This is a genomic window from Paenibacillus sp. UNC496MF (assembly GCF_900113915.1).
GTDB lineage: Bacteria > Bacillota > Bacilli > Paenibacillales > Paenibacillaceae > Paenibacillus_Z > Paenibacillus_Z artemisiicola.
Map to the genome: position 1 here is coordinate 57,117 of NZ_FORE01000017.1, position 57,671 is coordinate 114,787.

A 57,671-nucleotide genomic window follows, 5' to 3' on the forward strand; every position below is an offset into this window, starting at 1 on the left:
GCCGACCGTCAGCCCTTTGACGAAATACTTCTGCACGAACGGATAGATGAGCACGATCGGCCCGATCGAGACGACGGTCATCGCGAGCTTCACCGTCTCGTGCGGCAGCTCGACGGTCGGAATGCCGTTGTTGCCCGCGGCGTAGGAGAGAAATTCAATGTTCGTGATCATCTTGTACAGCATGTACTGCAGCGGGAATTTGTTCTGGTCGTCGATGAACAGCGCCGCTTGGTACCAGTCGTTCCAATACCCGAGGGCGATGAACATGCCGATCGACGCGAGGGACGGCTTCATGAGCGGCAGGCAGAGCCGGGTGAAAATCGTGAATTCGCCCGCGCCGTCGACCTTCGCCGATTCCGGGATGGCGTCCGGCACCGCGTTCAGGAAGTTCCGCATGATGAGAATGTAATACGGCGACAGCAGCAAGGGCACGATCAGCGCCAGCAGGCTGTCTTTCATGTGGTAATACTTCAGCATGATCAGGTAGTACGCGACGAGCCCGCCGTTGAACAACGTCGTGAAGTAGAAGAAGAAGGCGAACGCGTTCCGGTACCGGAATTCCTTGCGGTATAGCACGTACGCGGTCATGGCGGTCAGAAACAACCCGGCGGCCGTACCGGTAACCGTAATGAAGAGCGTGACGCCGTACGCTTTCAGCAGCGAGGTCGGATCCGCCAGGATCGCCCGGTACGACTCCGCCGAGAAGACGGTCGGCCATAGGCCGTAGCCGTGCGCCATGACGGCATCCTCGGCGGTGAACGAGCCGGCCAGCACCATGATGAACGGAATGACGCACACCAGGGCGACGGCGGCGATGACGGCATACGCGACGAGGTTGAACGCCAGCTTGTCGATGCGGATCGCTTTCATGTCCCGTTCTCCTTTAGTAGAGGGCGTTTTCTTTGCTGAATTTGCGGACGAGGCCGTTGACGACGCTGATCGTCAGGAAGCATAGGACGGACTGCACGCAGGCCGCGGCCGACGACATGGGAATGTCGCCCATCTGCGACAAAGCGCGGAACACATACGTATCGATGATGTCCGTCGCGTCGTATAGATTGCCGTTGTTGCCGATCAGCTGATAGAACATCCCGAAGTCGCCTCGGAAAATATTGCCCACCTGCAGCAGCACCATGATGATGATCGTCGGCACGAGGTTCGGCAGCGTAATCCGGAAGATTTTCTGGAAAACGTTCGCGCCGTCGATGTCGGCCGCTTCGAACATCTCCCCGTCGATGCCGAGAATCGCGCCAAGATAGAGCACCGACCCGTAGCCGATCCACTTCCAGTTATGGAAGAAGACCAGGATATACTTCCACATCCCCGGCGAGCTGTACACGTCCACGGGGTCGAGACCGATCGCCTTCAGCGCTCCGTTCACCAGCCCGTAATCGAAATTGAACAGATTGTAGAAGAACGCGCCCACGATGACCCAGGAGATGAAGTACGGCAGAAACATCAGGCTTTGCGAGAACCGGCTGAAGAACTTCGAAGACACCTCGGAAAGCAGGATCGCGATGCCGACCTGGAAGGCGGTGGCCGTGACGATGAAGGCCGCGTTGTAAAAAAAGGTGTTTTTGAAGATCGTCCAGATTTGCCCCGAGAGGAACAGGAACCGGAAGTTGTTGATGCCGTTCCATTCGCTGCCGAAGATGCCTTGGTCGAACCGAAAGTTCTTGAAGGCGACGACGATGCCCGCCATGGGCAGATACGAGAACAAGGCGAAGAACAGCGTCGCGGGCAGAATCATCAGCAGGAAGGCACGGTTGCGGGCGAGATGGAACAACAGGTTTCGTTTTCGGACCATAGGCTTTGCACGCTCCGTTTTCGGTCGTAGTTGACGGCTTCAGCTTGATTATAGGAGAGTGAAAGCACTTTCAACAGGTAACGGTTTTATAATTTGGTGCACTTTTCTATAGTCCGCCCGGAATGATCTTGTAGGCGGCGGCCGGAGTCTGCTATTTTAGGGTGGAGTACTCCGCTGCGAAGGAGATGGAATCAGTTGCTCAAATTGTTGATCGTGGACGACGAGAAGCGTACCCGCGACGGACTGAAAAGGTGCTTGCCGTGGGCCGACTGCGGCATCGGCGAGATTCGCGAGGCGGACGACGGGCATACCGCGCTCGAAACCGCGCTCGCCTTCCGGCCGGACATCGTGCTCTCCGACATCCGGATGCCGACCGTGACCGGAATCGAGCTGGCGCGGAGAACGCTGGCCGAGCTGCCGCATTGCAAGTTCATCTTCATCAGCGGCTACTCGGACAAGGAATATTTGAAGGCCGCGATCCAGCTGAAGGCGGTTAGCTACATTGAGAAGCCGATCAGCGTCAGAGAGCTGGAGGAATGCGTCCGCGCCGTGGCCGACGCGTGCCGCCGGGAAGCGGAGCGCTCGCGAACGCTCGCCGAGACGGCCGCCAAGCTGGAGACCAGCATCGGGCTGCTCCAGCGGGATTTCGCCGTGCAGCTGGCGCAGCGCCGGCCCGACGCCGCGGACGTCAATCGGCTGCTGACCGCGTCCGGCTGCGACCTGCCGTCCGAAGGCATTTATGTAAGCATTTTATTTCGCATTAACTTCGTCCCTGCCACGCCTGTCGACCGCACGGCCGAGCTTCGGTCGGCGCTGCAGCGCGCGATCGCGGACGAATTCGGCCGCCTCCGGCTGCGCGCCGTGACCGGCACGATCGACGGCATGCATCTCGTGACGCATGTGCTGCTGCCCGGCTCGCGCAGCCTCGGCGAGCTGCGGTCGGCCGCGGAGCGGATCGGCGCGGACTTCGCGCGGCGCGGCGGCGAGTACGGCATCCATCCGCTGTTCGCCGGCATCGGCCGGCCCGTGCGCGGCCTGGCGGACATGCACGTCTCGTACCGGGCGGCTCAGACCGCGCTGCAGCGCGTCTTCTTCCTAGGCGGCGGCCGCGTCGCGCTGTACGAAGCGCGCGAAGGCGAGCCGGCCGGATTCGACGAAGGCGCGGAGCGGCGCTTCGCGGATTATCTCCCCGCTTGCGACGAGGCGGTCTTCGCGTTCATCGCGTCGATCGGCGATGCCGTCCGCGGACAAGACGCGGTCCCGGTCGACGACGTCAAGCGGCTGTTCTACCGGCTTCTGCTGGCGCTCTATGGCGAAGCGCAGCACAAGCTGCTCGGCCGATACATGGAAGACCGCAAAGAAGAGCTGCTCTGGCACCGCGTCTCCGACGCCCTGACCTTGACCGAGCTGCTCGGTTTCCTCGGCGCGGAAGTACGGGAATACTTCGCCGCCGTGGCGGCGGCCGGCTCGCACAGCCGCGTCGTGCGCGAGACGATCCGCTATATCGAGCGGAATTACCGGAACGGCGGCTTCACCATCAGCGACATCGCGGCCCACCTTCGCTTGACGCCGGCGTACTTGAGCCAGCTGTTCAAGAAGGATACCGGCCAGACCATCAACGACTACGTAAACGCCTACCGCATCGGGCGGGCGAAAGAGCTGCTGGTCGATCGCGGCGCGAAGCTGCTCGAGGTGGCCGCGCTGTCCGGCTACAACGACGCCAAGTATTTCGCCAAAACGTTCAAGCGCCTTACCGGCGTCACGCCGTCCGATTACCGGGAGAACGCGCAGCGATGACGGTCAGCATCAAGACGAAGCTGCTCTTCTCGTACCTGGCGCTCATCTTCGTGCCGCTCGTCGTCCTGACGGGTTTGACTTACTGGAGGGTCTCCGCCCAAATGGAGGCTACTATGCTGCGCACGTCGCGCAACGCGCTCGAGCAGTCCGGCACGTATCTCGAGACGAAGCTCGGCAACCTTCTGAACGCCACCGACATCATCTATTTCGACAAGACGCTGCAGGAGGTCAACACCGCGAACCCGGCCATCTACGACGAGGACTTCATTCAGCAGAACATCGACCAGAACAACCTGATGACGCTCTTCAACCAGATCGAGCGCAATACCGACGTGCTGCGCGTCCGGCTGTACATCCGGGACATTCCGGGCTACGCTTATGACAACGACCGGTTCTTCGTGTTCAAGGACTTGGGCGGCCTGCCTTGGTACGAGACGCTAGAGGCGTCGAAGTCGGTAGTGACCTGGATCGCGCCGGACAAGTTCGCCAAGGAGAAGGCCGGCGGACTCTCGGTCATCTCGCTCGCGCGTCGGATCACCCTCAAGATGTACAACGTTACGGACGGCGTCATCCGCATCGATATGCGCGAACCCGTCGTCAACGCGATCGTCAAGCAGGCGAACGTGACGTCTACGGGAATCTCGTTCATCGTCAACGCCGGCGGCGAGCTCATCTCCGCGTCCGGCGATCCCGCGCTGCTCGCGAACCGCGACCTGCTGGCGGCCGCCGGCGCGGCATCACGCGACGCGGCGCGCGCGAGCCGCGATATCCGGTCGGGGGGCAACGATTTCCTGACGCTGTCCCGGCCGATCGCCGGCTCGGACTGGACGTTCGTCTCCGTCATTCCGTACAGCGAGATCAAGTCGACGGGCAACGACATCCGGTTCTACATGGTGCTGATGCTGCTTGCTACCGGGACCATCTCCTATCTGCTTGCTTACTTCTGGTTCAACGCCAGCGCGCGGCGGCTGAAGCATCTGGCCAAGAGCATCCGCAAAGTGACCGGAGGCGACTTCAATACCCGCATCCGCGTCTCGTCCAAGGACGAGATCGGGCAGATCTCCCAGGATTTCAACTACATGGTCGCGGAGATGGCCGCCATGATCGAGGAACGGTTCGAGACCGGCAAGAAAATCAAGTCGCTGGAGCTCCGCTCGCTGCAAGCGCAGATCAATCCGCACTTCCTGTACAATTCGCTCGATATGATCAACTGGTCCGCGGTCATGAACGGCAATGCCGAGATCGAGACGATGATCCATTCCCTCTCGGCCTTCTACAAGATTGGCCTCAGCAAGGGCGACGATATCATTACGGTCCGGCACGAAATCGAGCATGTGAAGGCGTACGTCACGCTGCAAAATCTCCGCTATCCGGATCAGATCCGGCTCGAGCTGGCGATAGACGACGGCATGCTGGAGCTGGAAATGCTGAAAATCACGCTGCAGCCGATCGTCGAGAACGCGATTTTGCACGGCATCCTCCGGAGTCCGTCCAAGACCGGCACGATCCGGATCTCGGGCGCGCGCAAAGGCGACGTCGTCGCGTTCGCCGTGGCGGACGACGGCGCCGGCATGCCGCCGGACGTCGCGGAGCGGATGCTGGAGCGCGATGCGCGGGACGAGTTCCATGGCTATGGCATCCACAATATCCAAGAGCGCATCGGGCTCCAATACGGCCCGGCATACGGGCTCGAATACGAGAGCGCGCCCGGCCGCGGCACGACGGTTTGCATCACGCTGCCGGCCATCGCGAAGCGCCCGTCGCATTAGGCGGCGAACGGCCCGCTCGCGGGAAGCGGCATGGCAAAACGCCCGCCGGAATCGGCGGGCGCTTGGTTTGCGTATGCGCTTGTTCGCGTCTCGCGCGGCCCGCACGGCTTGCGCATTCCTGCTCGCGGGACGTTCGCGGATTGCGCGGTCTGGGAACAAGCGGACGGCGCGCGGGTCCCGGGCGCGGTCAGCCCGCCGCGGTCAGCACGAGCACCCAGTCCTCGCCTCGGCCGCTCGTCGGCGGCGCGAACGCGGCTTCGCCTTCATTGGCGAATTCGCCGATCGCATCGTACCTCCCTGTCCGCGGATCGTACCAGGACGCCTTCACGCGACCCCCGGGAAGTTTGCCGAGCGAAACGCGAAACGGAATGCCGTTGGGGCTGTAAATCAATCCGTAATCGCCGCCGCGCGTGGCGACCATGTAATTCGCGCCCTCGTAGTTATCGGCGATCAGGCTTTGGTCCGGCACGCGGTCCAGATACGAATGCGCCTCCATCAAGGCGCGAAGATGGCGCATCTGCGCGGCGCCCGGGCGGATAAGCGCATCTCGCCAGGTCATGATGAAATACGACCCGGGCTCGGTCGTCATCGACCAGACGCTGTGATGGCCGTACGTCGTGCCGAAGCCCCCCGCGAAGACGCCGTAATAGGCGCCGATCCGCACGTCCGCCTGGTCGAAGTAGCCGTTCTCCGCCCTGAAGTTGACGGGATGATCCTCGTACGCGGGTTCGGCGTCCACCGTCGGCTTGACCGGCACGCGGTCGTAATCCGCCTTCACATGCTTGTAATTCTCCCGAATCCGTTCATGATGCCCGGATTGAATCATGTTGAAATCCAGCCACGGCTCTTCGTGCATGTGATGCGAGGACGACGCGTTGCCGCAAGGATGGAAGGTGATCAGCTGGGCGTCGCCGACGCTCTCCCGCAAGCCCGCCGCGAGGCCGTTGTTCGCCTCGAAATGCCGGCGGACGATCAGCGAACGGTCGCCGCCGAGCACCCAGACGATGTTGGAGCGCCCGCCGTACCGCTCTCCCAGCCAAGCGCCGTACGCCCGCGCGTTCGCCTCGTCGAAGATCTCCGGGCCCTTCCCGAACGCGCGGTGGTACTTATCCCCCCAAGTCGGAAGCAGCGCGATATACAATCCGTAAGACGCGGCCTGGTCGACGATATAATCGACATGGGTCCAGTAGTGGTCGTCCCCGTCCAGATCGGGCAACGACGGATCGTACTGCCCCCGCGCGTTCCGCTTCAGCGGCCGGCGCCCGTAGGCGTTGGCGCCGTCGATGCCGTCCAGCTCGCCGAGCGCCACCGCCTGCACGACGTTGAAGTTCAGGCTCGCCCGATTTCGGAGGTACTCGTCCGCCTCCTCGCGGTTCAGCTTGTGAAACAGCTCCCATGCCGTATCGGCCAGCCAGAAGAACGGCAACCCGTCCTCTTGCACCAAAAACCGCTTGTTCTCGCTTACTTTCAGACGCTCTAAACGCTTCGTCGCCATGCTTATCGCTCACGCTCCCGTATCCCCATGAATGATCGTTCGCAAGATTCTTATGATGCCCGCGCCGGTTCGGCCGCTAGCTTCAGCCTACCACATCGCCATTAAGTACACAATATGTATACAATCAATATATCGACTATCGGCGCAAAGAAAAACGGCCCCGCGCTTGCCGCGCGAAAGACCGTTGCGATTGAATTCATCCGTTATCCGCGTTTGATTCGATGCTTCGCGGAGCCGGCCGTACGCCTGAGCCCGCGAAGCGGCAATCCGTCCGAACGGCGCGGCGGCTTCGGTCCCGCTAAGCGCCTCCGCCGCGCCGGCCTTTACCCGCCCGCCCTCGGCTCAGCCCGCGAACGCGCTCTGCCACACCACGCTGCCCGTCTTGTCGATATACGCGTCGCGTAATTTCCCGCCGTCTTCCGGAAGCAGCACGCTCGCGAGCCCGCCTTGGAAGTCGCCCGCGCGGGCGAACTTCGGCGCGACCGCGACGGCGCCTTCCATATCGGCGTAACCCCAAAGCCCGTCCGCCGACTCGAACGCGATCAGCCCACGGGAAGCGCGCCCCAGCGCTTTATGCGGCGGCAGCTCGACCTTCTTCCCGGCGGCGTCGATCAGCTCGAATACCGCGCCGGCCGGCGTCGCCGTCTGGACCGCGGCGTACCCGCCGGAGAACTTGTCCGCCCCGGCGAACTGCGGCGGGATGACCCATCGCCCCGCCTTGTCGATATAGCCGGACTTGCCGTCGAGAACGGCCGCGGCCAAGCCGTTGTCGGCGAAGTCGTCCGCCCACGTCAACGTCGGCGGTATGGCGAAGCGCCCCTTCGTATCGATGAAGCCGATGCGCGCGTTCGGTTGGCCGTCGACCTTGACGCGCATCTCCACCGCGGCGAGGCCGTTCGCGAACGTGCGGGTATGAAGGCTTCCCGGGATGGGCGGAATGACCGTTTTGCCCGTATGGTCGATGTAAAACGTCTTGTCGCCCAGCACGACCTTCGCCAAGCCGTCGGAGAACGGGTACGCCCTGCTGAAGAGCAGCGGGACCGGGATATAGCCCGAGACGTACAGGTTCACCCCGTCCCGGTTGACGTAGCCGTACTTGACTTGATAGGTTCCCTCCGACACGGGATACAGGTCCTTGTACACGGCCATGCCTTCGCTGAACGCGCCGAGCCGGTAATGCGACGCGGGCACGGCGAGTTTGCCGCTGCGGTCCATGTAGCCTTGTCCGAAGCCGTTCTTGTAATACGGCGTCAGATCCGCGTAGCCGAAGGAATCCGCACCCGCGTTCGCCGTCGTCAGGACGGTCTCGCCCTTCCCGTTCACGTAGACGGTCTTGCCGTAGCCCGCGTTCGCCGCGGTCCAATACTGCTCGTCCGGCAGCGCCGCCGCGGCCGTGCCGCCCGGCCGAAGCTGGATGGCGGACGGATTGTCGGGCGGTCCCGCAAGGACGCTGTAGCCGATGTCCGTCAGCTCGCCGACGGCGTCCAGCGGGACGAACAGCGCGCCGTGTATGTACTGCGGCGGCGCCTGATAGGTTCGTTTGACGGTGCCGTTCAGCAGCGCGCCGCGCTGGCCCGGATACAGCGTCACGCTGCCGATCGCGCCGCCGGCCAGCCGAACCTCCTTGGGCCCGGCCTCGACGATCGCGTACCCGAAGCGCTCGGCGACCGGACGCAGCGGAACGAGCCATACGCCGTCCTGATGAATCGGTCCTTCGGGGAACCGCAGATGCTCCCCTTGATCGTAGACCTCCAAATCGCTCGCCCGCGCGGCCGCCGCGCCGCCGAGCAGCGCGCCTGCGGCCAGCAGCGCCGACGCGGCCATGAGGCCGATTCTTCTATTGCGTGGCCTGAATCCTTGCTTCATCGATTTCCTCTTCCTTTCTCTCTGAAAACTCGCCATAAACCTAAGACGTCATTACCCGACCATAGTTGGTGGAAACAGCCCGATTGCGAATCATTCCCTCGGCTGCCAGCGCGCGCCTGCGGCCGCCGCCTTAATCGGCGGGCATCGCGGACGGATCGGCGACGCGGCCCATGAAGGCGAGGACGCCCGTCGTCGCGTTCACGATCGCGAACAGGAACGGCCGGTCGGCGCGGAATTCGAATACGTCCGTCGGGCCGGCGGGCGCGGCGCCGTCGGTCGCGATTGCCGTTGCCGCTGCCGCCTTCGTCCCCGCTTCGTCGACTTCGATGAACGCTTTGTGCTGCACCCGCTGAACGACCAACCGGGCTTTATCACCGGTTATGCCCGAGAAATCGGCCGATGCCGGGCTCAGCGACCGGACCATGCCGAGCGCGCGCAACGTCTCCGTCAGGTTCGACGTCGCTGCGATCTTGAACCGCGGCAGCGCCAGCGCCGTTTCGCCTGCCTCGAAGCCGTCGGTCCACTCGTCCGGGCCGCGGAGCAATGCCGCTTCGGCGTCCTTCAGCGTCTTGCCGTCGGCGGGCAGGGCGGCGATGAAGCGCCACTGGCCCGCTCCGTAAGGAATCTGCACGGCTTTGTACGCGGGCGCCGTCTTATGCGGCAGCGCTTCCCGCTTTCCCATCATGGGGACCCATATATCCGAGCCGTCCTCCCGGTGAAACGGCGCTTCGCTCGTCTCCGACGTCTCGAACGGCTCCGTCCAGCGCCCGTGAAAATAGATCGCGTTCACGAGCATCATCACGGTCTGCTCGGTGATGACATCCTCCGTGACGAGGTTCCGGATCAACCCTTCGGTCCGATCGCTCACCCAGCCGTTGATCGTCTTGGCCGCGGCCGGCTTATCGCCGAAATCGAGCGTGGCGATCTTCGCCGCGTAAGCCTGCTTCATCGCCTTCGCGTAATCGTCCAGCAGCGGCAGTCCCTTCTGCGCCCAGATCGCGTTGGCGATCCGGACCTCCGTCTTCGGATCGTCATGCCGAATCAGATCCAGCAGCACTTCGTTGCCATGATTGATCGCATCCCGCCCGATGCCCTGCATGGCGAGCAGCTTCAGCAGCTCCTCCCGCGTCTCGCCCCTCGCGCCGTCCAGCATGAGCGACAGCGCGAGCGAGACGCTGAACGGCGAGAACACCGTATTGTCGAGCGCTTCGTCCTCCTTGGTCAGCATCGAAGTGGCAAGCCGCATGGCAAAATCGTTATTCCCCTTCACCAGCTCCCGGTTCACGTCGGACGCTTGATACTTCGGCGCTGCGGCGTCCTTCCCGCAGCCTCCGAGCAAGCAGGCCAGCGCGACCGCCGCCGCCGTCAGCCGAAGCGGCCGGCGGAGCTTGAATCGTTCTCTCATCTTGATTCCCCCTGGGCTTCCAGTTACTGGTTTGACGATGCGGGCGCGGAAAAGGTTGCTGGAAAGTATCGCGCGGGCGTTCAAGCGCGGAACGTGATAATAGCAGCGCCGCCAAGCTCGGTCGGCCCATGTGCCGACAACGCAAAAAAGACGGATAAATGCGAAGAGGCCGACCGCGCTTGCGGTCAGCCTCTTCTTACGATACGAACGGCCGAGATCGGGCCGCACCCCATGCTAATAATATTTTACAATCATGCTTATGATTGCGTGCCGAACGTCCCGGTTCCATCTCGAACATTTCCCCGGAAATAAACCGGGTTAATAAATTTTGAACCCTACGTCCCAGGGACCTGCAAGGAGATCGTCCGATGCTCCGCCGCGCTTTCGTATACGGCGAACGCCAGCCGCAGCGTGACCAGGTTATCTTCGCCGCTTGTCTGGAACGGCTCGCCGCTGTTCAAGCAGCCGATGAAATGCCCCTGCAGCCGGACATGGCTCTCCTCGTGATCCAGTTCCGTCTTCGCTTTGACGATCCGCTCTTCGCCGCCGTTCTTGGACACGATCGCGATCCTGCCGTCCGCGTACATTTTCAGCGTCCCGTCGCTGCCGTCGACGACGAACCGTTCCAGATGCACCGGCCCGACGCGCTCGCCGAGCGGCTTGTCGAGCTGCTGCCTCGTCGCCCAGCTCATGTCCATGAAGCCGTAGAAATCATTGTGCCCCAGCACCACGATCCCGCTGTCCTCGCCGATGATGTAATCGCTCGCGCGCTTCAGCTCCGCCGTCAGCCGCTTCGGCGTGCCGAACAGAAACCGCCACGTGTCGAACCAGTGGACGCCCATCTCATAGAAGAGCAGCTTCGGCATCGTCCGGAAGAACGGCTGCGGGAGCTCCTCGCCCGGGGCCATCCGCGGCGTGTAATAGTCCGTATGGATGTAGCGCGCCACATGCACCTTGCCGAGCTCGCCGCGCTCCAGCACGCCCTTGATCGTCCGGAACGGCTCCAGCCAACGCCAGTTCTCGGTGACCATCAGCCGCACGCCGCGCTCGCGCGCATGGGCGACCATGCGCTCCGCCTCGGCGAGCGACGGCGCGAACGGCTTCTGGCAGAGGATGTGCTTGCCGGCGTCCGCGGCTCGGGTAACGAGCTCCACATGCGACTCGGCGCCCGTCACGATGTCGACGATGTCGATGTCCGCCTGCGCAAGCATCTCGTCCAAGCGGCCGAACTGCCGCTCCTCGGGCACGCCGTACTTCGCGCCCGCCGCCCGGAGCTTGCCCTCGGCAAGGTCGCAGAGCGCCGCGACCCGCGCGCCCGGGATGCGGCTCCACGCCTGCAAATGCTTGTCGGACCAGAAGCCGGTGCCGACGAGCCCGACGTTCCACGTCTTCTCCGTCATTGCCGGTCAGCCCTCCTTCCGGTCGAGATGCAGCATCAAGCGCAGCACTTCGTCGAGCGATTCCTTGGTGAAGACCCGCTTCCAATCCGGACGGAAAATTTTCTCGTAGCCGTACTCGATCGCGATCTTCGCGGCGTCGGAAAACGGATTGACGCCATTGAACGCGATGGCGAGCGGAATCTGGATATGGCCCAGCATGAAGGCGCGCGCCGCTTCTTCGGGCACGCCCATGCGGACGACCTCGTCCATCGCTTCCTTCATGATGCACGCCGCCGCCGCCGCGACGACCTCCGCCGCCGCCGGCTCCAGCAGCGCCATCTGCTCGACCGTGATCCGGTGGCACCTCGTCACCGGCGCGAACATCGCGGTGCAGATCGCCTCCGCGAGCGCGAGCTTCTCCTCGCTCCCCTGATGCAGCGCGATGACGATATCCTGCTTCGCCGCGACGCCGCCGAACATGTCCTTGCGCGCCTCGGGCGAGTCCTGTTCCTCGAACAGCGCGGGATGGCACGGATGCGTCACGACAAAATGGCAATCGCCGCGCAGCGCGACCTGCCGCGCGTAAGCCGCCGCCGGGTCCAGCAGGACGACCGTCGCGTCCGGCTTCAGCCGCGGCACGACCGTCGCCGACAGCGGGCCGATGACCGCGTCGGGCACGGCGAAGATCACGACGTCGGCCGCGCCGAGCGCGTCTTCGAGCGGCGTGACGGCCAAGCCTCGTTCCGCCAGCCTCGACTTGCCGCTGTCCGCCTGCTCGACCAGCAGCAGCCCATGCTCCGTCTTCACCAGATTGTCCGTAATGCGGCAGCCCATTTTGCCGCCCGCGCCCAATATCGCAATGTTGACCGTTGTGCCTTGGCTCATGCATAATGCCCCTTTGCAATCGATTTCATACGGCCGCCGGGTACCGGGCGGGAAGGCGCGGATGCGGCCGCGGGATGATGCCACTAGCATAACCGATCGAAAAAACATCTTCAATACAAAATGTATACAATTTATGTATAATTGATTGTCCCGCGCCCCGATTCCTGTTATGCTTAACTCATCGCGCGGCGCCAACGGAGCGCCGGTCAGGAGGAATCCGGCATGAAACTCGGGCTCAGCACCTATACGTTAACCTGGTCCGTCGGCGTGCCCGGCTACGATCCGCCGCTTCGGCCTCTGACGGCCGAGGCGCTCGTCGGGCTCACCCGCGAAAGCGGGCTCGGGCTGCTGCAAATCGCGGACAATTTGCCGCTGCATGCGATGACGGACGAAGCGCTGCTTCGGCTCAAGCAAACCGCCGGCGCGCATCGCGTCGAGCTGGAGGTCGGCACGCGGGGCACCGATCCCGAACTGCTGCTGCGCTACCTCGGCATCGCCGGCCTGCTCGGCTCCTCCCTCGTTCGCACCCTCGTGACGACGCCCGACCTGGCGGCGGCCGAAGCGCAGATCCGGCGGGTCCTGCCGGACTTCGAAGCCGCGGGCGTCACGCTCGCAATCGAAAATCACGGCTTGCATACGACGGAACAGCTGGTACAATTATTTCAGAACCTGCGGAGCGCCTGCGTCGGCTGCTGCCTGGACACGGTCAATTCGTTCGGCGCGCTGGAAGCGCCGGATCGCGTCATCCGCGCCTTGTCGCCGTATCTCGTCAACCTGCACGTCAAGGATTTCGAGATCAAGCGGGCGGACCATATGATGGGCTTCTCGATCCTCGGCACGGCCGCCGGCGCCGGGCGCCTCGATATCCCGGGGCTGAAGGCGATCGCGGGCGCGAGCGGCAAGCCCGGGGTCCATGCGATCCTGGAGCTGTGGACGCCGTACGCCGGCTCGGTCGAAGAGACGATCGCCGTCGAGCGCCGCTGGATGGAAGAGAGCCTCGCGTATTTGCGGCGCGTTCATTTTACGGAAGAAGAGGATAGCCAACATGCCACCGGTAACGTTAAAAGAGAAGGCCTATGAACAGCTGCGCGCCTATTTGCTGGAGGGGACGATCAACGGCAACGAGCAGCTGACGGAAAAATATTTGGTGGACCTGCTCAATATGAGCCGGACGCCGATTCGCGCCGCCCTGGAGAAGCTCGCCGCCGAAGGGCTGCTGAACCTGTCGCCCAACAAGGGGCTGAGCCTGCCGGAGCTGTCGCTGCAGCGGGTCGCGGACTTCTTCGATTTCCGCATCGCGCTCGAGAGCCACATCGTGCAGAAGCTGGCCAGCCGCAAGCTGCCGCCGGACGAGATCGCCTGGTTCCGCGCGAACCTGGAGCTGCAGCGGCAGACGGCCGAGCAGCACGATTACTTGGCGTTCACGCACGCGGACTCGGCGTTCCACCGCCGGCTCGCCCAGGCGTACGAGAACGGCGAAATGGTGCAGATGATGGAGAATTTGCAGGACCGCCTCTTCCAGCTCGCGCTGAAGGTGCTTCGCAAGGACAACGGCCGGATTCTCGCGTCGTACCGCGATCACCTCGAGATCTTCGAGCTTATTCTCGCGGGCAGCGGGGAAGAAGCGAAGCGGCGGATGGTGGAGCATTTGGAATACGGGGCGCGGATCCTGGTGCTGTAGCGGTTCGCGGCCCGGCGTAGCAAAAAAGCGGCAATCGGGATGGTCTCGCCATCCCCGATTGCCGCCTTTTTGCGTTTGCTTGCTCACGGAACGGTCACGCCCCGCGCATGCGGCTTCATTGCCGCGCCTTCATTGCCCGGCTGCCTCGTCAAGCCCCCGTCCGGCCCACGGCGCCAGCTCTTCCCGGCTCTCGCTGCCCCACACGATCGTCCAGCAGGACGAAGCTCCCGTCCGCCGAAGCGCTTCGTGCCGGTGGTTGCCGTCGCGGATCGACAGCTTCCCGTCCACCGCTTGGGCGATCAGCGGCGGGTACGCCCAGCCTTCCCGAAGGACCGCTTCGAGTTCGGCCACGTGCGCATTCCAGCTGTCTAGCGGGTTGCGAAATTCCATTTCCGGTTCCGGCCCGCAGCAGCGCTCCAGCTCTCCGAGCGGCAGCAGCACCGGACCGGCCCAATACCGCTTCTGCAGCTTGAGCCCGTCCGAGAACGGCAGGTTGCCGCCCGCCGTCTTCAAGAATAGATGCACCCATTCCTCCAAGCAGCCCTCCGCCGCGTAAGCCGCCGCTTCTTGCGGCGTAAACGTCATCGGCAGCGCCATCGGTCCATTCCTCCCATGCAGCCATAATCGATGTCATAACCCGCGGGTCCGATCCCCGCGACTATTCCTTCGCGGCCGTGCCGCCGTTCTCCTGCGCGCCCGAGCCTGTCACAGATCAAAACGGCTCGTCGTTCTATGTACGAATGACCGGCCGCAAGACAAACATCGCCTTTGACGTCCCATGTCGTTCTCCAAATCAAATTCATAAAAAGGACGTGCATTCCTTCATGTTGAGCCAATTAACGCCTTTATTCGCAGCTTCTTCCGCCGCTTCCGGCGCGCCGGGCAAAAAAGTCTTATATATCACCGCCAACCCGAACGGGGTCGAGCATTCCTACAGCATGGCCGTAGGCAAAGCGTTCATCGACGCGTACCATGCGGTCAACCCGAACGACGCCGTCTACCCTATCGATCTGTTCCAAACGGACATCCCGCTGCTGAACGGCGAAGTATTCGGCGCGTGGGGCAAGCTGCAAGCGGGCGCTTCGTTCGATCGATTGACGCCTTCCGAACAAGTCAAGGTGAGCCGTCTCGGCGAGCTGGTCGACGGCTTCGTCGAAGCGGACAAATACGTCTTCGTCAACCCGGTCTGGAACTTCTCGTACCCGCCCGTGCTGAAAGCCTACATCGACGCCTTCTTCGTGGCGGGCAAAACGTTCCGCTACACCGCGGACGGCCCGATCGGCCTGCTGACCGACAAAAAAGCGTTCCACATCCAAGCCAGCGGCAGCGTGCTGTCCGAAGGCCACTTCGGGGAATTCGAAATGGCGCACCGCCATCTCGGCGCGGTGCTGAAATTCCTGGGCGTGCCGAGCTTCGAAGCCGTCTACGTGGAAGGCATGGCCGCGCAGCCCGATAAAGCCGAGGACATCAAAACCCAAGCGATCCTGAACGCCCGCGAAGCCGCGAAACGCTTCTAAGCTTCGCGGTCGCCGATACCGGCTCTGCGGCCGGAACGACTCGAGTTCTTGTCCGCCCCCGGACGGGAACTCGATTGCGTTCCCGCGAATCCGGACCGGCATTCGAAATTTTTGCGATATCGCCGGGCGGTCCGCGCACGGCGCGCCAAAAAAACCTGCCGAAGCATCGGCAGGTTTCGTGTGTTTCTTTGGGCCCGGCGGCTCGTTCGGAGCCGGTTTTACTGTGTCGTTAAGCGCACTTGTTATTCGTCGAGCCGTCGTCGATCGTCGCGGGCGAAGAACATGACGAATCCCTCCGAATGACTATGATTTGCCTTCCAGCGGCGTTTCCAGCCGCACGCCGATTCGCCCGACTTCGGGGGCAAGCTCCTCATCGTGATGCAGCTTGATGCGGTTCGCTCCCTTCCGCAGCCGGATCTTCACCTCCTTGATGCCGGATATATCCCAGCGAGCCGGCCCCCATCCGCCTGTATTGGGCGCCGCTGGCGCGTCCGCCGGGTTGTCCGGCCGCATCCCGGGCGCCTCCGCCCGAACGGACCGAACGATCCGTTCCATCGCCTGGTCGAGATCCATCTCTTCCAGCTGGGTTTTCACGATATAGTCGACCGCGCCCAAGCGCAGCGCCTCTTGAATGTAGTCGAAGTCCTGATGGCACGTCAGAATGACCGCTTTAATGGCCGGATCGTGCCGATGCGCCTCCCGAATCAGTTCGATGCCCGACATCCCGGGCATCGTGATGTCGGTCAGGAGCAGCTGGACGGGATGCGTCCGTAGCAGCTGCAGCGCCTTCTCGCCGCTGGCCGCCTCCCCGGCGATTCCCACCCCGTACTTCTGCCAAGGAAACAGCAGCCGCATGCCTTTGCGCACCAATTGCTCGTCATCCACGATCAACGCTTGAATCAATGCCGGTCCCTCCCGTCGTGTCCAGGGGAAGCCGGATCGTAATGACCGTCCCGTTCCCCGGCTTGCTCTCCATCGTCAAGGCGGCCGCGGCGCCGAAGTAGACCGCGAGCATCTGCTTCACGTAACGCAGGCCGATCCCGAGGCCCGACGCGTTCGCCGGCTCGCGCCGGTCCAGCAGCTCCGCCAATTGCGCCTCGGGAATGCCCCGCCCGTTATCGCGCACCTGCAGCAGCAGGCTGCTTCCGTCCCGGCGGATGAGGACGTCGATTTCGCCGCCTTCGTCCGCGTCGAAGCCGTAATAGAGCGCGTTCTCGACGATCGGCTGCAGGATGAACCGCGGGATGGGCAGCTCCAGCAGGGCGGAATCGACGTCGACCCCCACGTTGAAGAAATGATCGTAGCGGATATTTTGGAGCTCGATGAGCTGCCCCCGGCGCTTCTCCTTCTCCTCCACGTCCGCGATCAGCTCGCCGATGCGCCGGCTCATCTGCTGAAAATTGGTCAAGATCCGGTTGAATTCCGTCAGGCCGGTGGCGGAGACGTTCGTTGTCGACTGATTATAGCCGAACCGCGTAATCTCCTTGTTGATGATGCGGATCGGACGATACACCATGCGCCAGATCAGCCACGCGAGGAACACGCCGAGCAGCAGCGAGAGCGAAGCGAACAAGCCGAATTCCCGCAACCAGCGGTTGAGCTCGCGGTTATACGAGGCTTTCGGGATCAGCTGCACGATGGTAAACCGTGAAGCCCCTCCGCCCGGAAGGATTCGTAAGCGGTTCCAATATCCTGGAAGCGACTGCCTGCCGGCGCCTCGCCGCCCAGCGTGCTGTAGGCGATGCCGCCGCCCGGATCCGTCAGCACGTAATAGACCGGGGCGTCCGAGTCGGCCGCGGTCCTGCTGCCGCCCGGCGCGAATATGTCCTCGAGGCCCGTCGTATTCGTTTCGACGTAGGCGTACAGATACTGGCCGTGCCCGTATTCCAGCTTGCGCAGCAGCGAGAAGACCGGGAATTTGCGCTCCCCGGGGTCGAGCGAAGCGTGGGGGCCGAAGAAGGTGAACAGCTTTTGCGTGTAAAACACCGGCAGCGCTTTCGGATCGAACGCCAGATTCGCGTTCGTGTTGGGGAACAATAGCGGCTCTTCGAGGTTCGGCGCATAGAAGAACATGACGCCGACGTTCGGATTGGAGAAATTGACGTTCGCCACGGATTGGGAAATATTCCGGTACAGCACGGGCCGCTGGTAGGAATCGCGGCTCGCTATGAATTGGACGACCTCCCGGCCGATGCCGCCTTCGACGTCCAGCAGCTGGGAGACCCGGCCGAGCTCCTCCAGCTTCCGGTCGAGCTCGTCCCGGTCCCGCGAGACTTTGGCCAGCCAATCCTTTTCGATTTTTTGCGTCTGCACGACATAGATCCAGCGATACGAAATATACCCGGTCAGCAAGCTCGGAATGACCGCGGCGATAAGCAGGATCACGATCAGCCTCCCTTTGAGGGAGGGCAGGACCGCGTAACGGCGAATCGGATTCATGGGCAGCAGCCTCCGCTGAACAGCGCTTTCATAGTTGCCGCTATTATAGCAGCAAATCTCGCGTTTGTGGTGACGGCCGGTTCATTTTTCGATCGGCCGGGACGAGGGAATCAAGGCGAGGCAATCAAGGCGAGGCGGCCGACCGAACGGCCGCCCGCTTCGAAGCCTGCTTCAGCGGTGCCTAGCCGTCCTCGGGATTGATGATCGCCAGCACCTGATGATCCTCCCACACCCCGTTGATCTTCACGTTGCTGCGCGAGATCCCTTCCTTTTGGAAGCCGGCGCGCTCGAGCACGCGGATCGAGCCGGGATTCCGCGGCGACGCCTCCCCGACGATCCGGTGAAACTTCAACGCTTCGAACGCATAGCGGACCACCTGCTTCACGGCCTCCGTCATGTAGCCCTGCCGTTGTGCGCTTGATCCAGGCAGTAGCCGATCATGCAGCTCTGCAGCGCGCCCCGCGCCACGAAGGACAGCTGCACGTCGCCGATCACCCGGTCGTCCTCCGCGAGGCAGACGAGGAAGTTATAGCGGCGATCGGCCTCCCTGTCGGCCTGCATTTCGATTATGGCTTGGCGCTGGTGCGCCACCGTGTAATGCGCATCCGGCCTGCCGGGCGAGAATGCTTCGAAAAACGCGCGGTTGCGCATGTGCATCGCCGCCAATTCCGCGGCGTCGGCTTCCTGCGCGAACCGTACGTAGACGGGTTGTTCCGACATCCTGCACCTTCCTTTCGATCTTGGCCTGGCCTTTCAATTTTGGCTTGGCCTTTCGATCTTGGCCTAACCTTTCGATTTTAGTTTAGCCATTGCGCGGCCGCCGCTTCTCCCGCGAATCGATTTATTTTGATTGGCGCGTATACAAGCCCAAACCATATGCCTGCTTTCTCATATTAATAGAATCGGAGGCTTGTTGAAAGGAGGGATCTCCATGCTTAGTCTTCTGAAGCGCTATCGCGGCAAATTCATCGTGATCAAGACCACGTCGGGGCACGAAATCGGCGGCCGCGTCCTGATCGTGCGCAACGGCATCGTGGTGCTGAAAACCCCGCTGGGGACGAAAATATTCATTCCGCTCCGGAAAGTCCTCGCGGTTATCGCGAAATAACGAAAACGGGATGACGCGTTTGCCCATTGCGTGCGTTCTCTTCAACAAGCCGCAGGTGGAAATCCGCGCAACAAAAGGGCCGTCGGCTATTCGACGGCCTCTTTCCATGGATCGGCGGATCAGTTCGCCTGTTGCGTTTTGTACAAGCCCCGGCGGATCAAATTCGCGGTCACCGGCTGCTTGCCGAGCTCGCGGGACCAGACGGACAGCTGGCCGACGTGATGAATCTCGTGGGCGATCACGTGCCGCATCACTTCCCCGTAGGCGAAGCTTTCCCGCTGTCCGGGCGGCCCCTCGCCGGTCAACACCAGGTGCTCCATGCCGTCGTTCCACGCCTGCACGAACGGCGCGACCGTCGCATGGCATTGCTCCGAGAACGCCTTTACCTTCCGCAAGCCCGCGTAGTCCTCGAACGGCGGCTCTCCTTGGTCCGGGTTCCCCTGCAGCGAGTTGATCCAAGCGAATTCGCATTCCGCGATATGGAACAGCGTGTAGAGAATGCTTCCCGGCCCGCCCGTCCGCCGCTTCAACAGTTCCTGCTCGTCCACCGTCTCGCACCAGTCGAACCACTCGTTGCGCACCTGCCAGTTGTATTCGAACAGTTTCCGCATCGTTTCGCCTCCCTTTTCAAATCCGCACATCCGGTCGATACCGTATGCATACTTCGCCAACCGAAGGCGCAAATCCTGCTAATTTCTGTAAAACGCGGTCCGTTCGCTCGCGCCGGCCCGGTCTTGTCCCGCATAAGAAAAGCAAAGGAGGCTGCCGCTGGCTGCCTCCTTCGCGTCTGCCTATGTGCGCCGCTTCATCTCCCGATCGGAGTCGCGAGCATCCACACATGGCCGAACGGATCCTCGATCTTTCCGACCCGGTCGCCGTGCGGTTGGTCTTGCACCTGACGAAGAACCTCGGCCCCTTCGAGGACCGCCCTCGTCACGGCTTTGTCGACGTCGCCGACGTATAAGTACAGGATAACGGGCGTGCCGCCGAGCGACGCGGCCGACCGGTTATGTCCGGGAAACTCGTCCGCGACCATGATCCGGGCTTCCCCGACCTTCACCTCGGCATGGGCGATTTTCCCGTCGTCCGTCGTCATGCGGCTGATTTCTACGGCGCCGAAGGCGCGCTTGTAAAACGCGATGGCGCGGCCGGCGTCATCGACCGCCAACATCGGAATCGCAGCGGTTCTGTTCATCGTTCGGGTTCCTCCTCCTCGGTTCACTCCGCGGCGCGCGACAGCGTCCGCTCCAGCATGCGCCGGACGAGCCGCTCCAGCGACGCCTTGTCCATGAACGGCGCCAGGCTCGAGAGCACGTCGGCGCCGAGCGCGCCGGACTCCGCATGCTCCAGCAGCTTCCCGATGCTTTCCCGGGACAGGAACGGCGCGAGGCCGACGATATGTTCGACGTCGATGGTGCCGTCGATGGCCCGGTCGGCGAGGCGGTCCAGCGTGCCGCGGCCGATGAACGGCGCCAGCGCGTGAATGGATTCCCAGTCGAGCGCGCTCGCGTCGCTCTTCAGCACGAGCCGCTCGAGCTGCTCGCCGTCCAGGAACGGCGCCAGGCCGACGAGATGGCTCATCTCGAGCTTGCCCTCGGCCGCGCGGTCCACCATGCGGGTGAGCGAAGCTTTGCCGATGAACGGGGCGAGCGCGTGCAGGACATCCGCATCCAGCAGACCGTCCTCGACGTAGCCGAGCATCGCGTCGATCGTATCGCTGCCGAGAAACGGCGCCAGCTGCAAGATCGAATCCAAATTCGGAAGCCCTTCGCGGCGCTTGTCGCGGGCAGCCTCTTGCTCCCGCCCGGCTTCCGCGCGTTCGTCCGCTTCGCCGATCGCGTCTTCGCCTTCGGCGACCGCCGCGGCTTCTGCCTCCGCCTCCGCCGGCGGCGCCGCGATTTCTTCAGCCGCTGCTTCCGCGGCCGGCGCCGCCACAGCTGCGGCCACTTCTTCCGCCTCCGCTGCCGGCACGGCCTCCGGTTCAGCCGCCTCTTGCTCGGCCGCTGCCTCCACGGCCAGCGATTCCGCCGCTTCCGCCCCAGCTTCCGCCGCCTCGCGCTCCGCCTCTTCCGCTACGGCCTCCTCGGCCGCCGCGACGGCGGCTTCCGCGGCAGCCGCCTCTGCCGGCACGGCCTCTGCGGCCTCCGCGACGACCGCCTCTGCCGGCGCGGCTGGCGCCCGTCGCTCGCCTTCGAGCAGCTCGTCGATGGACGTGCCGAGCAGCCGGACGATGGCCGGCAGCGTGCCGATATCCGGAAGCGACTCGCCGCGCTCCCATTTCGATACCGCCTGATGGCTCAAGCTTAACCGTTCGGCGAATTCCGCCTGCGTCATGCCTTTTTCTTTTCTTAATCTGGAGATATAAGCGCCGATCTTCCGCATTTCCATTCCGAACCGCCTCCGATAACGAAATTTACAGTGCGCACTGTCTGGGTTCAGCATAGCATGCCGTCCGCTTCCGCTCTATCAAACGTCGGTTGAAGCGGCCGATTCAACCGGCGGTAGAATCGAAAGGGTCGATAGAATTCCTTTCCCGGACGTACGGCCATTATGCCGGATGGGAGACATGCGCCAACTCGGGCATCCATCGCCGGACATAAGCTGGAGCAACGACTAGCTATGAGGACGCTGATGCGAATGGCCTGCTGGATTCAAACCGCGATCATCGTGACCAACAACGGGACGATCCTGTTCGGCAACGCCGACATACTCCCGATCGTCGGACGCGACCAAACGAAGGACGTCGCCGAAAACAACGAGGAAACGAACAGCCCCGCCGGCGGGGAAGCGGCCGAGGGCGTCGCGGATACCGCGTCGTACCGGCGCGGGTCGCGGCGGAAGCGGCGGCGGTATACGAAGCGGCGTTAAGCCTGCCGCCATGCGGCGCTATGCCCAGCGGCGCCTGGCCATGCCGCGGTACGCCAAGCGGCGTTAGCGCCCGCCGTCTTGCCGGCGCTTCGCCATGCGTCACCGTCGCCGCGCGTTCACGGCCGTGCCCCGGCATCCGCTCCCTCGACGGCCGGCCGCCTCAGCCCCGCGCCGGCTCCGCCATCTCGAGGCGCGCCTTGGCGCTGAGCGCGGCCAGATGGCCGTCGTTCGCCATCACCTGCTCCAGATGCACCAGCCGCTCCGGCGTCGCCGTGCGCATCATCGTCTCGGAATAGGCGCGATCGATCCAAAACCTCGCCGCCGTCCCGATATAATCCCGCAGCTCCTGCAGATCCTCCTCGGCGTACCGCTGGCACAGGTTGATCGTGAACATGCGGCGGTTCGCGCTGCCGTTCCACGACGAGTGGAACGTATTGTGGTCGAACACGAGCAGATCGCCGGGCACGACGTCGAGCACGACCGCGGGCACCTCGGCGCCTTCGATCTCCCAGGACGCGCGCGGATCCCGCATGCGCGCCGTCAGGTCCCGGGCGTATTGGTCCTGCAGCCGGTGGCTGCCCGGAATGACGCGCAGGGCGCCGCTGCCGCCGTCCAGCCGGTCGAGGTAGAAGGCGATTTTCAGATGCCGGTACTTCTCGTGGCAGCCGTCGCGGTGCCAGCCGGTATCGCCGGTATAGTAGTTGCCGTCGCTCCCCATGTAGTTGAAATCGTCGCCGAGCAGCGACCGGCCGATCGCGAGAATGCGCGGATCGTCGAGCAGCACGGACATGCGCTGGTCGATGAACGGGACGACGCAGGTGCGCTTCGTGCCGTCGTGCTTGTTCGTCTCGGGAAACGTCTTCGCGAATTCGCCGACGATCCAATCCAGCCGGTCAACCATCAGTTGCGGAAACTTCAGAAAGCCGAACGTCTCGAAATAATCGATTTGCGCTTGCGTCAGCCGCATGCCGAACCCCTCCGATGCTGGTTTGCGCGCGGGACGGCGCGCCTCTCGTTAAAGCGTTTGCAACTAACACATTCCCCGATCCGCCCGGCGTTTCCTGCCGGCGGGGAAATAAAAACCCCCCGTCCTCCGGGGCGGCGGCGGCTGCCGGCGCTCCGGAGGACGGGGAGGTCACGTCGTTCGGATAAGGCCGATTATTTCAACAAGTCATGGTCGACGTACCGCGCGCCGTTCAGCTCGCTGATGACGTTGATCGCGACCTTCGCGCCGTCGCCCGCGGTCACGATCGTATGCACGCTGACGCCCGCGCACGTGCCGGCCGCCCAGATGCCCGCCACGTTCGTGCGGCCTTCGGCGTCCGCGTCGAGAATCGTCTTGATCCGCGGCTCCGTGCCCGGCTTCGTGCTCAGGCCGGACTTCTCCGCGAAGTCCAAGAAGAGGCCGGACGCGACGATGACGACTTTGGCGTCGTACGATTGGCCGGATTCCGTCGCGATCCGGAAGCCGTCGTCCGTCTTGGCGATCTCGGTCACTTTGCCCTGCACGTACTCGGCGCCGAATTTTTTCGCTTGGTTAATGCCGGTCTCGACCAGGTTCGGACCCGTGATCTCCGGCACGCCGTAGTGGTTCTCGACCCAGGCTTTCTTCGTGATGCTCTGATCGCTGTCGATCAGCAGCGTCTTCTTGCCGGCCTTGGCCGCGAACAACGCGGCGCTTCCGCCCGCCGGTCCTGCTCCGATGATTGCGATTTCCGTCATGTTCTCGCCTCCCGAATGGAATGTAAGATACAAGCGCTTTCATACCCTATATTACGCTTAGAAGCCGGGTTGTTCAACTTCTCCTATCGGTATGTCGCGAACGTCGCCGGACCGCCCGATTCGTTACGAAACCGGGCTCGCCTGCGCGCGGGCCGCCCGCTGCTCCGCTTCGTCCATCGCTTCGACCAGCATCCGGAACAGCGCCAGGTCCTCCGCCGCGTCCTCGGGCGTCGTCTTGATCGGCGCGCCGTGCGCGATGGCGTCGTGGAACTGCCGCAGCTCGATCGTATACGAGTCCGTAAACGTCGGGCGAATCACCTGCTCCTTGTACGTCTCGCCGTCCGATTCCGTCACCGTGAGCGTCGTCGGCAGATGGCGGATGTAGGCCGTGTCGTAGTCGACCTTGACCGTGCCCGTCTCGCCCATGACTTCGATCGTGGCGTCGAAGCGCCCCTGATGGTCGATGCCGGTCTCGAACAGCGCGTTGAAGCCCGCGTCGTATTGAAACATCGCGCTCATGAACTGGCCGTCGTTCCAGCGGGACGCCGCCAGCACCCGCGACGGCATGCCGAGCATCTCGCGCATCGCGGACAAGTCGTGGCTGCTCAATCCCGCCATGAGACGGTACGTGCCGTAAAACCGTTCCGCCCGTTCGCCCAGCGCCTCCTTCACCTGCGCGGCGCCGCGGACGAGCCGATCCTCCGCCTGCTCGGCCGGAATGTCGTCGAAGCGAACGACGTTCGCGGTCTGGCGGATGAAATAGCTGTTCGGCCCGATGATGTCGCGGACGCGCGCGTAATTGATCCGGCCCAGCTTCTTCGCTTCCGCCACGCCCTGCACGAACGCCGGCGCGTACCGGCGCATGTAGCCGACCATCGCCTTGCCGGCGGACGCGTTCTTCGCGGCGATGATCCGCCGCGCGTCGGCCTCGTTCAGGCACATCGGCTTCTCCACGAAAACATGCTTGTTCCGGTGCAGCGCGCCGACGACGCAGTCCGCATGGTATTCGTCGCTGTTCAGCACGAGCACCGCTTCCACTTCCTCGTCGTCCAGCAGCTCCTCCGCCGACGTGTACCGCCGCGCGACGCGATATTGTTCCCCGACCGCGTGCACGAGTCCCGGCGAGACGTCGCAAACCGCCGTGATTTCGAACTTGTCCCCCATCGCTTGCAGCACGGGCAGGTGAATGACCTGCGCCGCCTCGCCGAGCCCGATCAATCCGAGCTTTACGACTTCGCTCATTGCGAGTATGCCTCCTTCGTTTTCTCCCGATTTCGGACGATGATCGCGTTTCCAAGATTTCGCCCGCGTTCCGAGTTTTTACCAAGACCGTTGCTATGAATTATGCTACCATAGAACTGAAAGAGATGACCACACTAAATTGGAGGCGCTTGCAAAATGACGGAAAACGTGAAGACCGACGGCTACTTCGGCGAGTTCGGCGGCAGCTTCGTCCCGCCCGAGCTGCAGGAAGTGCTGGATTATTTAAGCGATCAATTCCATACATACAAGGACGACCCGGCGTTCAACGAAGAATTCCGCTACTACCTGCGCGAGTACGTCGGCCGCGAAAATCCGCTGACGTTCGCCAAGCAGCTGACGGAGGCTTGGGGCGGCGCCAAAATATACCTGAAGCGCGAAGACCTCAATCACACCGGCGCGCATAAGATCAACAACGTCATCGGCCAAATCCTGCTCGCCAAACGGATGGGCGCGAAGCGCGTCATCGCGGAAACGGGCGCCGGGCAGCACGGCGTCGCCACCGCCACGGCCTGCGCCATGTTCGGCATGGACTGCGTCATCTACATGGGCGCCGAGGATACGCGCCGCCAGGCGCTCAACGTCTTCCGCATGGAGCTGCTCGGCGCGACCGTCGTGCCGGTCGCCAAAGGCCAAGGCCGCCTGAAGGACGCCGTCGACGAAGCGCTGAACGACCTCGTCGCCAATTACAAAAACACGTTCTACCTGCTCGGCTCCGCCGTCGGCCCGCATCCGTTCCCGACGATGGTCAAGCATTTCCAATCCGTCATCAGCGAGGAGTCGAAGCGGCAAATTCTCGAGAAGGAAGGCCGTCTCCCGGATGCCGTGCTCGCCTGCGTCGGCGGGGGCAGCAACGCGATCGGCGCGTTCGCGCATTACTTGGACGAGCCGTCCGTGCGGCTGATCGGCGTGGAGCCGGACCAGGCCGCGACGCTGACCGAAGGCGTGCCGAGCCTTATCCACGGCTTCAAATGCCTGGTGCTGCTCGACGAGGAAGGCAATCCGAAGCCGACGTATTCCATCGCGGCCGGTCTCGACTACCCGGGCATCGGACCGGAGCACAGCCACCTGAAGGTGACGGGCCGCGCCGAATACGTCACGGTCTCCAACGAGGAGGTGCTGGCGGCGTTTCAAGAGCTGAGCCGCGTCGAGGGGATCATCCCGGCGCTCGAAAGCGCGCACGCGATCGCCCATGCCAAGAAGCTCGCCCCGACGATGGACAAGGACCGGATTCTGATCGTCAACCTGTCCGGCCGCGGCGACAAGGACGTCGAGCAAGTGTTCCATATGCTGAATAAGTAAGCGAACGTCCCCCTTGCCGCCGTGAACGAAGCCCAAGCCAAGGCGAGCGCGCCCCGGCTTGGGCTTTTCGCCGGCCGGGCCGAACCGCCCGGCGCCTCCTCGGGCGCATCCTCCGCCGGCCCCGCCCTCCATCGGTCTCCCGACGGAGGACGCTTTCATCCCGGCGCACCTTTCGGGCATCCGGCCCGTTTTGTAAAGTGGAAGAGGACGCCACACGATAGCGCCTATTACGATAGACGGAAGGATGAAAAGGATGACGGACGATCGGCCGGCCCCGGCCTCTTCCCTGCTTCGCAACCGGTTCGTGCAGACGATTGTAATCTCGACGTTGTTTTTGGAAATCGGGATCTGGGTACGCAATATCGCGATTTTGCTGTACGTCAAGCACATGACGAACGACGACGCCTTCGCGGTGTCGCTCATCTCGGTCGCGGAGTTCGCGCCGATCTTCGCGTTCTCGTTCGTCGGCGGCGCGCTCGCGGACCGCTGGCGGCCGAAGCGGACGATGGTCGGCAGCGACCTGCTGAGCGCCGCCTCCATTCTCGCGATCTTGGCGGCCATGGCGCTCGGCTCCTGGCGGGCCGTCTTCTTCGCGACGCTGGTCTCGTCGATCCTGTCGCAGTTCTCGCAGCCCGCGAGCATGAAGCTGTTCAAGCTGTACGTCCCGGAACGGCTGCTGCAGAAAGCGATGTCGCTGCATCAAACGATGTTCGCCGTCTTTATGATTTTCGGGCCGGTCATCGGCATGTTCGTGTACCAGCGCTTCGGCATCGAGACGTCCATCGGCATCATGGGCATCGCGTTCCTGCTGTCGGCCGCCACGCTGTCGCTTCTGCCGCGGGAGCGCCGGGAAGCGGAAACGCAGGAACGGCGCAGCGTGCGGGAGGACATCCGGGCAGGCTTCGCCTATATCCGGTCCAGCCCGGTGCTCCGCAAGCTCGGCGGCGGCTTCTTCGCCGTCGGGTTCGGCCTCGGCCTGATACAGCCGATGGGCATCTTCCTCATCACGGAGCGGCTGGGCCGGCCGGAAGAAGCGCTGCAGTGGTTCTCGCTGGTCAACGGCGCGGCGATGGTCGTCGGCGGCGTGCTGGCGATGGCGTTCGCGAGCAAGATCGCCCCGGCGAAGCTGATGACGAGCAGCATGGCGATCGTCGGCCTGACGATCATGGGCATGGGGCTGACCACGAACTATACGGCGGCGCTAGCGTTCCAATTCGCCAGCGGGCTCGTCATCCCGAGCGTCAACGCCGGCATCAACACGCTTATGCTGCAGCATACGGAGGATGCGTTCCTCGGACGGGTGAACGGCTTCCTGAGCCCGCTCTTCACCGGCTCGATGGTCGTGACGATGATGCTGTCGAGCGTGGTCATGACCGCGCTGTCGCTCGTGTCCGTGTACGTGCTGGCGGGACTGTTCATTCTCGCGGGGGCGGTCGTGCTCCTGCCGCTGATCAAGCTGAAAGCGGCGGCCGCGAAGCCGGAGCTGGAAAATGCCTTGGGCGGGTGAGCCGTACGGGCGGTGCGGGTTGGTTGGATGAGTGAGAGTTTAGAGGCTGCCGGGTTGCCGGCAGCCTTTTTTTATTTACACTCCAGATTCAGAACTCCAAGCGGTACAAGCCGGCTTCGCCAAGGAAGTCGTTTCTTGCTCGATTCGCTTCTCCCCACAGGCTTCGATAGTTGGTGATCGTCCCGTCATGCGAGATGATAACCGCCCGATCGGAACCTAGTGCATCGCGGTTTCGATCGTTCGTCTGGTCGGACTGACCAGCACGATATCAGTAGAACGAAGCGTCAACCGTTCCCGCAGCTGCAGCACCTGCGATTTTCCGAGTTCCGTAAGACCGGGATGAAACGTATTCAGCTTGGCCGGATCGTCTACAAGATGCTCGGCATGACCACTCGCCGGGATCGCCGGCCATGCCGGTCGACGCCAAGGCGCGATGGAGCAGCGTGCTGCCCGTCCGCTGCGCGAACCAGATCGCATAGCTTTGTTTCGGTTTCATGGAACAGCCTCGCTTTCCTGTCGGCAACGGTCTCCGCGCCGGCCCGATTTGCCAAGCCCTGATAGGTATCCAAGCATTTGGACCGCCGGGTCATATCCTGTTACAAGGGTCGCCCGCGTGCCGGATTCGCGTCCGGCCGCTTCGGCTATTCAATTCGTCGCGGAAGGAGGAATACGATGCCACTGTTCGTTCCGACTAATATGCAAGGCGCCAGCAGCTCCGACGAGGTGACGATCCCGCTCGGGGAAGACCCCTTCGTCGTGCTGGAATGGGGCCATCTGATCGAAAGCGAGACAAGCCTTTTGTTTGCCCAGGGCAAGATCGAGCTGCAAGCGTTCTCGACCGACGGGCCCGTCACGTTCGGCTACGTGCTGATGGTGGACGGCGTCATTATCGATATCGCGGAAAGCTCGGCCACGACGCCGCTGATCCTCCCGATCGGCGCCCGGCAAGAAGACTTGCCCGCGGAGCATCTGGTGTTTCAAGTGCTGGTGACCGGCGAAGGAGCGGGTTCGTTGGTCGTCGGAAACCGGGAATGCATGACGATTTCCGGCCCCGCCATTCTCTAAAGCCGCAGCCTTTCGCGTCATGAAGAACCGTCCTTCGTTCCCGTCTTCGGAGGCAGCCTAACGATGGGCTGCCTCTTTGCGCTTCCTGCCAAAGCGTGGCGCATCGGCGCTTCGGCCGCAGACGCCGGCATCGGCGGCGCCGGCCGCGCTTATCGCTTCCGGCGAAATACCCCGTACGCGGCAATGGCGAGCAGCGCATACGCGGCCGCGACCGCGCCGAGGGTCAGCAGCCGCTCGTGCCGGCTCCCGTCGGCGAACAGAACCGGCCCGAGGCCGAAGAACGTCACGACGGCGAACAATAAGAAGAAGACGATACCCAGTACCGTTTTCATGGCAACACCTCCCGTTCGCGGCGGAGCCGCTTCGTGCGATTGCGGATGCGTCGGCCCGCCCGCGCCCGGCCCGGCTTCTGCGCGGCTTCTGCGCGGCGCTCCGCGGACCGTTCCGATAGAGGCGCATTCGCCCTGCTCAAGTTGCGCTTCCGGCCGGCCTTTCCTTTATCAGCCACAAGGCCAGATCGTGTCCGACATATACGGTGGTCTCCGGTTCCACGGGTACCCCGTGATCGGCGATGCCCCTTCCGTCCGGAATATAGCCGCGTTTCGCGTACAGCCGCTGCGCGTTTCCGTAGGCATGATACAGGCCAACGCCGATGCCGACTTTAGCCGACCTTTCGAACGCGCGCGCTTCGATCGCGTCCATCAGCGCATTCCCGATGCCGAGCCGCCGTCTTGCCGGCACCACGTCGAAATTGTTGATTTCCGGTATCCCTTGTTCGGCGAAAGGAGGATATACGGAGGTCTGCAGCAAATGCAGCCAACCGGCAAATCGTCCTTCATGCCAGGCAATCAGCGTCGTTCTTCTCCCTGGATCTTGCTCCCGCCAACACCGCTCTATGTAGTCCAAAGGCTTGCCGATCCCGTGCTCGTTCAAGGCTTCGTAGACCGATGCCGCATCTCCGCTCTGCATGGGCTTGATCAGAAGTCCGGATACGATGGTTCTCCCCTCCTTCGACGGCGCTTGATGGTCCGCCACTTAAATCCTCTCCCCTCTTCATGCAAGCTCCCGCCAAGGCAGGCTGCCGGAGACCGGCAGCCTGGCGGCGGGCAAACCCTTCGCAAACAAACGACGGGGCTCACACGTTCTTGATGGCAAGCAGCGCGTCCACGGGCGGGTGGTCCTCGCCGAACGATCGGACGAATACCGGGTTGCGCCGGTCATGCTGGCCCTTCATCACGACGACGTCGAACCCGAGCTCCTCGAATTCTTCCGGCTCCCAGCCGCTGCGGTGCGTTTGGAATTCTTCGCCGTTCAGCCCGTAATGGTCCATGTTGGCCTGCGGGAAAAAGCCGCGCGGCGTGAACACGATGACCTGCTTCTTCGCGATCAGTTCGGCGTCGCGGAGCATCTTAAGCGCGTCGTGCTTGCCGAAATGCTCGATCGAATCCATGAAGGACACCGCGGAAAACGTCTTCGGAATAAAGAATTGCTCCATCAGCCGCGCATCCGCGTTGAGCGGCAAAATATGAGCGGACGTCGTCGCGCGGTTCAGCAAATACGGCCGGTGCACATCCATGGCGACGATATGCGCGTACGGCAGATCGTCCAGGATTAAACAAGGTCCGCTGCCGACATCGAGCAAGCTCTCCGTCTCGGTCAGCCGCTCGGTCAGCAGCGCCAAAAAATCGCGATTATCCGTTACGTAGGCCACTGGCTTCGCCTCCTTTGCTCGAACTCTGTTACCAGTGTATGAGCATGTCCGGGATCCGGCGCGGGCAGATGCGCAGCCGACTGTCATGACTTTTGCCGCGCCGCTCCGGCAAGCCCGTAGAAGTCCGGTCAGAGCGGGTCCAATTGGTCGGCGAGCGTATCCCAATTCGCCTCGAGCCAGTGCATCTCCTCGACGAAGCGGGCCAGCAGCCCGCGCAGTTCGCCGTCGCGGCGCACCTCCGTGCGAAGCCACCAGCCGGATTCGATCACGTACAGCAGGCGCATCGCTCGGCTGAGCATCCCGCGCGGCGCTTCCGCATGCGCGCGGTACCCGTCCAGGAAAGCCCGGGCTTCCTCCTCGCGGATCCGGCCGTCCCGCAGCGTGCCCGACAGGAGCGCGCGGGCGACGTCGATCTCGGGATAGGCGACGTCCATCCGGTCGAAATCCACGATGCCGGCTACGCCGCGCGCATGCAGCACCAGGTTGTCGACCCACAGATCCCAGTGCAGCCAGCCTGTCCGGCTCGGCGCGAACAGCCCGAAATCCAGCGCGTCCACGATCGTCCGCGAACGCTCCAGCCAGGACAACACCGTCCCGTCCCCCGCCGCCTCCGCCGCGTCCCAATTCCGCTGCCATTCCCGCCGGTACGCCGCTTTGTCGGGCGTCCAGACGGGCACGGCCGCCGGCGCGCCGGCGTTCAGCCGGCGGTGCATGCGGCCGACCGCCGCGCCGAGCGCGGACAGCTGCGCGGCATTCATGCACCCCGCTTCGGCCGTTTGCCCCTCCACCCAATCGAGCGCGGCGAAGTGCAAGCCGGAAGGCGTCTCCTGCAAGCATTGCCCCTCGTGGACATAGACGCCCGGGCATGGAATGCCCGCGACGCTCAGCCCGTGCTGCAGCCGGAGGTTCCGTTCGATCCCCTTGCGCCGCTCCGGGTTCGCGTGCAGCTTGTAGCGCTCCGGATGATAATATTTGACGAACAGCGGCCCTCGGTCCGTGGTCATGCGCCACTTGACGTTGAGCCAGCCTTTGTCGATCGTGACGGCTTCCTGCGCGGTCAGCCCGAATCGGCGCTTCAGCTCTCCGGCGATTTCCTGCGCCAGCCTCTCGTTTTCGTTTTCGCTCATCCGCTGGCTCCTCCTTTCCTTGCCTTGCCGAGTGCGTACCGGTCGCGGACGCTACCTCAGCTTCGCCTCGTACACGAGCTTCCCGCTTGCGTCGAGTCCGAGAACGGATTGCCACTCGCCATTATTGCCGTTGTCGGCCTCCCACAGAAACAAAAACATCCGATCTTTGCCGATCGGCGCGTGCATCGACGCCATGTTGCCCGACTTCTTCCCGGTCATGACCAGCTCGATCGCCGCAATTCGGTCGTCGGACACGTAGCCATAGAACTTGAAGGCCATCAAGCGATCGTGCGTCGCCGATCCGCTCCAACTGTAGGTCAACGGTTTGGAGCGGTCGATTTCGACGCCGCCCACGCCGTCGCCCGGCACCCAGCCGCCGTGTCGGCGCTTCACGGTATCCGCGGAAAACCACGCCTTGTACGTCCCGAGGAACACGACCTGATCCTTGTCGAAGGGCGCCACGACCTTGCGCGCGACCGCGGTGGGGCCGTAATGGAAGCTCTTCTCCGAGAGGCGGTGCGCTTCCTCCGGCGTGCGGCTGCCCGTGTAGACGGGAAGCGTCCGGACGAACAGCCAGGCGAGCAGCAGGACGGCAGCCCACTCGGCGGCCGCGATTGCCGTGCGTCTCCTCATGCCTCCGCGCCTCCTTCGGCAAGCGGAATATCCAGCTCGGCTTTCCGGTCGTACAGCTCGTAGAACAGCGTCGCGCGGGTCGCCGGCGTCTTCGGCGCGTCGTACCATAAGTAGCCGCGCTGTCCGCCCGGAAAGCCGCTCGAGCCGGATTCATGATTCTCCAGCAGTTGGCCGTCCGGCAGCCGAAGCTTGAACGCGGTCGTCGGGAGCGACCAGCTATTTCGCGTGATTGTCGAACGGTACGTATACGTCACCAGAATATGCTCGTCATCGACGTATACCTCGTCGACGGTGAACGTGTCCTCGTCGATCGCCATCGGCCTTCCGACGGGAATACGCATGTATGTGCCGTCGGCGTGCACCGCTTCCATCGGGTCATTGATGCCGCGGCCGCGTTCCTGCGTCCACCGCTCGATATAATACGGCAGCAGCACCAAGGCCAGGAAGACAAGGAGCGTTCTTCGGACGATCGCGAGGACCCGCCGGGTTCGCTTCATTCGGCTCGCCGCCTTCCTTATTTTACCTGATCTAATAGACGCGATGAGCCCGGAAAGGTTGCGTGCCGCCGCGGCGGCGCGCGAAAAAGACAGCCGCTCCCGGCTGCCTCTCCGTTCCCTATTATATGCGCCCCGTTCAGGCGTCCGGTTCGACGCCGACGTAAACCGGGAGTCTCATTCCTTGCTGTTGGTCGAACGCGTCTTGCGGAACGAGCACGAGATGGAGGTCCGCCTTCCCGGCGCGCTCCCCGGTCAACATGATCCGGAACGTATGCATGCGCTGGTTCATCTGCGCCATCCATTCGCGCATAACCCCCAGCTTCGCGGCGTCGGACGGGTACAGGCTCAACAACCCGCCATCGGGGAATTCGAGTTCCGGAAACGCATACCGGTATCCGTTGATCGTCTTCCCGCCCGCCTCGAGCTCGAGCCTCTCCGGCTCGGCCGCGAACGCCTCCCGTTCATGGAACTGAACCGATCTCCGTTCGAGCATGCCCGCTCCCGCCGCGATCAGCCCCTCGTCGAGCGCCGGTTCCCAGAGGAGCACGGTCAGTCCGGTGAACGCTTGTCCTTGGCTTTGGAAGCCGAACGAAAGCTTGAACTCGCCGCCCGCTTCTCCCGTCGCGAAGGACTCCCGGCTCGTAAACGCCAGCTTCGGCCCATCGGGCGCCTCGATAAAGGCCGACGGGCTTACGAGGCTGCGAAAGCGGAGAACTCTCGACTCGGCATCGGCCGCACCCTCCGGTAGAACCTCCGCATCCGGCTCATGGCCCCGGAGCGCCGCGCCGGCGGGAATGGCCAACAGCTCCGCCGCCCGGGCGAGCGCATCTTCCGCGAACAGCTCCTCGATCTCCCATAGCTCCTTCAATCGTGCAGGCTCCACGCCCGGCGCGCATACCTCGGCCCATCTCGAAGGCAGCCCGTTCCGCTTCCGCTTGCGGCCCCCTTCCATCATCGCGTTGAAGGCGTCCAAATCGTTGACGATCGTATCGGCGGTTCCCCCGTTCCGATAGAGTCGCATCAGGAGCCAGTCGCTGTCATGCACGATGGAACCGACGGCCGGAACCCCCAATTGCGATATGGCCGTGCCGATGGCGTCCATGGCATTGACATCCTGCTCGTCGAGCCTCTGGTCGTAGATCGAAATCCATCGGTCGGACGCTGCCCGCAGCAGCAGCGAACGGTCCGCCGAAGCGGCATCGTCCGCGATCTCGTAGACGCCGTTAATGAGTCTATCAGTGATTGCCGTTTCAAGCTCGTCCAGCAGCGCCGAACGGTTTCTTCCCTCAGCCAGCACTTGAATATTGGCAATAAACGTCCCCATGCGCTATGCTCCTTTTCCATTCCGTCCCGCTCGCAATATTCGTAAGGTCGTTCTCTGCGCCCGTCATTCGTTAAGGGCCGCGACCGGCCGCCGCCGCTTTCCTTCCGTCCGGCGGCGGAGTCCGGTCCGGCTTGATGGCGGATCCGCGGAATCAGATCCGCGCCAAGACCCAGTCCCTGATCAGACCGGCCGCCTGCTCGGGCGTCCGGCCGGTCGTATCGACCGTCACCAAGGGCGGATCGAACGCGGTCTCGCCGTTGTCGAGCAGCCAGCGCGCGAAGTTCTTGTGATCCTCGACGAACGCGTCCGTCGTGCCGCGCCACGCGGGACGTCCGCGCAGGCGGGCTTCCCGCGCCAAGTCGTCGCAGTGCAGGTTCAGGTAGTGAACCTCCCGGAAGAACCGGTAATGGTCGCAGCGCTCGACGTCCCTGGGCATCTGGGTGCCGCACAGCACCGCGTGCCGCCCGCTCTGGCCGATCTGAAACGCGACCTTCAGCCAGTTGGACCGGGCTTGGTCCCAGTCCGCCGCGTGCATTTCGTCGGTGTCGAAGACGTCGCAGTCCGGCAGCGCCTTGCGGAGATGCTTCGCGACCGTCGTCTTGCCCGCCCCGCTCGTCCCCGTCACGATAAACAGCGGCACCATGCGGATCGGCTCCGCGTATTCGCATTCGGGACACACGCGCGTCCGCTCGTCCCGGTTCACCTTCGTCTCTACATATTCGCCGCATCCGTCGCATACGATCGGCATCCGGCAGCGCCCCTTTCGGATGGATGATTCGGAATTGGAAATGCCGCCCATCGCCAACCTTAGACGCTTCGGCCGGGCCAAAGTTGCGGCGGACGGCGGCGAGGCGCAGGCCGGTGCCGGCCGGCCAAACGAAAAGGCAGCCGAACCCTGCAATCGGGGGACGGCTGCCTTTTCGGCTGCGCTTGTTTCCCATGAACTCCGGCTGCCGCTTGCTTCCTGCTGCTCCCGGACGATTCCGCGGACGCCCCGCAATCCGGCATGACGCGCGCCAACTCATCGCCGACGGGCTCGAATCGTTCGTTCTCATAGGCTTCCGGCCACTCGATGGTCAACCCCTCCCCGGGGAACGTATCGCATCAAATAGAGAACGAATCAGAAGAAATCCAGCAGGAACGTCGTGCGCCGCGGGAGCGCCGCTTCCAGCCGCGCGACCAGCTCCGGCGACCCTTGGAGCCGGCCGATGCCGGCCATGAAGCCCGGCGTCTGGTAGCCGAGGAAGAGGGCCGCCAGCGTCTGGATCGAGCAGCTCAGCAGGCCTTCTTCGTCCGGCGCTTCCAGCCCGGCCAGCCGCGCGGCCTGCGCGCTCGTCCCGCCGCCGCCGAACTGCAGGCGGAAGATGCCCTGGTTCCACTCCGCGTGCGGATCCGTAATCCGCAGATGCAGCGGTTCGGCGTCCGGCCGCGGCGCGTAGGCATACCGGGCCAAGAACGCTTCCGCGTCCACGATGCGCGCCATGAAGTACGCGAGCTTCTCCTGCTTGATCGTCGGATCGTGCAGCAGGAACGGCAGCTGGTCGTCGCTCGGCGCCTTGACGACGATCTTCGCGATCATCGAATCGTGGTCCGCGATGAATTTCCACAAGCCCCGCCTCGCTTCCTCGTCGAGGAAGACGAGCTCGTGAATCGTCGCCGTCCGCTCTTTCACCTGGTAATGCACGTAGCCCCGCCGCTCGCCCCGCGCGTTCGCGTAGACGGCGACCGTGCCCTTCTTGGACTTGAAATGGCGCTTCGTCCACCAGTCCTCGTCCCGCTCCAGCATGCCGTTGAAGCGCTGCGCGTATTCGGCGTACAGCGGATTCAGCTGCTCCCAGTCGGACGCGATGCGGCGGACCGTGCCGCCTGCCGGCGCCTCGAACTTCGGCAGCTTGTCGGCGGGAATCTCGTAGCGCATGTAATCGACGTACGTCTCCCAGCCGAACCTGCGATAGAATTCGAACTTGAACGGCGCGAGGAACGAAAGCGTCTGCCCCTGCTCCCGCATCGTCTTCAGCGTCTGCCCGAGCAGCCGCGCGACCATGCCGTTGCGCCGGTATTCCGGCCACGTGGCCACGCCGGCGATGCCGCCCATCGCGAAGCGGCGTCCGTTCAGCCAGGTATGGAAGTTCAAGAGCTGCAGCTTGGCCGCGAGCCGGCCTTCCTCGAAGAAGCCCCAATGCTCGTCGGGATCCATCTTGCCGGCCTGCTCTTCTCTCTCCGCATCGGAGAGCTCGTACTGAAACGCGAACTCGGACAGCGTCACGCTTTCCGGAAGTTCCTCCCGGCGTAATTTGCGAATTTCGCTCATGCGATCACCTCATTATGGCAGAATACGGACTTACTTCGCCGCCGCCCGCCGAAAGACCTGCACGCCGCCCGGAATCGCTTACAGGTGATCGAATTGCCGCGCGTGCTTCCGCAGGAGCGTGAACTGCCCGGCGAGAAACTGCGGCGTATACGGGATGTCCTTGCGCAGCCAGGACACGATCGTGCCGATCAGCGCGGACGAGCCGTACCAGATCGCGATTTCCTTCTGAATGCCGGCCTTCTCGAGCGACGCGGCCATGCCCCCGCTTTCGATCTTGTCCGCCACCAGCTGGCCGAGCAGCTTCAGCAGCCGGTCCGTGAAGACCGGCGTCCGCTTCGAGGCGAGCACGAGCTTGTAAAACTTCGCCTGGCCGGCGATATGCTCCAGCAGCCGAACCAGCATCGGCCAGTCCGCTTCCGCGGATGCCGGGACGGCGGACGGCGTGCGCAGGATGGCCTCGAATTCCTCGATCATCTCGTCGGCCATCCGCTCCATCATGTCCGGGATGTCGCGGTAGTGCAGGTAGAAGGTCACGCGGTTGATCGTCGCCCGCTCCGCGATCCGGTTGACCGATATTTTCTCGACGTCCATTTCCTCGAGCAGTTCGATGAACGCGTCCCGAATAAGCTGGCGCGTCCGGAGAACGCGGGGATCCGTCGCCTTCTTTTCCATCCGCTTTCGCTCCTCTCCTTGTCCGGCGCGAACGACAATTTGCCCGCTTCCGTCGTATATTCCGCCGGTGCGCGACGATTCGGCGCCGAGTGTCGACTAATGAACGGTTTCGCCCGGAATCGTCGCTTGTCATCCGCCCCGTTCCGGCTATAATCTACGGTATACATTGTTGACTATACAACAGGTTGTAAATTAAATCTACGAGAGAGAAACGAAAGGATGGAGTAGGGTGAGCAAGCCGAACGAAACGAACGGCGGGGCGATTAAGAAAGGTCCGATTTTATTCATCATGATTCTGGGCGCTTTCCTCGCCACCTTGAACCAAACGGTCATGAGCGTCGCCGTGCCGGAATTGATGGGGGATTTCAACATTACGGCGGCGACGGCCCAATGGCTGACGACCGGGTACATGCTCGTGAACGGCGTGCTCGTGCCGATTACGGCTTATTTCATGCAGCGGTTCTCGACGCGCCAGCTGTTCCAGGCGTCCATGCTGATTTTCCTGGCCGGCACGATCGTGTCGGCGATCGCGTCGAGCTTCCCGGCGCTGCTGACGGGACGGATGATCCAGGCGGTGGGCGCCGGCATCATCATGCCGCTGCTGATGAACGTCATTCTGACGCTCTTCCCGCCCGAGAAGCGCGGCGCGGCGATGGGGATGGTCGGCTTCGCGATCATTTTCGCGCCGGCGATCGGCCCGACGCTGGCCGGCTACGTCCTCGAAAACTTCGCGTGGGAAACGATGTTTTACGGCATGATCCCGCTGGCCTTGATCGTCATCGTTTGCGGCTACGTTTATTTGCGGAACGTCTCGGAGCCGGTGCAGGCCAAGATCGACGTGCTCAGCGTGGCGCTGTCCACCGTCGGCTTCGGCGCCATGCTGTACGGCTTCAGCCGGGCCGGCGGCGAAGGCTGGTCGAGCGCGGAGGTCCTCGGCTCGATCGCCGGCGGCGTCCTCGCGATCGGGCTGTTCGCCTGGCGGCAGCTCGCCTCGCGCCGGCCGCTGCTCGACCTCCGGGCCTTCAAGTACAACATGTTCTCCTTGACGACCGTCATCAACATCGCGGTCACGATGGTCATGTACGCCGATATGATGCTGCTGCCGCTGTATCTGCAGAACGCCCGCGGCTACACCGCGCTGGAATCGGGCCTGCTGCTGCTGCCGGGCGCGCTCGTCATGGGCTTCCTGATGCCGGTGGCCGGCAGGCTGTTCGACCGGTTCGGGGCGAAATGGCTCGCCGTCATCGGCATGGCCATCACGATCGTCACCACGCTCGGCTTCATCGACTTGACGGATGCGACCAGCTATTCGTACCTCGTGCTCATGTCGACGGGCCGCCGGATCGGCATGGCGCTGCTGCTCATGCCGATCCAAACCGCGGGGCTCAATCAGCTCCCGTCCCGGCTTAACGCCCACGGCACCGCGATTTCCAATACGATCCGCCAGGTGGCCGGCGCCGTCGGCACGTCGCTGCTCGTCACGATCATGACGGACCGGACCAAGGCGCATCTGACCGACATGGCGGCCGCCGGGACGAAGGATTCCCAGGAGCATCTGATCGTGGAAGCGTCCATCCAGGGGATCAACGACGCGTACGTCGTCATCATCGGCATCGGCGTCCTCGCGCTGCTGCTTTCGTTCTTCATCTGCCGCACGGCGCAGGCGGTCGAGACGGAGCCCGCGAAGACGCAGCCGCTGGCCCGGGAAATCGCGCCGGAAGCGTAAGCCGCCCGGTCCGGCCGGTCAACCGCCCATCTCCGATTTAACGCGACGCGCAACGCAGACAGGCAGCCGGCTACTTGCCGGCTGCCTGTCGTCTTTTCCCCGATCATCCGCCTACGCGGTTCCCGCGCCGCGGCGCATCGCCGAAGCGTTACCCGACGAACTCCCGCATCAGCTGGTTGAACTTGTCGCGCTCGTCGTAAAACGAACCGTGGCCGCTGAACATGAACGGCACGAGCTGCGAATGGGGAATCTTCCGGTGCATCTCCTCCGCTTGGGCGTACGGAATAACCTGGTCGTGAATGCCGTGCACGATCAGCGTCGGCACCTGGATGCGCGACAGATCGGCGCTTAAATTAAAATCCCGCAGCATGACGATGACCGCGGCCGTCGACCAGCCGGCGGCCTCCATGCCCACCCGGTTGAACCAGTCCGAGAACGGCTTGGTGATGTACCTGAAGAAGAAGATGTCCGTCACGCCGAGCATCATGTTCGCCCGGTCGTTCAACGTTTGCTTCAGCAACCGGTCCGCCGTTTCGCGCGTGAATCCCGTCGGGGCCGCCGCGTCGATCAGCACGAGCTTCGACGCGCCGCCGCCATTGTACCGCGCGACGTACTTGATCGCGATCGCGCCGCCGGTCGAATGGCCGGCGAGGACGAAGTCCTTCAGCTGCAGCGCGACGACGACGGCGCGGATGTCGTCCGCGAGCCGTTCCAAATTATACCCGTCATACGGCCGGTCCGACTTGCCGAAGCCCCGCCAGTCGATGCCGATGCAGCGGTAGCCCATGCCGGGCAGCACGTCGAACTGGTATTCGAACTGCTCATGGCTGAGCGGCCAGCCATGTAGAAACACGATCGTCTTGCTTCCTGCCGGGTTGATGTCCTCCACGTAGAGCTTTACGCCCGGCTCCACCGTAACGTAGTATCCCACCGCCGATGCCTCCATGAATATAAAATCCGTTCCCGATAGGATACGCGCCCAGCGCCCAAACGTGAATGACGGCGGCGCGCCGCGGGCATACGGAAGGACGGCGGCAAAACAAGCCGGCGCATCCGCGCTATACGCTCGGAAGACTCGCGACCACCTCGGTCCCCTTGTTCTTCTCGCTGAAGACGCGCAGCGTGCCGCCGAACGACCGGATGATTTGGAAGCTCACCATCATCCCGAGCCCCGTCCCGCTCTTCTTGAGCGAATAGTACGGCGAGCCGAGCCGCTCGACCTCCTCCTTCGACATCCCCACGCCCTCGTCGCTGACGCGGATCTCGATGCGGGACTCGTCGACGGCGATGCAGGACGCCCGCACGGTGCCCCCGTCCGGCATCGCTTCGATCGCGTTCTTCATGATGTTGATGAGGAATTGGTTGAGCCGCTGGACGTTGCCGCTGATCATGCAGTCCGGTTCGATCGTCGTCTCGATCGTGACGTTTTTGCCGAGCGCGTAATTCTCGATCAGGCTCGCGGTTCGCCGCAGCTGCAGGCCGACGTCGACTTCCTCCCGGTTGTCCGAGACCGGCTTGCCGAGCAGCAAAAACTCGCGGATGATCTCGTTCGCCCGGTCCAATTCCTCGATCGACAGCCGGATGTACTGCGTCTTGGAGGCCGGCGGCAGCTCGGGAACGTCCAGCAGCTGGAGGAAGCCGCGGACGACCTGCATCGGGTTGCGGATCTCGTGCGCGAAGACGCCCGTCAAGTCGCCGATGAGCCGCAGCCGCTCGGCGTCCTGCAGCTCCTTGCGCATCGTATGGATCTCGGCCATCGTCTCGATCAGCCCGGTCATCGTCCACACGATGCCGACGACCAGGCTCAGGTGGAAGAGCTGCACGACGAAGGTTTGCGCCGTAACGCCCTGAATCAAGCTCGCGAAGAAAGACCCCGTGACGCAATAGAAGACCGCCAGCAGAACCGCGATGCGCAGCCGCTTGCCCTTGGCGGCCTGCTCGAACATCCGCTGCGCGTACAGCACCGCGGAGAAGCCGAACAGCAGCGCCAGCGAGGTGGTCCAGAAGCCCGGTCCGGCGCCGACGCCGTAGAAGCGGTAGAGCAGCACGAATAAGCCCAAGCAGAGACCCGCCCTGCGTCCGGCATAGAGCGTGCCCATCATGAGCGGAACGATGCGAAGGTCGAGATGGCTGCCGTTGCCGTAGATCACGGGAAACGACATGCAGAGGGCGATCGAGCTTCCCCATAATACGGCGAAGAGCAACGTTTGTTGTTTGATCGGGCCGATATGGCCGAGTACGTAAGCGAGATAGATGCCGAGAGGGAATCCGACCAGCGAAAGTTGAAGCAGGAAATCTTTTGTGATGTTCACGCGCGGCCGCCTTTCAAAATCCGATGGGATTCGATCCTACTTGAAAGTATTCGCGAACGAACGAAACTCTCCTGCCGCAAGGCGGGGCGGGAACCGATTTGAAAGATTCGGAGGCGGCCCGGCATAGCTTCCCTATGAACGGGCGATACTAGATCATAGAATGAATCTTTTCATAGACGGAATCTTAGGGGGATGGAAACGATGAATGGGCGCGGACCGGTCGATATGCAGGAGCTGTTCAGTTTTCTGGGAAGGGCGGGCGAGCAGGAGCCGCTGGTCGAGCTCGGCGTGGCGAGCGAGCGGCTGCGGCGCGCGTTCGCCGCGCACGAGGAGCGGCGGGAGGCGCTGGAGGCCGAGCTGCAGGAGGCGTCCGTGAACGCGCTCGTCGCGATCCGGCGGCAGTACAGCGCGCGGGTGCAGACGCTGCAGGAGGAGCACGACGCGATCTGGCGCGAGATCAAGGATTCGCTCGGCCTGCCGCGCGACATGAAGCTCGCGATGGATCCCGGCACGGGCAAGATCGCCGGCCGGGGCGGACGCCGCCCGAGCGCGCCGGCCGAGGTGATCCCGTTCCCGGGCCCGCTCGGGCGGCCTTGATCGACGCGCGCAAAGAAGCTGCCGGCAATGCCGGCAGCTTCTTCGCGCGCGTGGGGGCATGGGAGCGGCCGCGCGATCGGTGACCGCCGGACGCTTCGGCAGCGCTCAATCCGGCTGCGCGGCGGGGAACCCGATCTTCTCCTTACGCAACAGCCGCCTCGCTTTCTCGGAAAGCCCGTCGTATGTCTCCCGCGGAATGGCGATGCTTCCTTCCCTAGGTCCGTTGGCCGCGGCGGTGTAAATCAACGCCATATTCGTCCGCGGCCGATCCGACCGGTTAGGGGTGCCGCGATGCCACATCCGGTCGTCGCGAATCAGGATGGAGCCGGCCGGCATCGTCGCCTTGAACGAGAGCATATGCTCGGCGAGCCGCGACTTATCATGGGCGTTCGGGCCGTACCACCGGTCCGGATGCAGGTGCGTGCCGCCCGGCCACGCCTCCATCGGGCCGTTCTCCTCCGTCACGTCGACGAACGGATAATTGACGACGAGATGGGTGATCGGCAGATTGGAATGGCAGCGGTCGCCGAATCTCGCGCCCATATCGGCATGCACGTGCTGGGCCTGCGTCCCGCCCGGCATCGACGTGTTCGAGGCGAAATACGTGAGCAGGCAGTCCTCGCCCAAGATGCGGTCGACCACGTCGGTGACGAAGGGATGGGCGATCAGCGATTCATGGCAGAACGGCTGTTCGAAGGGCAGATGCAGGCCGATATGGTTCGTCCCGTCATGGAACCCGTCGCGCAGATTGAACCCGCGCTCCTCCATGAAGCCCTGAAGCAGCCCCTCCATGCGCGCGTACAACGCCTCCGTCCGCGCGCGGGGCAGCACCCCCTCGAACAGCACGAAGCCGTTCACTTCGATGAGCCGTACCGCCAATTCGATCGATTCCGGCGACAATCGGCCGGCGGCCAATTCTTCCGCGGTTACCTTCATGCGATTCCTCACCACCGTTTCCCTTAGATTTCGATTCAACCGCTTTGCGTGCGGTAACGCCCGTCCGAACCGCTACATCCATAGCTCGATCACATTGCCTTCTTCGCGAAGCGCATGGACAAGCAGCTCCCGGGCGACCCGCAGTCCCCCGCGACGATAGCGGTTCGCCGTCGGCGCGGCGGACAACTCGGTCCCGTTCACGGCGATTTTCCGTTCGCCGGCGTTTCCGAGGCGATAGACGAACTCCACCGGACGGTCCATGAAGCGATAGGCGAACCGCAGACCGTTCAAGGCGTCCGGCAGTACGGGATCGACGACCAGGTCCCCCTCCTCTTGGCGAATGCCCAGGCAATTCGAGACGAGCTGGTTCATGTAGATGCCCGGGCCGCTGGAGTAGATTCGCCAGCCGCCCTTCACCGGCACCCGGCCGTCCCGCAGTCCCTCGAACCCTTCCTGCGCCGCGTACCGGTCGTTGAACTTCCCGTCCGAGCTGCTGAAGTACGCGTTGCGTTGTCGCGGCTCCGCGTTCGGCACGACGCCGGACAGGCTGACCGGGTTGATCATCAGCAGCGCCTTCCAGGCTTCGTCGCCATAGCCGAGCTTGGCCGACGCTTCGACGAATCGGATATGGGCGTGGACGTACTGCAGCCCGATTTCGCGGCCGAAGTTGGCCGCTTGCTCCGCTCGCTTGAACCGCTTGCTGACGCCGCCCGCATACCGCGCCGGACGATCCATCAGCCGGACGCCGTCCGGAAAATACAGCTTCTCCTTGATCAGGGCGTAGTGCGCCTCCGCCTGCTCCTTCGTCAGCAGTTCGCCGATCATGCTCCGGGTCATCGGCAGCAGACGGTAGCGAATGCCCGTCGCCGTATCCTCCGGGTGAAGCATGGGTTCCGGCGTGCTCGGATCCTCCATGTACAAGAAGCCCGGAATGACGTCCTTGGCGAGCATGTACCGGTTAAAATCCAATCGAATCCCCTCGGCCAACGCTTGCAGCTCGGCGGACAAACCGGCGTCGTGCGGCTTGATCGCCGCCGCGAAGCCGCCGATCGCCTGATAAGTCAGCGCGACCGTCCAACTGCTCACCATGTACCGCTTCAGCATGGCGTTCGCCGGCTGCAGCGTGTCGTCCCAATCGCCGTCGCCGTACGCCGATAGATGCGTGCCGTGCACGAAGTGCCCGCGAATATAAGCGATTTCCTTCCGGACATGCGCTAACAGGCTCGCGTCAGCCTTCGTGAAGGCGAACGGCCCGCGCGCCATATAGGGAACCGGCTCCGCCAAAATGCCGAAGTCCCCCGTCGCCCGCAAATAATCGCCGAGCACCTTGAGCGGCCAGACGACGATATCGCCGTGGCTTTCGTCGGCCCGAATGCCCGCGTACCGGTCGAACATGAACCATTGCGGCCAATGGCCCGTGTCCTCGTACTGCTGCGCGTACACGCGCAGCAGGATCTCCCGGACCGTGCCATAGCGGTGCGCCGCCAGGAAATATTCGGCCGGTCCTTGGCAGACGTCCCGCGTTCCCCAGGCGGCGCCGCCGTACTGCTCCAGCCCGTGCGGCGCGGAGAAATGGACAAGCATGTTGTGCGCGTACCACCAAGCCAGCGTATTCATGCTTTCCACTTCGGCGGAGGCGCCGCCGTCCGAGGACAAGCGGAACCCGTTCAAAACCCTGCCGAGAAACGCGCGGTACCGCTCCTTCTCCTCGTCCGCCGACCGTTCCGCGAACGGCAGCGGCTGTCCGTGCAGCAAGCCTTGGACGGTCAGGCTCCAGGACGGGCTCGCGGACAGCGCCAGCACGGCGAGCGACGCCTCGCCCGGCTGCGCATCGTCGGCCAGCAGCCGTTCGTCGCCGACGTTCATGACGGCGCCCGTCACCCGCAGGCGATAGCGAAGCTCCGGGTACGCGGAGGCGCTGAGCGCGCCCGCCGCCGCCCGGAACGTCAGCGTGTCGCCCTCTTGAGCGACCGACGCGGGCAGCTCGTATTCGTTCGCGTTCATGATGGCCTGGTTCGTGACGAGACAAGGGTAAGCGATGCCGCTCTCCGATTCGAATCGCAGGCAAACCTCCGGCGTATCCGCGGACGCGAAGCACGTCACCAGGATGACGTCGTCCGCCAGCTTGTACCGCCAGCGGGCGTAATTGAAGCCCATCTCGAACAGCGAAGGCAGCGCGAGCAGCCGGTAGCGGCCCTCGAGCTCGACGTATATGCGCTGGCCCGATGCCTTCATGACGTTCAGGGCGCTGCGGGTATTGGACAGCAGCTTGTGGAACGTCGTATTCCCGACGGCGAGCTGCGAGTTGAACACGCCGTACATGTAAACGGTGGTCGTCAGCACCTCATCGCGCACACGGTCGTTGCCGCCGGTCATCAGGATGTGCCCGTGCGGGCGCTCCACCCGCAGCTCCTTCTCCTTCAGGACGACATGCTCGCGTCCCGGCGTGAAGAACGACAAGAGCTCGCCGCCGCCGTATTCTTCCTGCAGCCGCTCGGGATACAAGCCGGCGAGCTCCGCGTCCGTCAACGGCAGCGCGCGCAGCGGCGAAGCGATCGACGCCTTCCGCTTCGCCGCCTCCACGTCCTCTCCCGGCCCGAGCGGACGGTCGCCGGTCTGCCGCCATGCTTCGGCCACGTCCGCGCCGAACGCGAGCGCGTCCGCCGCTTCCGGATGATCGGCTCTCAGCAAGCCGTAAAAGACGACCCGGGCTTCGCCGTTCAGCCGGATACGCTCGGACTGCAGCGCGACGTAGGCGAATTCGTATTGGTAAATCTCGTTGGCCAGCGACGGCATCGCCAACCGGACGGGCACGTCGGTGTCCTTGTACGAGAGGCCGAAGAACTGGAAGCCGTCGGTCGAGTATCCTGCCGCGCCGGTTAGCGCGCCCTGCTGCAAATAGGGGAACTTGCCGCCCTGCGGCTGATTTTGGCGCGAGCAGACGACGTAGCCCTTCGCGGGATGGCGGAAGACGGAGTGCCCGATATACTGCGACACGTACGCCTCGTTGGAGCGGACCGCGCCCCGGTCGGCCAAGCCGACGTCCTGGCCGTAGATGACGTCGAGCTCGAGGCCGGCGTTGCCGGACAAGGCGACGTCCCAGAACCAGACGCCCTGCTCCGTCAGCCGGAACGTCACCCGGTAGGCCGCTCCCCACGCTTCGCCTTCCCACGCGAGCGCCCGCGCATGCCGGCGCAGTCTGCTGGCGGAACGAACGCCGAGCAGCGGCACGGCCTCGATCCCGTCCGCCGCGAACCGGCGGAGGAACAAATTGCTCAAGGCGCCGTCGAGCGGGTTGGCCAGCAGTTGGTTAATGAGCGTATGTTCGCCGTAAGCGGCCTCGTACAGGTCGCCGCTCCGCAGAAACGTGAACCGGAACGGCCCTTCTTGCACGTGAAGCTTGGAATCCGTCGTCTGAAGTATGATGCTCACCCTGCTCTCCTCTTTTTTGCCTTCTCTCTCTGCAACTTCTTACGCGATCGAACCGGCGCCGGAGACTGCATTCGATTCCGTTCCCAGGCACAGGTCCATGCCGAGGCGGGCCGGCGCAACTTGCATGAATTGGCGCCAAACGAAGCCGGTGCGATAATTCTCGATCATGAGCAGCGTGATGCCCTTGTCGATGCCGATGACGTCCTCGGCGTACCAGGCCGGCGTCTCGTCCAGATTGAACGCGTCTTTAAAGCCGTAAGGTCCCCACAGCTCCGGGTGGTTCTCGTAATAATGGCGCAGCGCGGCGATCGATTCCCGCGGCGTGAAGACGATCGAACCCGCGGCCCCGCAAGGCGGAATCGTGCCGTCCGCATAGTCCCGCTTCGTCGTGTTCGGATCGGCGCCGTAGCCGCCGCTGTACCCGCGCGGGCCGTCGCAGGCGGTAAGCCCCCACGCGTTCGGGCCGAACGTCTTCGAGCGGTCGGCGCGGTCGATGCAGAACTGCCGGTTCGCGAGCGTCGCCCGCACCGAATTCTCATGCCAATCCACCCCGTAACGGTCGCGCCGGCCGCGGAAGTCGAACCAGGCATGCGAGAACTGATAGACGAACAGCGCGCCGCCCGTGCTGTGGATGACCGGCCCGTGCCCGCCGTAATAGCCTACGTACCGCACGAAATCGTCGAACATCGAAGCCGGCACGGGATGCGTCGGCGACGCGGCGCCCAGGAAGTACATCATGAACTGCTCCGCGTAATGGTCCCACGCGCCGAAGTGTTCGCCTTTCTCGTCGTTGTAGCCCATATAGAATTGATTCGTCTCCGGATCGCGGTACCAATCCCACTCCACGCGCTCGTAGATCGCTTGCGCCAGCCGCTTGGCCTCGCCGCCGAAATATTCGCCGGCCGTCAGCGCGCCGCAGATGCAGATGGCCGTATCGATCACGGACGCCTCGCAGCCGCGGTACTGCTTCGCCGTATCCATGTCGAGGAAGTGGAAGAAGAAGCCGTGCCGATGCTCGGCATTGCTCCAGCAGGTACGAAGGGTACCGACCGCGCGCGCATCGGCTTCCTCGCGCGAGATCCATTCCCGCTCGGCGCCGATCGCAAGCGCGGTCAGGCCGTAGCCGACGGAGGCGATGCTCGCCATCTCCGGCCGGCCGGGCGCCCGGTCGCGGATCAGCCCGTAGCCCGGGCTGCCGGGATCCGTGTTCGCCTGCTCCCAAAAAAATTGAAAACTTCGTTTGCTCTCCAGTTCGAGCAAGGTATCGTCCGATAGGGCCACGCTCGTTCTCTCCTCTCTCGCGATGCTCGCGTTACGCCTCGAAGCGGACGATCAGCTCGTCTTCGACCTTCGCGTGCCGCAGCGATACGATCCGCTGCGCCGCGCCGCGGCGCTCGACCTTATAGGCTTCGCTCGGCGCGATCCGGCGCGCCGTCTCGAGCGCGATCCAATCCTGCGCCTGCGTCAGCCGGAAAACGAGATGCGCCTCGCCGATCTCCATGATCTCCGCCGTGGAAGCCAGGATCGTCGCGCCCGCGGCCTTGACGCCGACCGGCAGCATGACGCCGTCCTTGGCGGCGATCGTCAGCTCGCGGCCCTCGAACAGCGCCTCGCCCCGATCGTAAAGGCGCAGCGTCTTGTCGAAGCCGTCAAGGTTCAGCAGATGAATGAACCGTTCGCCGTCCGCCGACCGCGTCGAGGTCAAGAACAGGCCGTGCTGCGGGCAGTCGTGGGTCAAGCCTGCCTTCGCCCCCAGCCGCTCGACCGCGTCCCGGAACAAGCCGATATCGGTCCGGTAGCGCGCCGTCATGACGATCGCGCGCCCGCGGCCGACCGCGCAGTCGAACCCGCACGCCTGCCCGCTGCCCCGCAGGCGGAAGAACGGCTTGGCGCCGCGCACGGCCTCGAAGGTCTGGGCGAAGTGCGTGCGCACCTCCGGCCGCGGCGCCGCCCAGCCTTCGGCGACGACGGACGGGTAATAATCCGGCGCGTCGCGATGCTCCGCCGCGAAGCGCAAGCCGAGGCAGTCCGACAGGATCGTGCATGGCCGGGCTTCCATGTCATACTGCGGCACTTCGCCGTACAGCAGCACGTTCCCGCCTTCCATAAGGTAGTCCGCAAGCTTGCGCTGCAGCGCCTCGTCCATGTAGCTTGCGGACAGCAGCGCCAGCACGGGCACCTCGGCAGCGCGGAGCGGCTTGTTCTGGATATCCGCGGCACCGAAACGGTAGCCCGCCAGCAGCATGGCGCGGGCCATCGTCTCCCAGCCCGAGTGCGCCCGATTCGCTTCGAGATTCGCGTACATCCTCCGCATCGCTTCGCTGCCCGCGTACCGGTATTCCGTCATGTAATAATCGGGGATGAACGCGAAAGCGACCGCGTCGCGCTCCTCGCGCATGACGGCGACTTTGTCCGCGACCGCCATCATCGCCCGGATGCCGCGCGCCATTCGCGGGAACGTGTAATTCGGCTCGCCTTCCGGGCCGATCGGGGCGGCGAAGCCATGGCGCTCGCCCGTGAAGGCGACCCGGCCATTGCCGTCTTCGCGCCCATGGTCGAGCAGGCCGTTGCGGCCGCCGCAGAACAAATAATAATTGACCAGCCGGTTGCCTTGGGCCACGCACATGCGCAGTTTGAAATCCGCGGCCGACACGTCGTACCGCGCGCCGAGCGTTTCGCCGAAGTTGCCGTCGCCGCAGTTGAATTCCATCGACGCAAGCGGCTGATGCTCGCCGTGCACCGCGTCCATGAAGCCGTTGATCAGGTACAGGTCCTGGAACGTGTTCATGTCGAGATCGCCGAAATAAATATCGGAGCCGGACAGGAAGCCCGGCTTCCCTTCGTACGTCTCGTACAGCTGGCTGATGCCGATCGGGAACGTGAATCCGCGGCCCCCGCCGGTGCCGTGAATGTTCACCGCGAACGGCACGCCGCGCGCGCCGAATTCCTCGGCGAATCCGCGCAGCGCGTCCACGTACCGGGCGAAACGGCCGCGCATGTAATGGCCGAGATCGAGGTGCAGCGCCGGCGCGTACGCCTCCAGCGGCGAGCGGATTGCCGCGTTCCGGACGGCCGGTTCCCCCAAGTCGAACGGGTACCGCTCCGCCAGCGACTCGGCCGGATAAACCTCCGTCAGCCATCGCGCGAAATCGTCCAACACGAGCGGCGTCAGATCCGGGCCGTTGCTCACCCAGGACAGCATGCCGATCTCGTTGTCCAGCTGAATCGCGATGATGTTCCCGCCGTTCGGCTGCAGCCGGGGAACGGCGACCGCCATCACCGCTTCGTACCAGCGGCGCGCCGCCTTCAGAAAGGCCGGCGCCAGGTAATCGACCGTCTTCGTCGTCGCCGGCCGGCCGTCCCAGCCGACCGGCACGATCTCCGGATATCGCTCGTAGAGCCAGTAGGGCAGCCCCTCGTTTTTCATTTCCGCCATGATGAACGGCCCGGGACGCAGAAAGAAATACAGCCCGTTGTCTCGGCACAGGTCGATGAATCCCGCCAAATCGTATTCGGGACGCTTCGCGCCGCCCAGGTCGATCTCGCCTTCGCGTTCTTCGTGGCAGAGCCACGGCACATAGGTCGCGACCGCGTTGCAGCCGGCTAGCTTCAGCTTGTCGAGGCGGTCCTGCCATTCGTCCCGCCGCAGCCGGTAATAATGAATTTCCCCGCACAGAATCAGCTCCGGCCGGCCGTCGATCCGGATTTCTTTATCGATGATTTCGATCACAGTCGCACTCTCCCGTCATGTCATGGCTCCGCCGCATGCCTCGGCCAAGCCGCTATTCCCCGGTCAATCCCGTCTTGTCGACGACCTGGGTGAAATACTTCTGCGCGAACAGGTACAGCGCCAGCAGCGGCAGCACGATCAGCAGCGTGCCGGCCATCCGGATCGCCTCGTTGACGTCCGTCACCTTCGCGCCGCCGGTATACATCGCCTTGAAGGCGTCGTTGAACGTCTTCAGTTCCTGCGGCAGCGTCGTCATGGCGTTGCCCAGATACAGCGAGGCCAAGTACGTCTCGTTCCAGTGCCACACCATCGAGAACAGGTACACCACGACGATCGCCGGCACCGAAATCGGCAGGATGATGCGGACGAACGTCTTGAACGCGCCCGCGCCGTCGATGGCCGCCGCCTCCTCCAGCGCGACGGGAATCGTGCGGAAGAACTGCACGTAGATCAGGATGAACAGCGCTCCGCGAAGCCCTTGGGCGAAGAGGCCCGGCACGATGAACGGCAGGGGCGTCTCCAGCATGTGGTACTGCTTGAACAGCAGGAACATCGGAATCATGATGACCTGCTTCGGCACGACGAACGTGATGAGCATGAGCGCGAACAGCACCGGTTTGCCGGGAAATCTGTACTTGGCGAAACCGTAGCCCACGATGGCGCACGAGGCCGTCTGCGCGACGGCCGGCAGCACCGAATTGAGCAGGGAGACGCCGAGCGCCTTGAGGTAATGCAGCACGTGCCACGCCTGAACGTAGTTGTCCCAGTCGAGCCGTCGCGGGATCCAGCCGACCGTCGGGTCGAGCAGATCCTCGAGGCTCTTGAAGCTTTGCGAGATCATGAACAGCAGCGGATAGACATAGACGAATCCGACGATGACCAGCAGCGCGTACACGACGGTCTTGAGCAGCAGCCCGTCGTTGCCCTGCCTGCCCCACAGCAGATGCGTCGTCTTGTCCGTCCATCGGCGGAGCGTCGTCCGCCCGTTCGCCGCCCGGCGCGTCTCCCGCGCGAGCGGCTTTGCGGCTGCGTCTCTCATAGTCGTTCTCCTCCTCGCTTTAAGGCTTTCGGTCTGCCTGATCTTCCGAATGGACCGGCTATTATCCGGCCGCGCTGCCTTCCCGGTTGCGGAAGAACCACCCGACGAGCAGCAGCACGGCCAGAATGACGGCGAAAAAAATCCAGGCCAGCGCGCTGGAGTACCCGAAGCCCGTGTCCACTTGGAACATGTTTTGCTGAATGAGCGTAATGACGTCGCCGAACGTATTCGTGAACAGGTCGACCGTCGTATAGATGAGGTTGACCAGAATAAACGGCTTGACCTCCGGCAGCGTCACCTTCCAGAAACTGACCCACGGCGAAGCGCCGTCGATGGCGGCGGCCTCGTACACCTGCGGGTTCACCTTCTGCAGCGCCGCGAGGAAGATCAGAATCTGAACGCCGGAATACCACAGGATCAGGATGAATTTATCGATGACCGCGATCAGCGGATTGCCCCACGTCTCGGGCAGCGACGTCTTCAAGTAGTCGATGACGCCGGACTGGTCCATCAGCGGAATCGTCGCCGCGCCCTGCGAGAACAGCTCCTGGACCACTTCGCCGCTCGTGATGACGACCGGCAGGAAGAAGATCGCGCGGAACAGCTGCCGTCCCCGAATCGGTTGGTTGATCAGCAGCGCCACGAACAGGGAGAACACGATGACGATCGGGATCATCAGCACGGTGGACTTGACGAAGAGCAGCAGCTGCTGGATGAACTCCGGATCCGTCAAAAACGCTTCCTTGTAGTTGGCCCCGCCCACGTACGTCGTCTTGATGCCGTCCGGCGTGACGGCGACCTTATTGAAGCTCATGAAGAGCGAGAAATAGAGCGGATACGCCATGAAAAGCAGGAATCCGGCGATCCACGGCAGCACGAGCGCATAGCCGATCAAGGCCTCGCGCCTTGCTTTGGGCAATCTCAATTTCATTCCCGTCCTCATGGCTCGCCGCCTCCCGTCACCGCGAAGCCGCGCGCCTTCACCGCGACCGCGCCGCTGCGGTAATCCCGTCCGGTGTAGTTCACCCAGACCGCGGCGCCGTTGGAATAGCTTACTTTCACGACGCCGTACGCGGGCACCTCGCGTCCCGTCATGTACGCGCCTTGAACCGGCTTCAGCGCTTCGTTCGCCAAGTCGTACCGGCGCTTGATCTCCGGCGCCCAATCGCCGTACGCGGTGGAGAACTGGTCGCTCGACGGCGTATTCTGCAGCTTCCAGGACGGCTCCTTCGTGATGACGAAGGACGGATACGCGCCGTACTCGATCATCCGGAGCACGTCCTCCGCCGGGTCGGCCTGATGATTGGCGTCCTTCGCGTAGTAGTCGACGACGCCGTGAAGCACCATCTCAACGAACGGCACCGTGTCGGTCGCGTACATGAACTGCGACGATTCCAGCGGCATGCCGAGGTACGCGGACGCGCCTTTCAGCATGTAGTCGTTCGGCCGGTTCACGAGGAGCCGGAGCGACTGCTTGCCCGCTTCCTCCAGCAGCTTGCCGTACGTCTCCATCGCATCGGTGCGGGTAAGCGGCGCCTTGCCGCCGTAATCCGAGAACAGCGTGGAGCCGGTGCCGTTCAGCGCCAGACTCGTCAGCCCGTCTTCGCGGAAAACGCCGAAATCGTCCTTCGCGAGTCGCAGCGCGGACTGCGGACGCAGGAAGTACCCGTTCAGGTCCTTGTACAGGCTGCTGACGAACTTGCTCACGAACGGATATTCCAGCAGCCGGTCCGTGATCATCCGGGCGGCGTCCGAGCGGACGTTGGTCCGCGGGCTGCCCTTCAGCAGGTCGGTGTAGTCGGTTTCCAGGCTGAGCGCGATGCCCTGCGCCGCGGCGTAGTCGCGCAGCGCCTCGAAGCCGGAGCGGCCGCCGAGTTCGCCGGCGAACGACGGTTTGGCGGGACGCGCGCCGTTCAAGCCGCCGCTGTTCCACCCTTTCAGCACCGCCGTCACGCGGGTAACCCCTTGCCTGCGCAGATCCTCGAGGATCGCCTTCGCCTCCCCGAAGGACGTCAGCTTCAGCACATGCCGCCCGATCAGGCCGGGCTCGACGTCGCCGCCGAGAAAATCGATCTCCGCCGGCACATCCCGATCCGCATCGGATGCCGCTGCCGCCGGTCGCTCCGGCAGTTGGCCGCCGCGCTGCAGGTAGGCGCGATACGCCGCGGCCATGCCGGCGTAATCCGCTTCGCGGCCGCTCAGGAATACGTAGCGCGTGGATTTGTCCCCTTCGGTTCGGGCTTTCGTGAACGTATTGATCCCGCCCATCGATTGGCTGGTCGGCTGGAAATACGCGGACCGGATCTTGAAGCGCGGCGACACCCAGTAATAGTTCGTGTTGACGCCGCTCGGATACGCGACGATTTCCGCGTTCGCCTTCCCCTGCTCGACGACGCCCATCAACGCGTTTTGCCCCGCGCCGTGCACGATGCCGAACACCGGATACGAGACGGCGTTCGCGAAACCGAAGCCGGTCGTCGCGACGTCGCTGCCGTAAATTTCTCCGACGTACGGCTCGTCGAACCTCGACTGCTGGTCGCGGAACCGGATCAGCGCGCCGCTGCCGTCGGGAATGAACAGATACCCCGGTACGTCCGCTTGGCGTACGGAGCCAAGGAACGGATACGGCTGAAGGGCGGCCAGACGCCCGCTTCCCTTCTCCGCGATCGCGTCGTTCGGGACCGAGACGACGAGTCCCTGGTCGTCGAGGACCGTCCGGACGGTAAGCGAGATGCCGAGGTCCGGCAGCGCGTAGGTCACGTCCATCCCGCCCGGGACCGGCTTGGCCGACAGGGCCTTGCCGTGCTGCGAGCGGTAATTGCCCGTCGCCGGCGTCGCGTCGCCCTCCCGAAAGTAATCGAACAGGAACGGCGACCGCATGGCGTTCAGCCAATCCTCGTTCAGGTCCTCGCCGCGCATCGTCTTCGAATCGGGCAGCGACGACCATACGTAGCCGGTGGCCTTGTTCTTGACCGCGATTGCGTACGTGGTCTTGTCCATGTACAATTCGAGCCCGGCATTCTCGCCGATGCGCGCGTATCCTTGGCCGATCGCCGTCTTCGGCACGTCCGCGCGCGCGGGCTCCGGCATCGTGAACCGGTTGGACCGGAAGAAGGCCTGCTCTTCCTGTTCGCCCGGCGCGGCGCCGGGTGCCGGCCCGCCTCGGGAATCCGGCGTCTCCCCGAAGGCGTGCGCGATGGAACCCGCGAGCGCGATCGCCGCCAGGCCGAGCCCGATTCGAACGGCTTGCTTTCGTTTAGCCACGGTATTTCACCTCTTCCGCGATGCTCCGCACAAAGTCCCATACCTGACTGGACAAGCCGAAGAAAATAAAGGCGATGACCGCCATGATGACCATGCCGGACACCGTGATCGCGATGTTCTTGAACGTTTCCTTGAATTCGTAGCCGTGGATTTCCTTCACCATCAGGATGAACAGCACGATGCACCAGGCCACGATCAAGATGCGTGCGTAATCGTACACGACCGACTCCATCAAGGTCAGCCCCTTGGACAGAACGGTCAGCGGCGCGCCGAACAGCAGGTACGGGCTGAGCGCGTAGACCGAGCCCTTGAACACGTCCCGGAATTTGCCCTCGCCGTCGTTGATGACGCTGACCATGTAATTGCAGACGATCCATCCCAGCAGCGGCACGAACAGCTTGAGCAGCTCGGTCGGTATGCTGATCCGCAGCGGATCGACGCCGCTGAAGATGAAGCTCGTCTGGAACACCTCGTAGAGCCGAACCGCCGCGAACAGCGCGAGCAGGATGACGGCGGACAAGACGGACGCCTTCCCGTTCGTCAGCTCCTCGAACCCGTCGATCGGATGCCGCAGCATGCGGAAGACGTGGAGCAGCTGGCCGACGAGCCGGACGCGGCCGGCTCTTCTCGCCGCGTTCACGACGGGCGCCCCGAAGCCGAACCGGCGATGCAGCCGCTTCAGGATCATCCACGCGACGGCGAATCCGGCGAGCACCGACAGCACCGTGGAAGCGTGCTTCATCAGCCACTCCCGCCGAAGCTCCCAATACGTGTTGGAATACTCGCCCGCGTTCTTCGCGAACTTCAGTTCGTCGAACGCTTCGCCGAAACGACCTTGCTTGTAATAGGCGAGGCCGAGGCCGAGGTGAGCCAGGTCGAACAGGCCGTCGAGGCGCAGCACCTCGCGCCACGGCTCCAGGCTGTCGACGTATTTGCCGTCGAGGTAGAGCGACACCGCCTTGTTCACGAGCGTCGCGAACGGCGTCGGCTTGAAAATCTGTATGTTGCCGCGCTCCTTGTCGAGCACGTACAACAACCCGCTGCCGCTCACCGCGATGCCCGAGGGCGACGTGAAGTACCCGAGGCTCTGATAGCCCGCGTCCATGCCGCCGAAGCCGAACAGGAGGCTGCCGTCCTTGTCGTAGACGTAGATGAAGCCTTCCACGGCGTCCGCGGCGTAGATGTTGCCCATGCGGTCGACGGTCACGTCCGCGATATTGCCGCTCATGTACGAGGACGAGCGCAGCAAATTATCGCCGGCGACGTTCAGTTTCTTGATCCCGGCCCCCTCGAGACCCACGGTTGCGGTGAAGACGAGGCCGTCCTCGCCGATGGCCACGTTGCTCGGCGAAGGCGGCAGCTTCTGCGACAGCTGGCTCAGCTGCTTGCGCGTGAAGAACAGCTTCTGCAGCGAACGCTCCAAGCTGAAGCCCACGCGGTTCGCCCCGAAGTAGCCGAGGAAGCCGCCGTCCGGACTCAGCTGGGCCAGGCCCTGGACGAGTCCCTCGCCGACGACGTACAGGTTTCCCCGCAGGTCGGCGGTGATTTTGCGCGGCTTGAACGCATTGCTCTTGCCGAAGAGCAAGGACGCCGGCTTGCCGATCTCCGTCAGCTTCCGGCCGTCCGGCCCGTAGACGAACACCCGCTCCGCGCCGTGGTCGGCCACGTACAGCTTCCCTTCGCCGTCGACGTAAATGCCGGTCGGCTCGTCGAGCTCGCCTTCGCCGACGACGCGAATCACGCTTCCCCGGGCGTCCAGCTCCAGCACGCGGCCGTTGCCGGTATCCGCCACGTAGATATGGCCGCGCGCGTCGATGAACAGATCCTGCGGCTGGTCGAGCGCCGCCGTCAGCTCGCCCTTCTTCTCCCGCTCCGCGGCGCCCGCGCCGAACATGCCGTAGCCGTCGATGGCGCCCATCGGCACGTACGCGGTCTGCGTCAACCGCGGCTGCCCGTTCTGCTTGAACGTGAAGGCGTCGTAGCCCGCGGCGCCGGCGGGGCGGGGAATGGCGGCCGCCAGCAGCGCGAAGGCGACGGCCGCCGCGATAAGCGATTTCCATTTCACCTTGAGCGTCTCCCTTCCCTACTTCAGCCCCGAGTGCGCCATCGTGTCCATGACTTTGCTCTGCATGAAGATGAAGATGATCAAATTCGGAATGAACATGATAAGCGCGGCGGCCGCAGCCGCCCCTTGGCCGGCCACGTTGTTGCCGACCGTCGAGCTGAGCGTCGTCATATAGAACGCGAACGTCTTCAGCGTCTCCTTGCTCATATACAAGCTCGACGTCTCCGCGTTGTTCCACACCGTCTGGAACGCCAAGATCGCCACGGTGGCCATGGCCGGCGCGATCAGCGGCAGGACGATCCGCGCGAACACGTACCGGTCCCGCGCGCCGTCCATCGCCGCCGCCTCCAGCAGCTCGTTCGGAATCTGGTCTACGAACTGCTTGACCAGGAACACGCCGACGGGCAGCGCGAGCAGCGGGAGCATGTGCCCCCAGTAGGTATTGATCAGCCCGAGCTTCTCGATGATCAAGTACCGGGGAATCGTCACCGCCGCCGGGACGAACATGAGCGCGATCGTATTGATCTCGAAGATGACCTTGCGCAGCCGGAACCGCTTCTTCGACAGCGCGTAGCCCGCCATCGCGCTCGTCAGCAGCGAGAGGGACACGACGACGCCCGACACGACGATGCTATTGAATAGGTACTTCGTCACCGGAATGACGCTCATGTCCTTCAGGCTAAGCAGCGAGGAGAGATTCTCGAAGGTCGGCTTGCGCACGAGAAACGTCGGCGGAAACAGGAACAGCTCGTCCAGCGGTTTCAGCGCCTGCGAAAACATGAAGACGATCGGCAGGATCATGACGAAGCCCAGCGGCACCAGGACCGCGTAAAATTTCAGCTGTCCGAAGCCGAAGCGGCTCGGATTGATTTTATTGCCGTGAAAGGATGCCACCGGACCACCTTCTTACTCGTATTAGTCGATTCGCGGCCATCGCCGCCCCCTCAGTCCTTCTCGCCGAACAGCCGCCAGGCCAGCTTGGAGAAGCCGTAAATGATCAGCAGCAGCACGACCGAGACGGCGGAGGCGTACCCCATGTCGTACCGGATAAAGCCGTAGTCGGCGATATGGTTGATCAGCAGCTGCCCCGAATATTGCGGGGTCGGATTCGTGCCCGACAGCTGAACGCCGATTTCGCCGGCCTGGAACGTGCCGACGACCGCCATGACCGCGCCGAACAGCATCTGCGGCTTCATCGACGGAATCGTGATGTACCATACCTCCTGCAGCCGGTTCCGGATGCCGTCGATATACCCGGCCTCGTACATCTCCTTGTTGATGTTCAAAATGCCGGCCAGCATCGCGAGGAAGCCGACGCCCATGCTGTTCCAGAGCGTGGCGATCACCATGATCGGCATCAGATAATGCGGCGATTGCGTCCATTGAATCGGCTGATGGATGACGCCCAGCTTTAGCAGCGTCG

At 63.6% G+C, this 57,671-nt stretch carries 53 protein-coding genes and 1 pseudogene (2 of these 54 cut by a window edge); 12 read left to right on the top strand and 42 right to left on the bottom strand.

The features are described from left to right. On the bottom strand, nt 1-870 hold the 5' portion of the coding sequence (locus tag BMZ79_RS27495) for a carbohydrate ABC transporter permease (RefSeq protein WP_090646707.1). Its footprint begins 15 nt before the window's first position; only the first 870 of its 885 coding nucleotides appear in the window; the start codon lies at nt 868-870; the stop codon falls past the left edge of the window. A 13-nt stretch (nt 871-883) separates the two neighbouring features. Further along, complete coding sequence (locus BMZ79_RS27500; protein ID WP_090646709.1) at nt 884-1,807, bottom strand: ABC transporter permease; 924 nt, start codon at nt 1,805-1,807, stop codon at nt 884-886. A 195-nt stretch (nt 1,808-2,002) separates the two neighbouring features. Between BMZ79_RS27500 and BMZ79_RS27505 the strand changes: the two genes are divergently transcribed. Together BMZ79_RS27505 and BMZ79_RS27510 are read left to right on the top strand one after the other, a co-directional pair. Next, entirely contained in the window at nt 2,003-3,604 is a 1,602-nt protein-coding gene (locus tag BMZ79_RS27505; protein ID WP_090646713.1) for a response regulator, read from the top strand. Next, nucleotides 3,601-5,373: a sensor histidine kinase gene (locus BMZ79_RS27510; RefSeq protein ID WP_090646716.1), complete on the top strand. Its 1,773-nt coding sequence runs from the start codon at nt 3,601-3,603 to the stop codon at nt 5,371-5,373. The genes BMZ79_RS27505 and BMZ79_RS27510 overlap by 4 nt, the downstream gene beginning before the upstream one ends. Before the next feature lie 187 nt (nt 5,374-5,560). Here BMZ79_RS27510 and BMZ79_RS27515 read toward each other — a convergent pair whose 3' ends face one another. The 5 genes from BMZ79_RS27515 to BMZ79_RS27535 all read right to left on the bottom strand — a co-directional run bounded on the left by BMZ79_RS27515 (nt 5,561) and on the right by BMZ79_RS27535 (nt 12,403). After that, nucleotides 5,561-6,868 (bottom strand): glycoside hydrolase family 140 protein, encoded by a 1,308-nt coding sequence (locus BMZ79_RS27515; RefSeq protein WP_090646720.1) that lies wholly within the window; start codon nt 6,866-6,868, stop codon nt 5,561-5,563. 342 nt (nt 6,869-7,210) lie between these two features. After that, entirely contained in the window at nt 7,211-8,734 is a 1,524-nt protein-coding gene (locus tag BMZ79_RS27520) for a WG repeat-containing protein (protein WP_177222376.1), read from the bottom strand. Nucleotides 8,735-8,864: 130 nt separating this feature from the next. Continuing rightward, complete coding sequence (locus BMZ79_RS27525; RefSeq protein ID WP_090646726.1) at nt 8,865-10,139, bottom strand: serpin family protein; 1,275 nt, start codon at nt 10,137-10,139, stop codon at nt 8,865-8,867. 335 nt (nt 10,140-10,474) lie between these two features. Continuing rightward, nucleotides 10,475-11,539: a Gfo/Idh/MocA family protein gene (locus BMZ79_RS27530; protein ID WP_090646729.1), complete on the bottom strand. Its 1,065-nt coding sequence runs from the start codon at nt 11,537-11,539 to the stop codon at nt 10,475-10,477. Between the two features lie 6 nt (nt 11,540-11,545). Further along, on the bottom strand, nt 11,546-12,403 hold the full coding sequence (locus tag BMZ79_RS27535) for a phosphogluconate dehydrogenase C-terminal domain-containing protein (RefSeq protein WP_090646731.1): 858 nt from the start codon (nt 12,401-12,403) through the stop codon (nt 11,546-11,548). Between the two features lie 222 nt (nt 12,404-12,625). Here BMZ79_RS27535 and BMZ79_RS27540 point away from each other — a divergent pair, with 222 nt between their 5' ends. Next, nucleotides 12,626-13,483, top strand: a complete 858-nt coding sequence (locus tag BMZ79_RS27540) for a sugar phosphate isomerase/epimerase family protein (RefSeq protein WP_090646734.1) — start codon at nt 12,626-12,628, stop codon at nt 13,481-13,483. Then, on the top strand, nt 13,449-14,084 hold the full coding sequence (locus BMZ79_RS27545; protein WP_090646736.1) for a GntR family transcriptional regulator: 636 nt from the start codon (nt 13,449-13,451) through the stop codon (nt 14,082-14,084). The genes BMZ79_RS27540 and BMZ79_RS27545 overlap by 35 nt, the downstream gene beginning before the upstream one ends. A gap of 129 nt (nt 14,085-14,213) precedes the next feature. Here BMZ79_RS27545 and BMZ79_RS27550 read toward each other — a convergent pair whose 3' ends face one another. Next, nucleotides 14,214-14,681, bottom strand: coding sequence for a ParB N-terminal domain-containing protein (locus BMZ79_RS27550; RefSeq protein WP_218154813.1), 468 nt, complete (start codon nt 14,679-14,681; stop codon nt 14,214-14,216). 227 nt (nt 14,682-14,908) lie between these two features. Here BMZ79_RS27550 and BMZ79_RS27555 point away from each other — a divergent pair, with 227 nt between their 5' ends. Further along, nucleotides 14,909-15,601: an NAD(P)H-dependent oxidoreductase gene (locus BMZ79_RS27555; protein ID WP_090646739.1), complete on the top strand. Its 693-nt coding sequence runs from the start codon at nt 14,909-14,911 to the stop codon at nt 15,599-15,601. Nucleotides 15,602-15,904: 303 nt separating this feature from the next. Here BMZ79_RS27555 and BMZ79_RS27560 read toward each other — a convergent pair whose 3' ends face one another. The 4 genes and pseudogenes from BMZ79_RS27560 to BMZ79_RS27575 form a co-directional block, all read right to left on the bottom strand. After that, on the bottom strand, nt 15,905-16,504 hold the full coding sequence (locus BMZ79_RS27560) for a response regulator (protein ID WP_090646741.1): 600 nt from the start codon (nt 16,502-16,504) through the stop codon (nt 15,905-15,907). Beyond that, the gene (locus BMZ79_RS27565; protein ID WP_090646743.1) at nt 16,479-17,237 is read right to left on the bottom strand and encodes a sensor histidine kinase; all 759 of its coding nucleotides are present in this window, start codon (nt 17,235-17,237) and stop codon (nt 16,479-16,481) included. The genes BMZ79_RS27560 and BMZ79_RS27565 overlap by 26 nt, the downstream gene beginning before the upstream one ends. After that, a complete protein-coding gene (locus BMZ79_RS27570; protein WP_090646745.1) occupies nt 17,228-18,040 on the bottom strand; it encodes a hypothetical protein in 813 nt (270 codons plus the stop codon). Before BMZ79_RS27570 ends, BMZ79_RS27565 begins: the two co-directional genes overlap by 10 nt. A gap of 181 nt (nt 18,041-18,221) precedes the next feature. Then, nucleotides 18,222-18,760, bottom strand: a pseudogene (locus BMZ79_RS27575) (GNAT family N-acetyltransferase). A 211-nt stretch (nt 18,761-18,971) separates the two neighbouring features. On the opposite strand from BMZ79_RS27575, the gene BMZ79_RS34525 reads away from it, so the two are divergent. Then, entirely contained in the window at nt 18,972-19,148 is a 177-nt protein-coding gene (locus BMZ79_RS34525) for a hypothetical protein (protein ID WP_177222377.1), read from the top strand. A gap of 119 nt (nt 19,149-19,267) precedes the next feature. Here BMZ79_RS34525 and BMZ79_RS27580 read toward each other — a convergent pair whose 3' ends face one another. From BMZ79_RS27580 to BMZ79_RS34855, 3 genes are all read right to left on the bottom strand, one after another. Then, the gene (locus BMZ79_RS27580) at nt 19,268-19,759 is read right to left on the bottom strand and encodes a DinB family protein (RefSeq protein ID WP_090646748.1); all 492 of its coding nucleotides are present in this window, start codon (nt 19,757-19,759) and stop codon (nt 19,268-19,270) included. A gap of 194 nt (nt 19,760-19,953) precedes the next feature. Then, nucleotides 19,954-20,343, bottom strand: coding sequence for a VOC family protein (locus BMZ79_RS27585; protein WP_090646750.1), 390 nt, complete (start codon nt 20,341-20,343; stop codon nt 19,954-19,956). Between the two features lie 23 nt (nt 20,344-20,366). After that, nucleotides 20,367-21,536 (bottom strand): helix-turn-helix domain-containing protein, encoded by a 1,170-nt coding sequence (locus BMZ79_RS34855; RefSeq protein WP_256253173.1) that lies wholly within the window; start codon nt 21,534-21,536, stop codon nt 20,367-20,369. A gap of 231 nt (nt 21,537-21,767) precedes the next feature. Here BMZ79_RS34855 and BMZ79_RS27595 point away from each other — a divergent pair, with 231 nt between their 5' ends. Further along, nucleotides 21,768-22,016, top strand: coding sequence for a hypothetical protein (locus BMZ79_RS27595; protein WP_143089134.1), 249 nt, complete (start codon nt 21,768-21,770; stop codon nt 22,014-22,016). Nucleotides 22,017-22,176: 160 nt separating this feature from the next. Here the strand turns inward: BMZ79_RS27595 and BMZ79_RS27600 are convergent, their stop codons facing one another. The 3 genes from BMZ79_RS27600 to BMZ79_RS27610 all read right to left on the bottom strand — a co-directional run bounded on the left by BMZ79_RS27600 (nt 22,177) and on the right by BMZ79_RS27610 (nt 24,980). Then, complete coding sequence (locus BMZ79_RS27600) at nt 22,177-22,983, bottom strand: phytanoyl-CoA dioxygenase family protein (protein ID WP_090646756.1); 807 nt, start codon at nt 22,981-22,983, stop codon at nt 22,177-22,179. 191 nt (nt 22,984-23,174) lie between these two features. Further along, nucleotides 23,175-23,738: an FAD-dependent oxidoreductase gene (locus BMZ79_RS27605; protein ID WP_090646759.1), complete on the bottom strand. Its 564-nt coding sequence runs from the start codon at nt 23,736-23,738 to the stop codon at nt 23,175-23,177. A 123-nt stretch (nt 23,739-23,861) separates the two neighbouring features. After that, nucleotides 23,862-24,980, bottom strand: a complete 1,119-nt coding sequence (locus BMZ79_RS27610; protein ID WP_090646761.1) for a Gfo/Idh/MocA family protein — start codon at nt 24,978-24,980, stop codon at nt 23,862-23,864. Between the two features lie 156 nt (nt 24,981-25,136). On the opposite strand from BMZ79_RS27610, the gene trpB reads away from it, so the two are divergent. Both trpB and BMZ79_RS27620 read left to right on the top strand, forming a co-directional pair. Next, a complete protein-coding gene (gene trpB, locus BMZ79_RS27615) occupies nt 25,137-26,300 on the top strand; it encodes a tryptophan synthase subunit beta (protein WP_090646764.1) in 1,164 nt (387 codons plus the stop codon). Nucleotides 26,301-26,544: 244 nt separating this feature from the next. Next, nucleotides 26,545-27,807, top strand: a complete 1,263-nt coding sequence (locus BMZ79_RS27620; protein ID WP_256253174.1) for an MFS transporter — start codon at nt 26,545-26,547, stop codon at nt 27,805-27,807. A gap of 216 nt (nt 27,808-28,023) precedes the next feature. Here BMZ79_RS27620 and BMZ79_RS35705 read toward each other — a convergent pair whose 3' ends face one another. Both BMZ79_RS35705 and BMZ79_RS27625 read right to left on the bottom strand, forming a co-directional pair. Then, a complete protein-coding gene (locus BMZ79_RS35705) occupies nt 28,024-28,116 on the bottom strand; it encodes a hypothetical protein (protein ID WP_371263808.1) in 93 nt (30 codons plus the stop codon). Continuing rightward, nucleotides 28,076-28,303, bottom strand: a complete 228-nt coding sequence (locus BMZ79_RS27625) for a Stf0 family sulfotransferase (protein ID WP_371263809.1) — start codon at nt 28,301-28,303, stop codon at nt 28,076-28,078. Before BMZ79_RS27625 ends, BMZ79_RS35705 begins: the two co-directional genes overlap by 41 nt. A 176-nt stretch (nt 28,304-28,479) precedes the next feature. Here BMZ79_RS27625 and BMZ79_RS27630 point away from each other — a divergent pair, with 176 nt between their 5' ends. Continuing rightward, nucleotides 28,480-28,872 (top strand): hypothetical protein, encoded by a 393-nt coding sequence (locus BMZ79_RS27630; protein WP_143089135.1) that lies wholly within the window; start codon nt 28,480-28,482, stop codon nt 28,870-28,872. Between the two features lie 149 nt (nt 28,873-29,021). Here BMZ79_RS27630 and BMZ79_RS27635 read toward each other — a convergent pair whose 3' ends face one another. The 10 genes from BMZ79_RS27635 to BMZ79_RS27680 form a co-directional block, all read right to left on the bottom strand. Then, nucleotides 29,022-29,204 (bottom strand): DUF6954 family protein, encoded by a 183-nt coding sequence (locus BMZ79_RS27635; protein ID WP_090646773.1) that lies wholly within the window; start codon nt 29,202-29,204, stop codon nt 29,022-29,024. A 136-nt stretch (nt 29,205-29,340) separates the two neighbouring features. Further along, nucleotides 29,341-29,805, bottom strand: a complete 465-nt coding sequence (locus tag BMZ79_RS27640; RefSeq protein ID WP_256253176.1) for a GNAT family N-acetyltransferase — start codon at nt 29,803-29,805, stop codon at nt 29,341-29,343. Nucleotides 29,806-30,007: 202 nt separating this feature from the next. Continuing rightward, a complete protein-coding gene (locus BMZ79_RS27645) occupies nt 30,008-30,583 on the bottom strand; it encodes a class I SAM-dependent methyltransferase (protein WP_090646776.1) in 576 nt (191 codons plus the stop codon). 128 nt (nt 30,584-30,711) lie between these two features. Then, on the bottom strand, nt 30,712-31,710 hold the full coding sequence (locus BMZ79_RS27650) for a phosphotransferase enzyme family protein (RefSeq protein ID WP_090646780.1): 999 nt from the start codon (nt 31,708-31,710) through the stop codon (nt 30,712-30,714). Between the two features lie 51 nt (nt 31,711-31,761). After that, nucleotides 31,762-32,343: a hypothetical protein gene (locus BMZ79_RS27655; RefSeq protein WP_090646783.1), complete on the bottom strand. Its 582-nt coding sequence runs from the start codon at nt 32,341-32,343 to the stop codon at nt 31,762-31,764. Beyond that, complete coding sequence (locus tag BMZ79_RS27660) at nt 32,340-32,840, bottom strand: hypothetical protein (protein ID WP_090646786.1); 501 nt, start codon at nt 32,838-32,840, stop codon at nt 32,340-32,342. The genes BMZ79_RS27655 and BMZ79_RS27660 overlap by 4 nt, the downstream gene beginning before the upstream one ends. Before the next feature lie 136 nt (nt 32,841-32,976). Continuing rightward, nucleotides 32,977-34,164 carry a hypothetical protein gene (locus BMZ79_RS27665; protein ID WP_090646788.1) on the bottom strand — a complete coding sequence of 396 codons (1,188 nt, stop codon included), beginning with the start codon at nt 34,162-34,164 and terminating at the stop codon, nt 32,977-32,979. Between the two features lie 151 nt (nt 34,165-34,315). After that, nucleotides 34,316-34,912 (bottom strand): AAA family ATPase, encoded by a 597-nt coding sequence (locus BMZ79_RS27670; protein WP_256253177.1) that lies wholly within the window; start codon nt 34,910-34,912, stop codon nt 34,316-34,318. Nucleotides 34,913-35,284: 372 nt separating this feature from the next. Beyond that, entirely contained in the window at nt 35,285-36,475 is a 1,191-nt protein-coding gene (eis, locus tag BMZ79_RS27675; RefSeq protein ID WP_090646791.1) for a GNAT family N-acetyltransferase, read from the bottom strand. 78 nt (nt 36,476-36,553) lie between these two features. Further along, nucleotides 36,554-37,147, bottom strand: a complete 594-nt coding sequence (locus BMZ79_RS27680) for a TetR/AcrR family transcriptional regulator (RefSeq protein WP_090646793.1) — start codon at nt 37,145-37,147, stop codon at nt 36,554-36,556. Nucleotides 37,148-37,376: 229 nt separating this feature from the next. On the opposite strand from BMZ79_RS27680, the gene BMZ79_RS27685 reads away from it, so the two are divergent. Beyond that, nucleotides 37,377-38,873, top strand: a complete 1,497-nt coding sequence (locus tag BMZ79_RS27685; RefSeq protein ID WP_371263810.1) for a DHA2 family efflux MFS transporter permease subunit — start codon at nt 37,377-37,379, stop codon at nt 38,871-38,873. A gap of 148 nt (nt 38,874-39,021) precedes the next feature. Here the strand turns inward: BMZ79_RS27685 and BMZ79_RS27690 are convergent, their stop codons facing one another. Both BMZ79_RS27690 and BMZ79_RS27695 read right to left on the bottom strand, forming a co-directional pair. Further along, nucleotides 39,022-39,804, bottom strand: coding sequence for an alpha/beta fold hydrolase (locus tag BMZ79_RS27690; protein ID WP_090647025.1), 783 nt, complete (start codon nt 39,802-39,804; stop codon nt 39,022-39,024). 127 nt (nt 39,805-39,931) lie between these two features. Further along, nucleotides 39,932-41,185: an ATP-binding protein gene (locus BMZ79_RS27695; protein WP_090646796.1), complete on the bottom strand. Its 1,254-nt coding sequence runs from the start codon at nt 41,183-41,185 to the stop codon at nt 39,932-39,934. A 201-nt stretch (nt 41,186-41,386) separates the two neighbouring features. Here BMZ79_RS27695 and BMZ79_RS27700 point away from each other — a divergent pair, with 201 nt between their 5' ends. Beyond that, complete coding sequence (locus BMZ79_RS27700) at nt 41,387-41,782, top strand: hypothetical protein (RefSeq protein WP_143089136.1); 396 nt, start codon at nt 41,387-41,389, stop codon at nt 41,780-41,782. 105 nt (nt 41,783-41,887) lie between these two features. Here BMZ79_RS27700 and BMZ79_RS27705 read toward each other — a convergent pair whose 3' ends face one another. The 10 genes from BMZ79_RS27705 to BMZ79_RS27750 form a co-directional block, all read right to left on the bottom strand. Beyond that, nucleotides 41,888-42,718, bottom strand: coding sequence for a phytanoyl-CoA dioxygenase family protein (locus BMZ79_RS27705; protein WP_090646801.1), 831 nt, complete (start codon nt 42,716-42,718; stop codon nt 41,888-41,890). 72 nt (nt 42,719-42,790) lie between these two features. Beyond that, nucleotides 42,791-46,150, bottom strand: coding sequence for a GH36-type glycosyl hydrolase domain-containing protein (locus BMZ79_RS27710; protein WP_090646804.1), 3,360 nt, complete (start codon nt 46,148-46,150; stop codon nt 42,791-42,793). Between the two features lie 39 nt (nt 46,151-46,189). Further along, a complete protein-coding gene (locus BMZ79_RS27715) occupies nt 46,190-47,431 on the bottom strand; it encodes a glucoamylase family protein (RefSeq protein WP_090646806.1) in 1,242 nt (413 codons plus the stop codon). 31 nt (nt 47,432-47,462) lie between these two features. Further along, on the bottom strand, nt 47,463-49,880 hold the full coding sequence (locus BMZ79_RS27720) for a beta-galactosidase (RefSeq protein WP_090646808.1): 2,418 nt from the start codon (nt 49,878-49,880) through the stop codon (nt 47,463-47,465). Nucleotides 49,881-49,932: 52 nt separating this feature from the next. After that, entirely contained in the window at nt 49,933-50,919 is a 987-nt protein-coding gene (locus tag BMZ79_RS27725) for a carbohydrate ABC transporter permease (protein ID WP_090646811.1), read from the bottom strand. A 61-nt stretch (nt 50,920-50,980) separates the two neighbouring features. Next, the gene (locus BMZ79_RS27730; RefSeq protein ID WP_256253178.1) at nt 50,981-51,850 is read right to left on the bottom strand and encodes a carbohydrate ABC transporter permease; all 870 of its coding nucleotides are present in this window, start codon (nt 51,848-51,850) and stop codon (nt 50,981-50,983) included. 8 nt (nt 51,851-51,858) lie between these two features. Beyond that, nucleotides 51,859-54,183 carry a DUF5696 domain-containing protein gene (locus tag BMZ79_RS27735; protein ID WP_090646816.1) on the bottom strand — a complete coding sequence of 775 codons (2,325 nt, stop codon included), beginning with the start codon at nt 54,181-54,183 and terminating at the stop codon, nt 51,859-51,861. Beyond that, nucleotides 54,176-56,248 (bottom strand): YIP1 family protein, encoded by a 2,073-nt coding sequence (locus tag BMZ79_RS27740; protein WP_090646818.1) that lies wholly within the window; start codon nt 56,246-56,248, stop codon nt 54,176-54,178. The genes BMZ79_RS27735 and BMZ79_RS27740 overlap by 8 nt, the downstream gene beginning before the upstream one ends. A gap of 18 nt (nt 56,249-56,266) precedes the next feature. Next, nucleotides 56,267-57,142: a carbohydrate ABC transporter permease gene (locus BMZ79_RS27745; protein ID WP_090646821.1), complete on the bottom strand. Its 876-nt coding sequence runs from the start codon at nt 57,140-57,142 to the stop codon at nt 56,267-56,269. Between the two features lie 50 nt (nt 57,143-57,192). Beyond that, nucleotides 57,193-57,671, bottom strand: the 3' portion of a protein-coding gene (locus BMZ79_RS27750; protein ID WP_090647028.1) for a carbohydrate ABC transporter permease. It continues 415 nt past the right edge of the window; 479 of the gene's 894 nt are visible here — the last part of the coding sequence; its start codon lies off the right edge, out of view; the stop codon is at nt 57,193-57,195.

Coding starts and splice junctions, on each gene's coding strand:
- BMZ79_RS27605 (WP_090646759.1), bottom strand. CDS start 23,738: ATGACGGAAATCGCAATCATCGGAGCAGGACCGGCGGGCGGAAGCGCC.
- BMZ79_RS34525 (WP_177222377.1), top strand. CDS start 18,972: ATGCTTAGTCTTCTGAAGCGCTATCGCGGCAAATTCATCGTGATCAAG.
- BMZ79_RS27600 (WP_090646756.1), bottom strand. CDS start 22,983: ATGCGGCTGACGCAAGCGCAAATCGATTATTTCGAGACGTTCGGCTTT.
- BMZ79_RS27550 (WP_218154813.1), bottom strand. CDS start 14,681: ATGGCGCTGCCGATGACGTTTACGCCGCAAGAAGCGGCGGCTTACGCG.
- BMZ79_RS27635 (WP_090646773.1), bottom strand. CDS start 29,204: ATGAAAACGGTACTGGGTATCGTCTTCTTCTTATTGTTCGCCGTCGTG.
- BMZ79_RS27570 (WP_090646745.1), bottom strand. CDS start 18,040: ATGAATCCGATTCGCCGTTACGCGGTCCTGCCCTCCCTCAAAGGGAGG.
- BMZ79_RS27620 (WP_256253174.1), top strand. CDS start 26,545: ATGAAAAGGATGACGGACGATCGGCCGGCCCCGGCCTCTTCCCTGCTT.
- BMZ79_RS27665 (WP_090646788.1), bottom strand. CDS start 34,164: ATGGGGACGTTTATTGCCAATATTCAAGTGCTGGCTGAGGGAAGAAAC.
- BMZ79_RS27680 (WP_090646793.1), bottom strand. CDS start 37,147: ATGGAAAAGAAGGCGACGGATCCCCGCGTTCTCCGGACGCGCCAGCTT.
- BMZ79_RS27595 (WP_143089134.1), top strand. CDS start 21,768: ATGAGGACGCTGATGCGAATGGCCTGCTGGATTCAAACCGCGATCATC.
- BMZ79_RS27725 (WP_090646811.1), bottom strand. CDS start 50,919: ATGAGAGACGCAGCCGCAAAGCCGCTCGCGCGGGAGACGCGCCGGGCG.
- BMZ79_RS27670 (WP_256253177.1), bottom strand. CDS start 34,912: ATGCCGATCGTATGCGACGGATGCGGCGAATATGTAGAGACGAAGGTG.
- BMZ79_RS27700 (WP_143089136.1), top strand. CDS start 41,387: ATGAATGGGCGCGGACCGGTCGATATGCAGGAGCTGTTCAGTTTTCTG.
- BMZ79_RS27510 (WP_090646716.1), top strand. CDS start 3,601: ATGACGGTCAGCATCAAGACGAAGCTGCTCTTCTCGTACCTGGCGCTC.
- BMZ79_RS27535 (WP_090646731.1), bottom strand. CDS start 12,403: ATGAGCCAAGGCACAACGGTCAACATTGCGATATTGGGCGCGGGCGGC.
- BMZ79_RS27655 (WP_090646783.1), bottom strand. CDS start 32,343: ATGAGGAGACGCACGGCAATCGCGGCCGCCGAGTGGGCTGCCGTCCTG.
- BMZ79_RS27610 (WP_090646761.1), bottom strand. CDS start 24,980: ATGAGCGAAGTCGTAAAGCTCGGATTGATCGGGCTCGGCGAGGCGGCG.
- BMZ79_RS27625 (WP_371263809.1), bottom strand. CDS start 28,303: ATGAAACCGAAACAAAGCTATGCGATCTGGTTCGCGCAGCGGACGGGC.
- BMZ79_RS34855 (WP_256253173.1), bottom strand. CDS start 21,536: ATGGAAATGCGGAAGATCGGCGCTTATATCTCCAGATTAAGAAAAGAA.
- trpB (WP_090646764.1), top strand. CDS start 25,137: ATGACGGAAAACGTGAAGACCGACGGCTACTTCGGCGAGTTCGGCGGC.
- BMZ79_RS27580 (WP_090646748.1), bottom strand. CDS start 19,759: ATGCGGAAACTGTTCGAATACAACTGGCAGGTGCGCAACGAGTGGTTC.
- BMZ79_RS27545 (WP_090646736.1), top strand. CDS start 13,449: ATGCCACCGGTAACGTTAAAAGAGAAGGCCTATGAACAGCTGCGCGCC.
- BMZ79_RS27540 (WP_090646734.1), top strand. CDS start 12,626: ATGAAACTCGGGCTCAGCACCTATACGTTAACCTGGTCCGTCGGCGTG.
- BMZ79_RS27500 (WP_090646709.1), bottom strand. CDS start 1,807: ATGGTCCGAAAACGAAACCTGTTGTTCCATCTCGCCCGCAACCGTGCC.
- BMZ79_RS27660 (WP_090646786.1), bottom strand. CDS start 32,840: ATGAAGCGAACCCGGCGGGTCCTCGCGATCGTCCGAAGAACGCTCCTT.
- BMZ79_RS27585 (WP_090646750.1), bottom strand. CDS start 20,343: ATGAACAGAACCGCTGCGATTCCGATGTTGGCGGTCGATGACGCCGGC.
- BMZ79_RS27730 (WP_256253178.1), bottom strand. CDS start 51,850: ATGAAATTGAGATTGCCCAAAGCAAGGCGCGAGGCCTTGATCGGCTAT.
- BMZ79_RS27520 (WP_177222376.1), bottom strand. CDS start 8,734: ATGAAGCAAGGATTCAGGCCACGCAATAGAAGAATCGGCCTCATGGCC.
- BMZ79_RS27630 (WP_143089135.1), top strand. CDS start 28,480: ATGCCACTGTTCGTTCCGACTAATATGCAAGGCGCCAGCAGCTCCGAC.
- eis (WP_090646791.1), bottom strand. CDS start 36,475: ATGAGCGAAATTCGCAAATTACGCCGGGAGGAACTTCCGGAAAGCGTG.
- BMZ79_RS27525 (WP_090646726.1), bottom strand. CDS start 10,139: ATGAGAGAACGATTCAAGCTCCGCCGGCCGCTTCGGCTGACGGCGGCG.
- BMZ79_RS27705 (WP_090646801.1), bottom strand. CDS start 42,718: ATGAAGGTAACCGCGGAAGAATTGGCCGCCGGCCGATTGTCGCCGGAA.
- BMZ79_RS27515 (WP_090646720.1), bottom strand. CDS start 6,868: ATGGCGACGAAGCGTTTAGAGCGTCTGAAAGTAAGCGAGAACAAGCGG.
- BMZ79_RS27555 (WP_090646739.1), top strand. CDS start 14,909: ATGTTGAGCCAATTAACGCCTTTATTCGCAGCTTCTTCCGCCGCTTCC.
- BMZ79_RS27650 (WP_090646780.1), bottom strand. CDS start 31,710: ATGAGCGAAAACGAAAACGAGAGGCTGGCGCAGGAAATCGCCGGAGAG.
- BMZ79_RS27530 (WP_090646729.1), bottom strand. CDS start 11,539: ATGACGGAGAAGACGTGGAACGTCGGGCTCGTCGGCACCGGCTTCTGG.